At 66.4% G+C, this 57,671-nt stretch carries 50 protein-coding genes, 2 tRNA genes, 1 pseudogene and 1 riboswitch (2 of these 54 cut by a window edge); of the genes and pseudogenes, 15 read left to right on the top strand and 38 right to left on the bottom strand.

The window, feature by feature from the left end; genetic code table 11:
* Positions 1-308, top strand: partial view of an MFS transporter gene (locus HWX22_RS17175; protein WP_059816578.1) — the 3' end only. Its footprint begins 907 nt before the window's first position; only the last 308 of its 1,215 coding nucleotides appear in the window; its start codon lies beyond the left edge, outside the window; the stop codon is at positions 306-308.
* Between the two features lie 101 nt (positions 309-409).
* Here the strand turns inward: HWX22_RS17175 and HWX22_RS17180 are convergent, their stop codons facing one another.
* Positions 410-1,552, bottom strand: coding sequence for a branched-chain amino acid ABC transporter substrate-binding protein (locus tag HWX22_RS17180; protein WP_059816575.1), 1,143 nt, complete (start codon positions 1,550-1,552; stop codon positions 410-412).
* 420 nt (positions 1,553-1,972) lie between these two features.
* Positions 1,973-3,052 carry a nitronate monooxygenase gene (locus HWX22_RS17185; RefSeq protein WP_175916097.1) on the bottom strand — a complete coding sequence of 360 codons (1,080 nt, stop codon included), beginning with the start codon at positions 3,050-3,052 and terminating at the stop codon, positions 1,973-1,975.
* Positions 3,053-3,322: 270 nt separating this feature from the next.
* Between HWX22_RS17185 and HWX22_RS17190 the strand changes: the two genes are divergently transcribed.
* Together HWX22_RS17190 and HWX22_RS17195 are read left to right on the top strand one after the other, a co-directional pair.
* Positions 3,323-4,015, top strand: coding sequence for a dienelactone hydrolase family protein (locus tag HWX22_RS17190; protein ID WP_175916098.1), 693 nt, complete (start codon positions 3,323-3,325; stop codon positions 4,013-4,015).
* Positions 4,016-4,091: 76 nt separating this feature from the next.
* Positions 4,092-5,570: an amidase family protein gene (locus tag HWX22_RS17195; RefSeq protein ID WP_175907731.1), complete on the top strand. Its 1,479-nt coding sequence runs from the start codon at positions 4,092-4,094 to the stop codon at positions 5,568-5,570.
* A gap of 84 nt (positions 5,571-5,654) precedes the next feature.
* Here the strand turns inward: HWX22_RS17195 and metF are convergent, their stop codons facing one another.
* From metF to flhD, 25 genes are all read right to left on the bottom strand, one after another.
* Positions 5,655-6,485 (bottom strand): methylenetetrahydrofolate reductase [NAD(P)H], encoded by an 831-nt coding sequence (gene metF, locus HWX22_RS17200; RefSeq protein WP_059699664.1) that lies wholly within the window; start codon positions 6,483-6,485, stop codon positions 5,655-5,657.
* 24 nt (positions 6,486-6,509) lie between these two features.
* Positions 6,510-6,863, bottom strand: coding sequence for a phage holin family protein (locus HWX22_RS17205; RefSeq protein ID WP_006477367.1), 354 nt, complete (start codon positions 6,861-6,863; stop codon positions 6,510-6,512).
* A 151-nt stretch (positions 6,864-7,014) separates the two neighbouring features.
* Complete coding sequence (gene ahcY, locus HWX22_RS17210) at positions 7,015-8,433, bottom strand: adenosylhomocysteinase (protein WP_059533465.1); 1,419 nt, start codon at positions 8,431-8,433, stop codon at positions 7,015-7,017.
* 34 nt (positions 8,434-8,467) lie between these two features.
* A riboswitch (S-adenosyl-L-homocysteine riboswitch) is annotated at positions 8,468-8,584 on the bottom strand.
* 91 nt (positions 8,585-8,675) lie between these two features.
* The gene (locus HWX22_RS17215) at positions 8,676-9,410 is read right to left on the bottom strand and encodes an RNA polymerase sigma factor FliA (RefSeq protein ID WP_059816559.1); all 735 of its coding nucleotides are present in this window, start codon (positions 9,408-9,410) and stop codon (positions 8,676-8,678) included.
* A 22-nt stretch (positions 9,411-9,432) separates the two neighbouring features.
* Positions 9,433-10,242, bottom strand: coding sequence for a flagellar biosynthesis protein FlhG (locus HWX22_RS17220; protein ID WP_059816556.1), 810 nt, complete (start codon positions 10,240-10,242; stop codon positions 9,433-9,435).
* Positions 10,235-11,986 (bottom strand): flagellar biosynthesis protein FlhF, encoded by a 1,752-nt coding sequence (flhF, locus tag HWX22_RS17225; protein WP_175916099.1) that lies wholly within the window; start codon positions 11,984-11,986, stop codon positions 10,235-10,237. The genes HWX22_RS17220 and flhF overlap by 8 nt, the downstream gene beginning before the upstream one ends.
* Entirely contained in the window at positions 11,983-14,085 is a 2,103-nt protein-coding gene (flhA, locus tag HWX22_RS17230; RefSeq protein WP_059816548.1) for a flagellar biosynthesis protein FlhA, read from the bottom strand. Before flhA ends, flhF begins: the two co-directional genes overlap by 4 nt.
* Positions 14,082-15,281: a flagellar biosynthesis protein FlhB gene (gene flhB, locus HWX22_RS17235; protein WP_059816543.1), complete on the bottom strand. Its 1,200-nt coding sequence runs from the start codon at positions 15,279-15,281 to the stop codon at positions 14,082-14,084. The genes flhA and flhB overlap by 4 nt, the downstream gene beginning before the upstream one ends.
* Before the next feature lie 305 nt (positions 15,282-15,586).
* Positions 15,587-16,288, bottom strand: a complete 702-nt coding sequence (locus tag HWX22_RS32005; RefSeq protein WP_244135234.1) for a DUF805 domain-containing protein — start codon at positions 16,286-16,288, stop codon at positions 15,587-15,589.
* A 41-nt stretch (positions 16,289-16,329) separates the two neighbouring features.
* Positions 16,330-16,827 carry a VOC family protein gene (locus HWX22_RS17245; protein ID WP_059816536.1) on the bottom strand — a complete coding sequence of 166 codons (498 nt, stop codon included), beginning with the start codon at positions 16,825-16,827 and terminating at the stop codon, positions 16,330-16,332.
* A 165-nt stretch (positions 16,828-16,992) separates the two neighbouring features.
* Positions 16,993-18,243 carry a DUF3443 domain-containing protein gene (locus HWX22_RS17250; RefSeq protein WP_175907734.1) on the bottom strand — a complete coding sequence of 417 codons (1,251 nt, stop codon included), beginning with the start codon at positions 18,241-18,243 and terminating at the stop codon, positions 16,993-16,995.
* Between the two features lie 16 nt (positions 18,244-18,259).
* Positions 18,260-18,763: a DUF2844 domain-containing protein gene (locus tag HWX22_RS17255; RefSeq protein ID WP_059816527.1), complete on the bottom strand. Its 504-nt coding sequence runs from the start codon at positions 18,761-18,763 to the stop codon at positions 18,260-18,262.
* Between the two features lie 279 nt (positions 18,764-19,042).
* Positions 19,043-19,774 carry a protein phosphatase CheZ gene (cheZ, locus tag HWX22_RS17260; RefSeq protein WP_059533481.1) on the bottom strand — a complete coding sequence of 244 codons (732 nt, stop codon included), beginning with the start codon at positions 19,772-19,774 and terminating at the stop codon, positions 19,043-19,045.
* A 1-nt stretch (position 19,775) separates the two neighbouring features.
* The gene (gene cheY, locus HWX22_RS17265; protein WP_006754880.1) at positions 19,776-20,171 is read right to left on the bottom strand and encodes a chemotaxis response regulator CheY; all 396 of its coding nucleotides are present in this window, start codon (positions 20,169-20,171) and stop codon (positions 19,776-19,778) included.
* A 67-nt stretch (positions 20,172-20,238) separates the two neighbouring features.
* Positions 20,239-21,330, bottom strand: a complete 1,092-nt coding sequence (locus tag HWX22_RS17270) for a chemotaxis response regulator protein-glutamate methylesterase (RefSeq protein ID WP_059682805.1) — start codon at positions 21,328-21,330, stop codon at positions 20,239-20,241.
* Positions 21,327-22,073, bottom strand: a complete 747-nt coding sequence (cheD, locus tag HWX22_RS17275; RefSeq protein ID WP_059816523.1) for a chemoreceptor glutamine deamidase CheD — start codon at positions 22,071-22,073, stop codon at positions 21,327-21,329. Before cheD ends, HWX22_RS17270 begins: the two co-directional genes overlap by 4 nt.
* Positions 22,070-23,056, bottom strand: coding sequence for a CheR family methyltransferase (locus tag HWX22_RS17280; RefSeq protein WP_059691533.1), 987 nt, complete (start codon positions 23,054-23,056; stop codon positions 22,070-22,072). The genes cheD and HWX22_RS17280 overlap by 4 nt, the downstream gene beginning before the upstream one ends.
* A 3-nt stretch (positions 23,057-23,059) precedes the next feature.
* The gene (locus HWX22_RS17285) at positions 23,060-25,006 is read right to left on the bottom strand and encodes a methyl-accepting chemotaxis protein (protein ID WP_175916100.1); all 1,947 of its coding nucleotides are present in this window, start codon (positions 25,004-25,006) and stop codon (positions 23,060-23,062) included.
* A 37-nt stretch (positions 25,007-25,043) separates the two neighbouring features.
* Positions 25,044-25,559, bottom strand: a complete 516-nt coding sequence (gene cheW / locus HWX22_RS17290) for a chemotaxis protein CheW (protein ID WP_031397017.1) — start codon at positions 25,557-25,559, stop codon at positions 25,044-25,046.
* 51 nt (positions 25,560-25,610) lie between these two features.
* The gene (gene cheA / locus HWX22_RS17295; protein WP_175916101.1) at positions 25,611-27,866 is read right to left on the bottom strand and encodes a chemotaxis protein CheA; all 2,256 of its coding nucleotides are present in this window, start codon (positions 27,864-27,866) and stop codon (positions 25,611-25,613) included.
* A gap of 33 nt (positions 27,867-27,899) precedes the next feature.
* The gene (locus HWX22_RS17300) at positions 27,900-28,277 is read right to left on the bottom strand and encodes a response regulator (protein WP_059533493.1); all 378 of its coding nucleotides are present in this window, start codon (positions 28,275-28,277) and stop codon (positions 27,900-27,902) included.
* A 24-nt stretch (positions 28,278-28,301) separates the two neighbouring features.
* Positions 28,302-29,321: a flagellar motor protein MotB gene (gene motB, locus HWX22_RS17305; RefSeq protein WP_059816508.1), complete on the bottom strand. Its 1,020-nt coding sequence runs from the start codon at positions 29,319-29,321 to the stop codon at positions 28,302-28,304.
* A gap of 13 nt (positions 29,322-29,334) precedes the next feature.
* Entirely contained in the window at positions 29,335-30,195 is an 861-nt protein-coding gene (gene motA, locus HWX22_RS17310) for a flagellar motor stator protein MotA (protein ID WP_059452624.1), read from the bottom strand.
* A 179-nt stretch (positions 30,196-30,374) separates the two neighbouring features.
* The gene (gene flhC, locus HWX22_RS17315) at positions 30,375-30,929 is read right to left on the bottom strand and encodes a flagellar transcriptional regulator FlhC (RefSeq protein WP_059452623.1); all 555 of its coding nucleotides are present in this window, start codon (positions 30,927-30,929) and stop codon (positions 30,375-30,377) included.
* Positions 30,930-31,022: 93 nt separating this feature from the next.
* A complete protein-coding gene (gene flhD / locus HWX22_RS17320; protein ID WP_014895554.1) occupies positions 31,023-31,343 on the bottom strand; it encodes a flagellar transcriptional regulator FlhD in 321 nt (106 codons plus the stop codon).
* Positions 31,344-31,382: 39 nt separating this feature from the next.
* Here flhD and HWX22_RS17325 point away from each other — a divergent pair, with 39 nt between their 5' ends.
* Together HWX22_RS17325 and HWX22_RS17330 are read left to right on the top strand one after the other, a co-directional pair.
* On the top strand, positions 31,383-31,778 hold the full coding sequence (locus tag HWX22_RS17325; protein ID WP_156437106.1) for a hypothetical protein: 396 nt from the start codon (positions 31,383-31,385) through the stop codon (positions 31,776-31,778).
* 231 nt (positions 31,779-32,009) lie between these two features.
* Positions 32,010-33,074: a glycosyltransferase family 4 protein gene (locus HWX22_RS17330; protein WP_175907742.1), complete on the top strand. Its 1,065-nt coding sequence runs from the start codon at positions 32,010-32,012 to the stop codon at positions 33,072-33,074.
* A 110-nt stretch (positions 33,075-33,184) separates the two neighbouring features.
* Here HWX22_RS17330 and HWX22_RS17335 read toward each other — a convergent pair whose 3' ends face one another.
* Positions 33,185-33,481: an H-NS histone family protein gene (locus tag HWX22_RS17335; RefSeq protein WP_059533499.1), complete on the bottom strand. Its 297-nt coding sequence runs from the start codon at positions 33,479-33,481 to the stop codon at positions 33,185-33,187.
* Between the two features lie 297 nt (positions 33,482-33,778).
* Here HWX22_RS17335 and aqpZ point away from each other — a divergent pair, with 297 nt between their 5' ends.
* Entirely contained in the window at positions 33,779-34,519 is a 741-nt protein-coding gene (gene aqpZ, locus HWX22_RS17340) for an aquaporin Z (RefSeq protein ID WP_059601946.1), read from the top strand.
* A 105-nt stretch (positions 34,520-34,624) separates the two neighbouring features.
* Here the strand turns inward: aqpZ and HWX22_RS17345 are convergent, their stop codons facing one another.
* Both HWX22_RS17345 and HWX22_RS17350 read right to left on the bottom strand, forming a co-directional pair.
* Positions 34,625-35,458, bottom strand: coding sequence for a Cof-type HAD-IIB family hydrolase (locus HWX22_RS17345; RefSeq protein ID WP_059699644.1), 834 nt, complete (start codon positions 35,456-35,458; stop codon positions 34,625-34,627).
* A gap of 153 nt (positions 35,459-35,611) precedes the next feature.
* Positions 35,612-36,493, bottom strand: coding sequence for a BadF/BadG/BcrA/BcrD ATPase family protein (locus tag HWX22_RS17350; RefSeq protein ID WP_059691528.1), 882 nt, complete (start codon positions 36,491-36,493; stop codon positions 35,612-35,614).
* A gap of 141 nt (positions 36,494-36,634) precedes the next feature.
* Here HWX22_RS17350 and HWX22_RS17355 point away from each other — a divergent pair, with 141 nt between their 5' ends.
* On the top strand, positions 36,635-37,240 hold the full coding sequence (locus tag HWX22_RS17355) for a DNA-3-methyladenine glycosylase I (RefSeq protein ID WP_059816493.1): 606 nt from the start codon (positions 36,635-36,637) through the stop codon (positions 37,238-37,240).
* A 331-nt stretch (positions 37,241-37,571) separates the two neighbouring features.
* Here the strand turns inward: HWX22_RS17355 and rpsU are convergent, their stop codons facing one another.
* On the bottom strand, positions 37,572-37,784 hold the full coding sequence (gene rpsU, locus HWX22_RS17360; protein ID WP_006401410.1) for a 30S ribosomal protein S21: 213 nt from the start codon (positions 37,782-37,784) through the stop codon (positions 37,572-37,574).
* Between the two features lie 547 nt (positions 37,785-38,331).
* On the opposite strand from rpsU, the gene HWX22_RS17365 reads away from it, so the two are divergent.
* From HWX22_RS17365 to HWX22_RS17375, 3 genes are all read left to right on the top strand, one after another.
* Positions 38,332-39,150, top strand: coding sequence for a flagellin domain-containing protein (locus HWX22_RS17365; RefSeq protein WP_175907747.1), 819 nt, complete (start codon positions 38,332-38,334; stop codon positions 39,148-39,150).
* Between the two features lie 184 nt (positions 39,151-39,334).
* Positions 39,335-40,768, top strand: coding sequence for a flagellar filament capping protein FliD (gene fliD / locus HWX22_RS17370; RefSeq protein WP_059533509.1), 1,434 nt, complete (start codon positions 39,335-39,337; stop codon positions 40,766-40,768).
* Positions 40,769-40,808: 40 nt separating this feature from the next.
* Positions 40,809-41,108, top strand: coding sequence for a flagellar protein FliT (locus HWX22_RS17375; RefSeq protein WP_059533511.1), 300 nt, complete (start codon positions 40,809-40,811; stop codon positions 41,106-41,108).
* Positions 41,109-41,276: 168 nt separating this feature from the next.
* Here HWX22_RS17375 and HWX22_RS17380 read toward each other — a convergent pair whose 3' ends face one another.
* The 3 genes from HWX22_RS17380 to HWX22_RS17390 are packed head-to-tail and all read right to left on the bottom strand — an operon-like array spanning position 41,277 to position 48,218.
* Complete coding sequence (locus HWX22_RS17380) at positions 41,277-43,766, bottom strand: tetratricopeptide repeat protein (RefSeq protein ID WP_175916102.1); 2,490 nt, start codon at positions 43,764-43,766, stop codon at positions 41,277-41,279.
* 40 nt (positions 43,767-43,806) lie between these two features.
* A complete protein-coding gene (locus HWX22_RS17385; protein ID WP_175916103.1) occupies positions 43,807-46,317 on the bottom strand; it encodes a glycosyltransferase family 41 protein in 2,511 nt (836 codons plus the stop codon).
* A 47-nt stretch (positions 46,318-46,364) separates the two neighbouring features.
* Complete coding sequence (locus HWX22_RS17390) at positions 46,365-48,218, bottom strand: glycosyltransferase family 41 protein (RefSeq protein WP_175916104.1); 1,854 nt, start codon at positions 48,216-48,218, stop codon at positions 46,365-46,367.
* Positions 48,219-49,315: 1,097 nt separating this feature from the next.
* Between HWX22_RS17390 and HWX22_RS17395 the strand changes: the two genes are divergently transcribed.
* Complete coding sequence (locus HWX22_RS17395) at positions 49,316-49,741, top strand: RICIN domain-containing protein (protein WP_175907751.1); 426 nt, start codon at positions 49,316-49,318, stop codon at positions 49,739-49,741.
* Positions 49,742-50,303: 562 nt separating this feature from the next.
* A tRNA-Met gene (locus HWX22_RS17400) sits at positions 50,304-50,380 on the top strand.
* 521 nt (positions 50,381-50,901) lie between these two features.
* Here the strand turns inward: HWX22_RS17400 and HWX22_RS17405 are convergent.
* Together HWX22_RS17405 and HWX22_RS17410 are read right to left on the bottom strand one after the other, a co-directional pair.
* Positions 50,902-51,546 (bottom strand): hypothetical protein, encoded by a 645-nt coding sequence (locus HWX22_RS17405; RefSeq protein WP_175907753.1) that lies wholly within the window; start codon positions 51,544-51,546, stop codon positions 50,902-50,904.
* 295 nt (positions 51,547-51,841) lie between these two features.
* Complete coding sequence (locus HWX22_RS17410; protein ID WP_244135235.1) at positions 51,842-52,933, bottom strand: acyltransferase; 1,092 nt, start codon at positions 52,931-52,933, stop codon at positions 51,842-51,844.
* A gap of 1,613 nt (positions 52,934-54,546) precedes the next feature.
* Between HWX22_RS17410 and HWX22_RS17415 the strand changes: the two genes are divergently transcribed.
* Together HWX22_RS17415 and HWX22_RS17420 are read left to right on the top strand one after the other, a co-directional pair.
* On the top strand, positions 54,547-55,089 hold the full coding sequence (locus HWX22_RS17415) for a hypothetical protein (RefSeq protein ID WP_175916105.1): 543 nt from the start codon (positions 54,547-54,549) through the stop codon (positions 55,087-55,089).
* Positions 55,090-55,470: 381 nt separating this feature from the next.
* A pseudogene (locus HWX22_RS17420) lies at positions 55,471-55,982 on the top strand (site-specific integrase); the annotation flags it as partial.
* Positions 55,983-56,050: 68 nt separating this feature from the next.
* Here the strand turns inward: HWX22_RS17420 and HWX22_RS17425 are convergent.
* Positions 56,051-56,126, bottom strand: a tRNA-Arg gene (locus HWX22_RS17425).
* 252 nt (positions 56,127-56,378) lie between these two features.
* Between HWX22_RS17425 and HWX22_RS17430 the strand changes: the two genes are divergently transcribed.
* Positions 56,379-57,278 carry a c-type cytochrome gene (locus tag HWX22_RS17430; protein WP_175907757.1) on the top strand — a complete coding sequence of 300 codons (900 nt, stop codon included), beginning with the start codon at positions 56,379-56,381 and terminating at the stop codon, positions 57,276-57,278.
* 90 nt (positions 57,279-57,368) lie between these two features.
* Here HWX22_RS17430 and HWX22_RS17435 read toward each other — a convergent pair whose 3' ends face one another.
* Positions 57,369-57,671, bottom strand: partial view of a UvrD-helicase domain-containing protein gene (locus HWX22_RS17435; protein ID WP_175916106.1) — the 3' portion only. 1,785 nt of this gene lie beyond the right edge of the window; 303 of the gene's 2,088 nt are visible here — the last part of the coding sequence; its start codon lies off the right edge, out of view; it ends in the stop codon at positions 57,369-57,371.

A 57,671-nucleotide genomic window follows, 5' to 3' on the forward strand; every position in this document is an offset into this window, starting at 1 on the left:
GGATGATCGGCGCTTTGCTGCTGCCGAACCCGATCGCCGTGCTGACGGGCTTCACGCTGATGGGCATCGGCCTCGCGAACATGATGCCCGTGCTGTTCGCCGCCGCCGCGCGCGTGAAGGGCATCCATGCGGCCGAAGGGCTCGCGCACGTGGCCGGGCTCGCGTATTTCGGACTGCTGTTCGGTCCGGTCGTGATCGGCGCGGTCGCGCAGGCCGTGAATCTGACCGTCGGCCTGTCGGTCGTCGCGCTGTGCGCGGCGCTCGTCGCGGCCGTCGCGCCGAAGGTGCTCGCGCATCTGAAGATCTGACCGCGCGGCGGGCCCGCCACCCGCTGCAGATTCGCCAAAAAGAAAGCGCGCCTGCGTTGCCGCAGGCGCGCCTTTACCCCTTCTGTCGGCCGCTTTTCAGCTTACATCTTGACTTCGTCGAGCAGCGACTTCTTGCCGTTCTTGTAGTTGTACAGCGAGATCACGCCGTGCTGCAGGTCGCCCTTCGAGTCGAAGGTCGTCGTGCCGATCACGCCCGAGTAGTTCGTCGCCGGCATCGCCGCGAGAATCTTCGCCGGATCCGTCGAGTTCGAACGCTTCATCGCATCGACGATGATGTACACGGCGTCGTACGTGAACGGTGCGTAGATCTGGATCGGCTGGCCGAAGCGCTTCTCGTACTTCGCCTTGAACGCCGCGCCGCCCGCCATCTTCTCGAGCGAAGCACCGGCTTCCGAGCACACGACGTTGTCGGTCGCGTCGCCGGCCAGGTCGGCCAGCTTTTCCGTGCACACGCCGTCGCCCGCGAAGATCTTCGCGCGCAGGCCGAGCTGCTTCGCCTGTTTCGCGAACGGGCCGCCGGTGGCGTCCATGCCGCCGTACATGATCGCGTCCGGATTCTCGCCCTTGATCTTGGTCAGAATCGCGCGGAAGTCGACCGCCTTGTCGTTCGTCGCGTCGTGCGACATCACCTTCAGGCCGAGCGCCTTCGCCTTCTTCTCGAACTCGTTCGCGAGGCCCTGGCCGTATGCGGTCGAATCGTCGACCACCGCGACGCTCTTGATGCCCTTCGAGTGCGCGTAGTTCGCGAGTGCCGGGCCCTGCTGCGCATCGGTCGCCACCACGCGATACGTGGTCTTGAAGCCTTGCTGCGTGTAAGCCGGGTTGGTCGCCGACGGCGAGATCTGCACGATGCCCGCATCGCTGTAGATCTTCGAAGCCGGGATCGACGTGCCCGAGTTCAGGTGGCCGACCACCGCGACGACCTTGTCGTCGACGAGTTTCTGCGCAACCTGCGTGGCCTGCCGCGGGTCGGCCGCGTCATCCTGCGGGTCGAGTTGCAGCGTGATCTTCTGGCCGCCGACCGTGAGACCCTTGGCGTTGATCTCCTCGACTGCGAGACGCGCGCCGTTTTCGTTGTCCTTGCCCAGGTGTGCAATACCGCCCGTCAAGGGCGCGACGTGGCCGATCTTGACGACTTGATCGGCGGCCGCGTTGCTTGCAGCTGCAGCGCACAGCATCGCCGCTGCGGTGATCGGCAACAGCTTTTGCATCTTGATATTCATGTAAGTCTCCAGTTTCGGTCCCAATAAACGCCATCGCCCGGTGCCCCGCTGCCATCCCTGTGTTTGCATTCACTGGACGATTCGCCGGTTGCATCGTTCATGCACTTGGCCTCAAGCACGTAGGGAAACAGTCGCTTGTAGCGGCCGCCCGCCCGTACTTGCGCGCAAGTGTAGGTGATCAAATTAATTTGTGGGACTTTTTTGGGGTAGTGGTAACACTACCGATATGGGCGCTTTGGAATGAATGCTCGAATATCGCCGCGAGCCCCACCGGATAAGGGTTTCCGCTAATCTCGGACGGCCGGATGAAAGGTTGATTCAAAGCATTCCCGCGTCATTTCGATTCGGTATTTTGTGCGCGGGATCATTGAATGAAACGCGCGTGACAACACGCGCTTTTCTCGCTTCGATACGAGCCGGTCAGCCGGCCGTCGCGCGCCATTCGGCGTCGAGCGCGTCGACGAGTTGCGACGTCGTGAGCGCGGCGGCGCGCCGTCGCGCGAGCGGCGCGCCCTGCCCGGCCCACAGCGACAGGTAGTCGCCGTTGTCCGCGCGCGCGGCGGCCTGGCGCAGCGGCTGGGTCAGCGCGTTCTGCACCGGATACGGCGCGGCGTCGCCCACGCGTTCGCCGAGCCGCGTCATCAGCGTATTGCGCAATCCGCGCGCATGGCGGCCCGTGATCGCGCGCGTGACCTGCGTCGACGTATCGGCGCTCGCGAGCAGTCGCGCTTTCCAGTCCGCCGCGATCGCGCTTTCCGCACACGTCAGGAACGCGGTGCCGAGCTGCGCGCCCTGCGCGCCGAGCGCGAGCGCAGCGGCGATCCCGCGGCCGTCCATGATGCCGCCCGCGGCGAGCACGGGCAGGCCGGTCGCATCGACGAGCTGCGGCACCAGCGCGAGCGTGCCGATCAGCGCATCGTCGGCCGAGCCGATGAAGGTCCCGCGATGGCCGCCCGCTTCGGCGCCTTGCGCGGACAGCGCGTCGGCGCCGGCCGCCTGCCACGCGCGCCCTTCGGCGACGTGCGTCGCGGTGCCGATCACGTAGGTGCCGGCGGCCTTCAGGCGCGCGACGTCGGCCGCGTCGAGCACGCCGAACGTGAAGCTCGCGACCGGCACGCGCAGTGCGACGAGCGCGTCGAATTGCGCGCGGAAGTCGGGCGCGTAGCGCGCGGGCGCGGTGCCCGGCGGCAGCCCGAGCGTCGCGTTCAACGGATCGATCGCGGCGAGCGAGCGTGCGACGGTCGCCGCGTCGGGCGCGGCCTCGGGCAACACGAACAGGTTCACGGCGAACGGACGCGCGGTCGCCGCGCGAATCGCGGCGACTTCGGTCACGAGCCGATCCGGCTCGAACGCGCCGGCGCCGAGACTGCCGAGCGCGCCGGCATTGGATGCGGCCGCGACCATCGCAGCGGTGGTCGCGCCGACCATCGGCGCCTGCACGAGCGGCAGGCGCAGGCCGAAGCGTTCGGAAAACGGAGTGGAAAATGCACGGGCTGGCATGGCGAATCCTTCGATGACGATGTGCGAAAGCGCTTTGTAAAGGCCGACACGTCGACTCTATCGAAGCGGCGCAGCGCCGAAAAATGAATAATCGAGATCGAAACGATCGCTGCGCGAGAAGCAGATCCGGGATGCGAACTCGGCACGCGCGCACACCCTGCAGGCGCGCAGCTTGCGCGCTGCAGCGCCACGGGATTGGTGGCACACTAGGCCGCCCCTTTTTCCATCCGCAGCGCGCGTGTCGCGCGCCCGTTCGCCAGGAGTTCCAACGTGACTGCCCAATGGATCGACATCCCGACCGGTAACGACAGCTTCGGCGGCTATCTCGCGCTGCCCAAGCGCGGCGAGGGCCCCGCCGTCATCATCATCCAGGAGATCTTCGGCGTGAACGCGCACATCCGCGCGGTCGCCGACCAGTACGCGGCCGACGGCTTCGTCGCGCTCGCGCCGGACGTGTTCTGGCGCACGCAGCCGCGCGTCGAGCTGACCTACGAAGGCGCCGATCGCGACAAGGGCATCGAGCTGATGAAGAAGACCGACGTCGGTCTCGCGATCGCGGACATCGGCGCGGCCGCCGACGCGTTGCGCGCGCGCCCCGAAGCCGCCGGCAAGGTCGCCGCGATCGGCTACTGCTTCGGCGGCCAGCTCGCGTATCGCGCGGCCGCGGCCGGCAAGGTCGATGCGGCGGTCGCCTATTACGGCGGCGGCATCCAGAATGCGCTCGAGCTCGCCGGCAAGATCACGCAGCCGATCCTGTTCCACTACGCGGAGAACGACCACGGAATCCCGCTCGACGCCGTCGAGCAGGTGAAGGCCGCGTTCGCGGGCCGCCACAACGCGTCGTTCCACCTGTATCCGGGCGCCGAACACGGCTTCAACTGCACCGATCGCGCGTCGTACAACCAGCGCGCGTCGGCGCTCGCGCACGGCCGCACGCTGACGTTCCTCGCCGAGCACGTGTAACGCGGCAGCGGGCCCGGCGCGTCGGGCCCGCGTTATCCTCCTTTCATCGCCACGGGTCACAACGGGGGTGACTGCGATGCACTCGGACTATCTCGCGCATGACGCGCTCGGCCTCGCCGCACTCGTGCGCGAGCGCAAGGCGAGCCCGCGCGAACTGCTGGACGCCGCGATCGGCCAGGCCGAAGCGGTGAACGGCGCGATCAACGCGATCGTGCTGCAGGACTACGACGATGCGCGCAAGCGGGCGGAATCGGCCGTCGATACCGGCACCGATGCGCCGTTCGCGGGCGTCCCGTATCTCGTCAAGGATCTCGGCGCGGCGGTCGCCGGGCTGCCGTTGTCGATGGGCAGCCGCCACTATCGCTACTTCGTCCCCGCCGACGATTCGCCGGTGATCGCGCGCAGCCGCGCGGCGGGGCTCAACGTGTTCGGCAAGACCAACACGTCGGAAATCGGCCAGATGCCATACACCGAACCCGAACTGTTCGGCGCGTGCCGCAATCCGTGGAACCTCGATCACACGCCCGGCGGTTCGAGCGGCGGCGCGGCCGCGGCCGTCGCGGCCGGCATCGTGCCGCTCGCGCATGCGTCGGACGGCGGCGGCTCGATCCGGATTCCGGCTTCGTGCTGCGGGCTGTTCGGGCTGAAGCCGAGCCGCAATCCGGTGCTGGTCGACTTACCGTCGAACGGCGAGCTCGTGGTTCAGCATGCGGTGTCGCGCAGCGTGCGCGACAGCGCGCTGCTGCTCGACGTGACGACCGGCCAGACGCTGCCGCCTGGCGCGCCCGGCACCTTTCTGGGCGAGCTCGACACGCCGCCCGGTCCGCTGCGGATCGGCCTCGTCGTCGACCCGATGCTCGCGCCGGCGCTTTCCGACGACACGCGCGCGGCGCTCGACGACGCGGCCGCGCTCGTCGAATCGCTCGGCCATCACGTCGAGCCGGCGACGCTGAACATCGACTACGCACGCGCGGCCGAAACCTTTCTCACGCTGTGGGCGACGATCGCCGAAGAGATGGTGCTGGGTGCACGCGCGCTGACCGGGCGCACGCCGAAGCGCGCGGAGTTCGAACCGGCGACGTGGGCGATGGCCGTCGTCGGCAGGCGCATCGCCCGCGCGCGCCTGCCGGACGTGCTCGAATGGCAGCGCCAGCTCACCGTGCAGGTCTCGGGCCTCGTGTCGCGCTACGACGCGATCCTGTGCGCGACACTCGCGGGGCCGCCGGTCAAGATCGGCGAGCTGCAGCCGACGCCGCTCGAAGCCGCGCAGATGAAGCTGCTCGGCGCGCTGCCGGTGAAACCGCTGCTGCGGGAAATGCTCGCGAAGGCGTCGGAGAAGGCGTTCGCGTGGGCCGGCTGCACCGAGCTGTTCAACCTGACGGGCCAGCCGGCGATGTCGGTGCCGCTCTACTGGAACGCGCGCGGCCTGCCGATCGGCGTGCAGTTCGTCGCGCGTCACACCGACGAGGCGTTGCTGCTGAGGCTCGCGCGCCAGCTCGAACAGGCGCGGCCGTGGTTCGATCGGCGTCCGCCGCTGATGCAGGCGCAGCGCTGACACCAGCGCCGTCGGCCGCCGGTGAAAAAAAGCCCCGCCGGTTTTGCCGGCAGGGCTTTTGCGCATGCAACCGCGCGATGACGCTTACATCGCGAGCCGTTCGCAGATCGTCCGCGTCGCGGTCGCCGCGTTCAGCGTATAGAAGTGCAGACCCGGCACGCCCGCGTCGATCAGACGCTGGCACAGGCTCGTGACGACGTCCGCGCCGAACGCGCGGATCGCGTCGCGATCGTCGCCGAAGCTCTCGAGCCGGCGCGCGACCCAGCGCGGCACTTCCGCGCCGCACATTTCCGAGAAGCGCATCAGCTGCGAGAAGTTCGTGATCGGCATGATGCCCGGCACGATCGGCACGTCCACACCCAGCTTGCGCGCATCGTCGACGAAGCGGAAATACGCGTCGGCGTTGAAGAAGTACTGCGTGATCGCGGAATTCGCGCCGGCTTTCACCTTGCGCGCGAAGTTTTCCAGATCGGCCTTCGGCGAGCGCGATTGCGGGTGGTATTCCGGATAGCCGGCGACTTCGATGTGGAACCAGTCGCCATGCTCGGCGCGGATGAAGCTGACGAGCTCGGACGCATAGCGCAGCTCGCCGACCTCGCCCATCCCCGACGGCAGATCGCCGCGCAGCGCGACGATATGCCGGATGCCGTGCGAGCGGTACTGGTCGAGGATCGCGCGCAGGTTGTCGCGCGACGAGCCGATGCACGACAGGTGCGGCGCGGCCTCGAGGCCGTCCTTCTGCATGTCGAGCACGGTATCGAGCGTGCCCTGCTGCGTCGAGCCGCCGGCGCCGAACGTCACGGAGACGAATTTCGGCTTCAGCGGCAGCAGCTGCGCACGCGTCGCGCGCAGCTTTTCGACGCCGTCCGCCGTCTTCGGCGGGAAGAATTCAAACGAGAGTTCGATCGATTTCATGATTCGCAAGAATGGGCGCGGCCGTCAGCCGATGTCGCGCTGCCCGAAGATCAGCGCGGACAGCAGCCACGACACGATGCTGTACAGGATCGAACCGAAGAACGCCGACCAGAAACCCGACACCTCGAAACCCTTCAGCAGCGACGACGCGAACCAGAAGCACAGCGCGTTCACGACGAGGATGAACACCCCGAGCGTGACGATCGTGACCGGCAGCGTCAGCAGGATCAGCACCGGCCTGATCACCGTGTTGATCAGGCCGAGCACGACCGCGATGATCAGCGCGGTGCCGAAGCTCTTGATGTGGATCGACGGCACGAGGTACGTGATGATCAGCAGCGCGAGGGCGTTGATGACCCAGGTGAGGATGACGCTCATGGAGGGCTCCGGTTCGGTTGTCGATCTGGTCGGTCAGTGGCCGCCGCCGGCCGCCGCACGTGCCCGCGCGGCGGCGGACACGGCGCGGCGGCCGGCGGTCCGGCACCGTGCCGCGCGCCGCGCATGAACGCGGCGCGGCGGCGGCGGTGCATCAGTAGCGGTAGTGGTTCGGCTTGAACGGGCCGTCCTTCTGCACGCCGATGTACGAAGCCTGCTCGTCCGACAGCACGGACAGGTTCGCGCCGATGCGCGCGAGGTGCAGGCGCGCGACCTTTTCATCGAGATGCTTCGGCAGCACGTACACCTTGTTCTCGTACTGTTCGCCGCGCGTGAAGAGTTCGATCTGCGCGAGCGTCTGGTTCGCGAACGAGTTCGACATCACGAACGACGGGTGGCCGGTCGCGCAGCCGAGGTTCACGAGGCGGCCTTCGGCCAGCAGGATCACCCGCTTGCCGTCCGGGAAGATGATGTGGTCGACCTGCGGCTTGATGTTTTCCCACTGATACTGGCGGGTCGACGCGACGTCGATTTCCGAGTCGAAGTGGCCGATGTTGCAGACGATCGCGTTGTGGCGCATCGCCTTCATGTGATCGTGGTTGATCACGTGGTAGTTGCCGGTCGCCGTCACGAAGATGTCGGCCTTGTCGGCCGCGTATTCCATCGTCACGACGCGGTAGCCTTCCATCGCCGCCTGCAGCGCGCAGATCGGATCGATTTCGGTGACCCACACGGTCGCGCCCAGGCCGCGCAGCGATTGCGCGCAGCCCTTGCCCACGTCGCCGTAGCCCGCGACGACCGCGACCTTGCCCGCGATCATCACGTCGGTCGCGCGCTTGATGCCGTCGACGAGCGACTCGCGGCAGCCGTACAGGTTGTCGAACTTCGACTTCGTGACCGAATCGTTCACGTTGAACGCCGGGAACGGCAGGCGGCCGTCCTTTTCCATCTGGTACAGGCGATGCACGCCGGTCGTGGTTTCTTCGGTCACGCCCTTGATGTGTGCGAGGCGCGTCGAGTACCAGGTCGGATCGGCGTCGAGGTGCTTCGCGATCGACTTGAAGAGCGCGACTTCTTCCTCGTTGGTCGGCTTCGCGATCACCGAACGGTCCTTCTCGGCCTTCGAGCCGAGGATCAGCAGCAGCGTTGCGTCGCCGCCGTCGTCCAGGATCATGTTCGCGAATTCGCCGTTCGGCCATTCGAAGATGCGGTGCGAGAATTCCCAGTATTCGTCGAGCGACTCGCCCTTGAACGCGAACACCGGCGTGCCGGCTTCGACGATCGCGGCAGCGGCGTGGTCCTGCGTCGAGAAGATGTTGCACGACGCCCAGCGGACATCGGCGCCGAGCGCCTTCAGCGTCTCGATCAGCACGCCGGTCTGGATCGTCATGTGCAGCGAACCTGCGATGCGCGCGCCCTTCAGCGGCTGCTGCGCCTTGTATTCGTCGCGGATCTGCACGAGGCCCGGCATTTCGGTCTCGGCGATGTTCAGCTCCTTGCGGCCCCAGCCGGCAAGCGCCATGTCGGCGACGATGTAATCCTTGGAAGCTTGCGAATCGATAATGGCGTTCATCACGCCCTCCTTTCTAAAAAAGTTCTAGAAATTGGTGACGTGAGCGCCGTTCAGGAAGCGGGGCCGGCGCGAATGTTGCCGCACGGCTGCTTGGTGAAGCTTTCCGAGCCTGGCGGACGCAGGATGGTCCGTCGCAACGCTCCTCGGGAAGCGGGAGGGATTGTAGCAAATCGGCGCGGGAAATGCGCGTCGCGCGCCACGCACCGCGCGCGGCGTCGGCGCGCGCGGGCGCTATGAAAGGGTCAGTTCTCGGCGCCGACCCATGCCTGTTCGCGCAACCGCGCGCGCAGCCGCGCGACGGCCTGGCTGTGCAGCTGGCACACGCGCGACTCGCTGACCTCGAGCACCGCGCCGATCTCGCGCAGGTTCAGCCCGCGCTCGTAGTACAGCGACATCAGCAGTTTCTCGCGCTCGGGCAGCCGCTCGATCGCTTCGACGAGCGCCTCGCGCAGGTGTTCGTCGAGCAGCGACGACAACGGATCGGCATGATCGACGCGATAGCGGTCGAGGAACGGCTCGTCGTCGGCCGCGCGATCGAAATCCTCGTAGTAGATGAGCTGGCTGCCGTGCAGGTCCTGCAGCATCCCCTGGTATTCGTCGAGCGGCATCTTCAGGTGCTGTGCGATCTCGGTCTCGCTCGCCGAGCGGCCGAGATGCTGCTCGACCTGGTGCACCGCGTGCTCGACCTCGCGCGACGTCTTGCGCAGGCTGCGCGGCAGCCAGTCGTTGCTGCGCAGTTCGTCGAGCATCGCGCCACGGATGCGCTGGGTCGCGTAGGTCTCGAACTGCGCGCCCTGGTCTTCCTTGTAGCGGCCGGCCGCGTCCATCAGGCCGATCATGCCGGCCTGGATCAGGTCGTCGAGATCGACGCTCGCCGGCATCTTCGCGACGAGCTGCAGCCCCAGGCGCCGCACGAGCGGCGCGTATTGCGCGAGCACGTCGGCCTGGGTCATCTTTCCTTGAGCGTTGTACATCATGGCTCTCTCCTTCCGGTGGCGCTCACGCGGCGTGTGCCGCACCCGCCTCGTACGACGGCTTGCCGCCCGCATGCACGGCGCGGCCGGCGCCCGATCGCGGGCGCATCGGCCAGTACAGCAGGTCGGCGGCGATCTGCCGGTAATCGCGCGCGGCAACCGACGACGGGAACGCGTCGACCGCGGTATGCATCAGGTCGCGCGCATGCTCGACGAGCGGATCGGCGCTCACGCAGCCGGCGTCGGCGATCGACACCGTCAGGTAGCGGCTCGCGACGCCCGCGAGGTTGTCGAATGCGGTCCTGGCGTCGGCATGGCTGCCGACGTGATTGGTCAGCACGCGGAACTGCGCGACCGCGTGCGCGAAATGCAGGCGCTTCATGCACGCATACGCCTCGGTGATCGCCTGCGCGGCGACCCGCGTGACGATCAGCACGTCGTGCGCCTCGCGCGCGAGCGGGGAGAACGTGCCGTCCGCACCGAGTTGCGCGTCGACCAGCACGATGTCGGCCTGGCCGTCGACGAAGTCGCTCAGTTGCGAATCGCTGTAGCCGTCCCGCGCGGCAGCGCACAGGCCGAACCCGGCGGCGACGCGCGTGCGTTCGCCGTCGCGCAGCCACGCGCCCGCGAGCGTCGCCGTGGCCGAATGCACGTCGGCGCGCTCGTCGACGACGAGCACGTCCTTGCCGAGCGCGGTCAGCGCGGCCGCGACGTTCACGACGGTCGTCGTGCAGCCGACGCCCGCCGGCCCGCCCGTCACCGCGACGATGCGCGACGCGCGCCCGGCCAGCAGGCGCCGCAGCCCTTCGGCCTGATCGATGATCCGTTTATCCAAATCGCACCTCGTGCAGCTCGGCGGTGGAACGTGCGGTCAGTGCGGAAAGCAGCGTCGGCATGTCCTCGTCTTGCGGCACGAAGGGCGAGCCGTCGCGCGGCACACAGAACGCGCTCTTCAGCAGGAACCGGGTCGATGCGACGTACAGGTTTTCCGGCACTTTCTGGCCGGTCGACACGTAATGGACCGGCAGCTTGTAGCGGATCACCGTGTCGAGCACGCCGCCGAGGTGGGTCGCCTCGTCGAGCTTGGTCAGGATGCAGCCGGCGAGATCGGGATACTCGGCCGCGCTGCGGTAGGCCTGGACGACCTCGTTGAGCGTGTCGCCGTGGCTCGTCGCGTTGAGCAGCAGCAGGCGCTGCACCGGCGCGTTCGCGCCGTGCAGCATCGCGATCTGGTCGGACAGCGCGCGGTCGCGCTGGCTCATGCCGATCGTGTCGATCAGCACGATGTGCTTGTTGCGCAGCTCGGACAGCGCGAGCTCGAGATCGCCCGCATCCTTCACCGCGTGCACGGGCACGCCGAGGATCTTGCCGAAGATGCGCAGCTGCTCGTGGCCGCCGATCCGGTAGCTGTCGGTGGTCAGGAGCGCGACCTTGCTCGCGCCGAAGCGCATCACGCAGTGCGCGGCGAGCTTCGCCGTGGTGGTCGTCTTGCCGACGCCGGTCGGCCCCATCAGCGCGAACACGCCGCCGCGCTCCATCAGCGCGTCTTCGCTCTCGAGCACCGGCAGGTTCGCGGCGAGCACCGACTGCGCCCATTCGGCGGCCTGCTCGAAGGTTTGCGCGTCGTCGCCGGACGGCAGGTTGTCGACCAGCATGCGCACCAGTTGCGCGGAGAAGCCGGCCGAGAACAGGTGCCTGGTCAGCGCGCCGTGCACCGGGCTGCGGCGCTGGCGGTCGTGCCACATCAGGCTGTCGAACTGCTCTTCCATCATCCCGCGCATCGCGCCGAGCTCGTGCATCACCGTATCGTTGACGATGCTCTCGATGCGCGTCTTCACCGCGTCAGCCACCGCGGCCGCCGCTTCCGCGGACAGGCGCGTGCGTTCGGCCGGCTTCGTGGCGCTCGCTTCGCTCTGGCGGGTCATCGGCGCGGCGGCCGACGGCATCCGGCGTTCGGCGTCGCGCACGATGTCGCGCGCCCAGCCGGCCGGCGTCGCGGACGCGGCGTCCTGCTGCGCGCGCGCCGGTGCCTGCGGCGCGGCCGGTGCGGCCTGCGCGCGGGCGATCAGCGCTTCGCGCTGCTGGGTCAGGCGCTTCGCGTGCTCGACGAGCCACGGCGCGGGTTCGGACGCTGCAGCCGGCGTGCCGGCAGCGGGCGCAGGCGCGACCGGCGCGTTCGATGCCGCGTCCATGCCGGCGTCGAAGGCGGCCGCTTCGGCTGCCGGCTTCGTCGCTTCGGCGCTTGCGCCGAACACCGACGAGAACACGTCCGGCAGGCCGCCTTCGCCCGCCGCATACGGATTGACGGCCGGGCGCGCGAGCGCGGCACCCGGGCGCGACACGATGCCCGGGACGGCCGCGGCCGGCACGGATTCCGGCGCGCGCGGCGCGACGGTGCGTGCCCGGACGGCGGCCGGCGGCGTGACCGCAGCGAGATCCGAATCGGCGAGTGCGACGATTTCGACGCTGCCGTCATCGAGCGTGCGGTTCGACAGCACGACGGCGTCGGCGCCGAGTGCCTCGCGCACGAGGCGAAGCGCGTCGCGGCTGGTCGCGCCGGTGAATTTGCGAATGTTCAAGCGGAACCCCCGATGACGTTAACGACTTTGATCGTGCGCGTGTCCGGCACTTCGGCATACGACAGCACTTTCAGTTGCGGCAGGCTGCGGCGCAGGAAACGCGCGAGCATCGCGCGCAGCGCGTGCTGCACCAGCAGCACCGGCGGCAGCCCGAGATTCTGTTGACGCAGCATCGCCTGTTGCGTGCCGGTCAGAAGGTTGTGCGCGAGGCCGGGCTCGAGGCCCGGGTTCGCGCCGGTGGCGAGCGCCTGCGACAGCACGCGCTCGAGATTCGAATCGAGGCCCATCACCTGCATCTCGCCCGAGCCCGGATACCACTGCTGCGTGATCGCACGGCCGAGCGACAGCCGCACCGCGGCGGTGATCTCGTATGCGTCGCCGCGGCCCGCGTGTTCGGACACGGCCTCGAGGATCGTGCGCATGTCGCGGATCGGCACGCCTTCCTCGAGCAGGTTCTGCAGCACTTTCTGCAGCGTCGTCAGCGAGATCGTCTTCGGCACGAGGTCCTCGACGAGCGACGGCGCATCCTTGCCGGTGCGCTCGACCAGCGCCTGCACTTCCTGGCGGCCGAGCAGTTCGGCCGCGTGCTGGACGACCAGATGGTTCAGGTGCGTCGCGACGACCGTGCTCGCATCGACGACCGTGTAGCCGTACACCTGCGCCTGCTCGCGCATCGCGACGTCGATCCACACGGCGGGCAGCCCGAATGCCGGATCCTGCGTCACTGCACCCGGCAGCGCGGCCGTCACCTGGCCCGGGTTGATCGCGAGCCACTGGCCCGGGAACACTTCGCCCGCGCCGATCTCGACGCCCTTCAGCGCGATCCGGTACGCGTTCGGCCGCAGTTCGAGGTTGTCGCGGATGTGGATCACCGGCGGCAGGAAACCGATCTCCTGCGCGAATTTCTTGCGGATGCTCTTGATGCGCTTGAGCAGTTCGCCGTCGCTGTTCTTGTCGACGAGCGGAATCAGCCGGTAGCCGACTTCGAGGCCAAGCGGATCGATCAGCTGCACGTCGTCCCAGGTTGCCTCGTGGCTGTCGCCCGGCAGCGCGGCGGGCGGTGCGATCTCGGTCACGTCGCCGGCCGCCACGCGGGCCGCCGCGCGGCGGACTTGCGTGCGGGCAAGCCAGATCGCGCCGCCGCCGAGCGCGAGGAACGCGAAGTGCGGCATGCCCGGGATCAGCCCCATCAGCACGATGATCGCGCCGGTGATGGTCAGCACGCGCGGGTTGGTAAACAGCTGGCCGGTGATCTGCGTGCCGATGTCCTCGTCGGTCGCGACCCGCGACACGATCACGCCGGCCGCCGTCGAAATCACGAGCGACGGGATCTGCGCGACGAGGCCGTCGCCGATCGTCAGCAGCGTGTAGTTGGTGCCGGCCGCCGCGAACGACATGTCGTGCTGCACCATCCCGACGATCAGCCCGCCGATCACGTTGATCGCCATGATGATCAGGCCCGCGATCGCGTCGCCGCGCACGAACTTCGACGCGCCGTCCATCGAGCCGTAGAACTCGGCTTCCTGCGACACGGCGAGGCGCCGCTTGCGTGCCTGCTCTTCGTTGATGAGGCCCGCGTTCAGGTCGGCGTCGATCGCCATCTGCTTGCCCGGCATCGCGTCGAGCGTGAAGCGCGCGGACACTTCGGCGATCCGCCCCGCGCCCTTCGTGATCACCATGAAGTTGATGATCATCAGGATCACGAAGACAACGATGCCGACCGCGAAGTTGCCGCCGACGAGGAAGTGGCCGAACGCCTCGATCACCTGGCCGGCCGCGTCGGGGCCGGTGTGGCCCTCGAGCAGCACGACGCGCGTCGACGCGACGTTCAGCGACAGACGCAACAGCGTCGAGAACAGCAGCACGCTCGGGAACGCCGCGAAGTCGAGCGGCTTCATCGTGTACATGCTGACGAGCAGCACCATCACCGACAACGCGATGTTGAACGTGAACAGCAGATCCAGCAGCATCGGCGGCAGCGGCAGGATCATCATCCCCAGGATCATGCAGATGAGGATCGGGCCCGCGAGTGCGCGCAGGTTGGTGCCGGCGAACGGATTCTGGCGTTTGGCGAACAGGCCGGTGGTCGGGGTGCTCATGCTGCGTTTCCTTGCTTGCCGAGCGTGTCTTCGGCTTCTTCACGCTCGTCGTCGGCCGATACCGACGACCCCTTGTCGAGTTCCGCCGGCACGTCGAGATCGACCGGCGCGGCCGGGAAGTCGCCGCCTTCCGAGCGGAAGCGCTTCAACTGGTAGACCCACGCGAGCACTTCGGCGACGGCCGAGTACAGCGAGCCGGGAATCTCGCGTTCGAGTTCGACGTTGTGATACAGCGCACGCGCGAGCGGCGGCGCTTCGAGCAGCGGCACGTTGTGCTCGGCCGCGAGCTCGCGGATGCGCGCGGCGACGAGGTTCACGCCCTTCGCGACGACCTTCGGCGCGCGCATCTCGCCGTCCGTGTACTGCAGCGCGACGGCGAAGTGCGTCGGGTTCGTGACGACCACGTCGGCCTTCGGCACGGCGGCCATCATCCGGCGCCGCGCGATCGCGCGCTGCTGCTGGCGGATGCGGCCCTTCACGTGCGGATCGCCTTCGTTCTCGCGATGCTCGCGCTTCACTTCTTCCTTCGTCATGCGCAACTTCTTGTTGTACTGCCAGATTTGGTAAGGCACATCGAGCGCGGCGACCACCAGCATCCCGGCGACCGTCGTGCCGCAGCACACGGCGACCAGGTGCATCGCATCGGCGAGCGCCGAGCCGAGCGGCTGGGTCGCGAGGCCGAGCAGCTCGTCCTTGCTGCGCCAGATCGCGATCCCGCCGATCCCGCCCACGACGAGCGTCTTCGCGAGCGACATCCCGAGCTGGATCGGCCCCTGGATCGAGAACATCCGGCCGAGGCCGGAGATCGGGTTCAGGCGGTCGAACTTGAGTTCGAAGGTCTTCTGCGAGATCAGCCAGCCGCCGAGCGCCATCGGCGCGAGCAGCGCGGCGAGGCCGGTGAGCGCGAGGATCGGCAGCAGCGCGGCGAGACCTTCGACGCTCGCGCTGCCGGCCGCCGACAGCATCCGGTGCGTGTCGAACGCGGTCGCGCGATCGAACGCGAACGCGCCGCGCAGCATCGTCTGGAGATGGGCGCCCGACGGACCCGCGAGCAGCCACGCACCGTAGAACCCGGCCGCGAGCAGCGCGAACGAAGCCAGTTCGCGCGAACGCGCGACCTGCCCCTCCTCGCGCGCCTTCTCGCGGCGTCTCGGAGTGGCGGCTTCGGTTCTGTCGAGATCGCTCTCGTCTGCCACGGTGCCTCCAGTCGGGTACGGCGAAATGCCGCTTTCCAGTGGCACCGATTATTCATGCGCACGTCAAACGCCGATCGGTCGAGCAAAGCCGGGAAAGGGGGGTATTTCGGGGAATCGGGCGAGCCGGTGCGGCGGGACGTCGCGGGCAGGCGCGGCGCGCCGGGAGGCGGTGGAAACCGCGATCGCGGGCGGGCGCGGTGAGGCGTGTGAGGGGATGAAGCGGGGAAGCGGGAGATCGAGGCGGCCGCGGAACGATCGTCGGCCCGCCCCGACGCGACGGTGTCGCGCGTCGAGGCGGGCGGCGCTCAGATCACCGGGATCGGATCCGAGCCGAAACGGTTCGGGCCGTTGGTGCCGCGCGAGCACATCCACACGAGCAGCAGGATCCCGCCGACGATCGGAATGAACGCGATCAGCAGGAACCAGCCGGAGCGGCCCGTATCGTGCAGGCGACGGACGGTGACCGCGAGGCTCGGCAGCACCAGCGCGAGCGACACGACGGCCGCGACGATCATCAGCAGCAGCGAAAGTGCGCTCGCGTCGCGCCCCGCCATGGTGATCACCTGGCAGACGATCGACACGACGCTGGTCAGCAACGCGAAATACCAGTATTCGGCACGGCGCGCGCGGCCCTCGAATTTCGCATATTGATTGAGTGCGGAACGAACGGCTTCGGTGAAATTCATTTTATTGCCCTCATGTTTTATATCGGCGACCCCGGAAACAACGCGGGCATTATAAGTTTGAATTTCCGGGCATTGCATCTCTTTTCGCGTGCCGACCGGCTCGCACGCGGGCTCCGGCATAACAGGAGCGGCTTCAGCGGCGGAACGCTGCATCGCCTGCGGGCATGTCACGTCATTTTTATAATCGCGACGTCCCGACATAAACGACGGCCATATAATCCATGACTTGATTACACCAGCATGAAACGCGCCGCGATCGATAATCGAATCGATCGTTCGGCGCGCATTTACCGGCCGACCGGGAATATTGCCGGGCGTCACGCACGCACGTCGGGAACGGCGCGTCCCGGCCGGCGTTCGCGCTAGCCCGCCGCCGCCTGCTCCAGCACATGGAGATCGAGTTTCTTCATCTTCATCACCTGCGCCATCACACGCTCGGCGCGTGCCGGATCGCCCGCCATCAGTTCGGCCATCTGCACGGGCACCACTTGCCACGACACGCCGAAGCGGTCGCGCAGCCAGCCGCACTGCTGCGCGCGCTCGTCGCCGCCGTCGGACAGGGCCGTCCAGTAGCGGTCGATCTCCTGCTGGTCGCGGCAGTTGACGACGAACGACACGGCCGGCGTGAGCGGAAACGCCGGGCCGCCGTTCAGCGCGAGAAACGCCTGCCCGTCCAGTTCGAACGACACCGTCATCACCGCGCCCTCGGCCTGCCCGGACGCCTGCGCACCGGACTTGCCGTAGCGGGCGACGTTCAGGATGCGCGCGTCGTCGAACACCGACACGTAGAAGCGGGCGGCCGCCTCGGCGTCGCGGTCGAACCACAGAAACGGCGTGATGCGTTGAATACGCTGGCTCATGGCGTTGTCTCCTCGATGTCGTGCCGGCACCGGTGCCGGCCTTATATCGTAGGCGCTGTGCCGGCACGGCGCGGCCGCCCGATGCGTAGTGCGTCACCGCCGGCGAAGGCGAAAAAAAGGGGGCGATCGCTCGCCCCCTTTCCTGCCGCCGCCGTGCGTGCGCGATCAGAACGCGACGTAAGGCTGCGCGCCGCCGCTGCCGGTCCGGTCCATCCCGAAGTAGATCGTCTTGCCGTAGAAGTGCGGCATGCCGAGATCGAGCCAGCCAGCCGGACCGAACGGGCCGGCGATGTCGTTGAACGCGAACGTCGACGAATTCGCGAACAGCACATCGGCGTTCGCGACGGGCATCGACACGCCGCCCGACACACCGTTCTTGCCGGTCAGCGTCGCCGTATAGGTGGTCGTCGACGACGGGCAGTAGAACTGCGTGTTGGTCGAGCACCTCGTCTGCGACGAATCGTTGAAGAAGTACGCGTTCGAGCCCGTATCGAAGAACGCGGTCACGTTTCCGCCAAGGAAGGTCGCATCGACGTCGCCCGTCGTCGTCGACGTCAGCACCGTCGACGCCCCGAGCGCGTTGTTGCTCTGCGTATTGATCCCGAACGTCAGCAGGCCCGTCGCGCTGCCCTGCCCGCTGCTCGAGATGTTCGGCATCTGCACGATCACGCCGTTGTTGTCGGTCGCGAAGCGATGGACCGGGTTGGCGACCTGCTGCGCAACCGGCACCAGCGCCACCGCGCAGCTCGAATTGCCGTTCGGGCATGCGTAGTAGTTGTTGGACGTCGCCGACGTCGACGTCGCGCAGCTCGTGCCGCAATCGACCGGTGCCGGACCGATGCCGAGGATGCCGTTCGCGCCGAGGTCGCCGGCGGTGTTGGCCGACGTTCGGGCGCCGTTGTTCGAGCATGAACCCGGCACGTTGCTGGTGCCGAGATCGCCGATGATCTGCACCGGTAGCGAGCCCGCCTGCTCGGTGCCGATCGACAGGTCGACGGTGCGCACCGAGCCCCACGTGAAGCTCGACACGAACTTGCCGCACTCGGCCACGGGCGCGCCGCCGCTCGTCGTCTGCGGCAGGTTGTTCAACACGCCCGACGACAGCGCGCTGCTGACCAGCCGCAGCCCGTACGACGCCGTATCGACGAGGACGTTGTTGACCACCTGGCAGTTCGTCGTGCCCGGCACGCAGATCTTCACGTTGACGGTCGGGATGTTGATCACGTGCGCGACACCGGTGCCGACCGTGATCACCGCCGTGTTCGCGGTATTGCCGTCCGATACGTTGGAGCCGCCGTTGTTGCCGCTGCTCCCGCCGTTGTCATCGCCGCCGCCGCAGGCGGTCACGAGCATGGCCGTCGCGGCCGCGACGCTCAGCAGGCCGAGCCAGCGCTTGAAGGTACGAGGAATTCGCAAGATCGCTCTCCCGCTGTCACTGGATGTCGTTGCCGGTCAGCCCGGCAGGCAGCGCCGTCGGCAGCCATGCCTGGCCCGCGAAGGCGCCCATGTGGCCGCCGGTGCGGATCACGAGGCCGCTCGTATCGACGGACACGGGCGCGCGCCAGCCGCGCGCCGCATGCGCGACCTGGACGCCGGCGGTGTACTGCGGGAAATAGCTGCCGAGCAGCGACTCGAGGTCCGGCATGCTCGGCCCGCGCCAGGCGAGGCCGAACACGGTGCCGGCCGTGCTCGTGTATTCGTGGATGACGGTGCCCGATCCGAGCGTGATCTCGCGGACGGTGTAGGCGGCCGCGTTCGCCTGCGCGCCGTCGGCGGAGCGCATCGCGCGCTGCAGCGCGCGCACCGTGGCGGCGCGATCGTCCGCCGGCGGCGACATCGGCGCGCCGCCCAGTTCGGCCTGTGCGTGGACGGCCCACAGCACACCCATTGCGGCCGTCGCATGCGCGGCGGCCCAGCCCAAGCGTTTCAGCTTCACGTTCCCCCCCAAGGGACTGGCTTCGTTGCCGGCGGCGCCATCGTCAGGCGCGGCGCTGCGGGCCAACAAATGAAAGTCTTAAGAATGACGCTTCGTTGCTGCTGACGCGTAGTATGCCTGCGGAGTGTGTCGGAGTGTCAAATCAACGTTGCATGACGCAACGCAACATGACGTGCGGCACGACCCGCGCGCGGGGGCGCGTCGTGACGAGCATGGGGGAAAGCCACGCGCACCGGGCCGCGCCACGATCGGGCGCGGCGCCGATGCGATGAGACAGCATCAGAAGCCGAGACTCGCGAGCAGGTCGTCGACCTGCGCCTGGTCCTGCACGACGTCGGATTTGCCTTCCGGCGCGATCTGCGGCCCGTTCAGCAGCGACTCGGGGCTGCCGGTCGCGCTGATCTGCTCGGCCGCGAGCGCGGCTGCGGTCGCCGCGAACTGCTCGCGCCGCTCGGGCGCGATGTTCTCGACGAGCACCGTGAGCAGCTGCTGCTCGATCAGGTAGACCATGTCCATGATCTTCTTGATCACCTGCCCGGTCAGATCCTGGAAATCCTGCGCGAGCATGATCTCGAGCAGCTGCGCGCTGGTCGCCGACGCCGCCTCCGGCAGCGCGCGCAGGAACGTGCGCGTGTCGTCCATCAGCTCGCGCACTTCCGCGTGCTCGATCGGCGCCGCATACCACTGCGCCCAGCGCGCATCGAGCGCCTCGGCCTCGTTCTGGATGCGCTCCTGCATCGGCTTCGCGACCTCGATCGCGTTCAGCACGCGCTCGGCCGCCTGCTCGGTCATCGTCGCGACGTAGCGCAGCCGGTCGCGGGCATCGGGCACGGCTTCCGCCGCGCGCTCGACATGCTTGTCGAGCCCGAGCTCGCGCATCGAATCGCGCAGCGTGCGCGTGACGTGGCCGATGCGCGCGAGGATCCGGTCGCTCGCGTAATCGGCGCCTTCGGCGTGGCCGTCGGCGTTGACTGCCGCGCCGGCAAGCGCCGCATGGATCGGCTCGTTCACGTCAGCTCCCGGCCTTGGCCATCTTGTCGATGATCTTGTTCAGCTTCTCGTCGAGCGTCGCGGCCGTGAACGGCTTCACGACGTAGCCGCTCGCGCCCGCCTGCGCGGCCGCGATGATGTTCTCCTTCTTCGACTCGGCCGTGACCATCAGCACCGGCAGGTGCGTGAGCGTCGCGTCCGCGCGGATTTCCTTCAGCATCGCGAGGCCGTCGAGGTTCGGCATGTTCCAGTCGGAGATCACGAAGTCGAAGCCGCCGCCGCGCAGCCGCGCGAGGCCGGCCGCGCCGTCCTCGGCTTCGTCGACGTTCGTGTAGCCCAGTTCCTTGAGCAGGTTGCGGACGATCCTGCGCATCGTCGGGAAATCGTCCACCACCAGGATTTTCATGCTCTTGTCCATCGTCGTTCCTTTGCAGATTCGTTACCGTCGGGGCCCGCAGCATCGCACGTGCCCCGTGACATTTCATTCAGACGCGCTGCACGCGGTCGCCCATCGTCGCCAGTCGCGCCATCACGCGCCGGCTCATCTCCGAAAGCGGCGCGACCTCGTCCGCGCCGCCGAGCGCGATCGCCTCGCGCGGCATCCCGAACACGATGCAGCTCGCCTCGTCCTGCGCGAACGTGTGGGCGCCCGCGCGCTTCATGTCCAGCAGGCCGGCCGCGCCGTCGCGGCCCATCCCCGTAAGGATCACGCCGATCGCGTTCTTGCCCGCATGCTGCGCCGCCGAGCGGAACAGCACGTCGACCGACGGCCGGTGCCGGTTCACCGGCGGCTCGTCGGACAGCTGCGCGATGTAGTTCGCGCCGCTGCGCGCGAGCAGCAAGTGCGCATGGCCCGGCGCGATGTACGCATGGCCCGGCAGCACGCGCTCGCCGTGCTCGGCTTCCTTCACCGCGATCCGGCACAGGCCGTTCAGCCGCTGCGCGAAGGACTTCGTGAAGCCGGGCGGCATGTGCTGCGCGATCAGCACCGCCGGCGCGTCCGGCGGCAGCGGCGTCAGCACCTCGCGGATCGCCTCGGTGCCGCCCGTCGACGCGCCGATGATGATCAGCTTCTCGGTACTGACGAGCGGGTTGTTGACCATCGGCGCGGCCGGCTGGCCGCTCGCCGTGCGCGCGGCGGCCTGCGGCTGCGGCGCCTGGCGCACGCGCGCGCGCGATGCCGCACGGATCTTGTCCGCGAGCTTTTCCGCGTAGTCGAGCATGCCGTCGCGAATCCCGACGCGCGGCTTCGTGACGAAATCCACCGCGCCGAGTTCGAGCGCGCGCAGCGTGATTTCGGAGCCGCGCTCGGTCAGCGACGACACCATCACGACCGGCATCGGCCGCAGGCGCATCAGCTTCTCGAGGAAGTCGAGCCCGTCCATGCGCGGCATTTCGACGTCCAGCGTCAGGACGTCCGGGTTGTGCTGCTTGATGAGCTCGCGCGCGACGAGCGGATCGGGCGCGGTCGCGCACACTTCCATGTCGGGCTGGCTGTTGATGATCTCCGTCATCAGGCTGCGGATCAGCGCCGAGTCGTCGACGCACAACACTTTGATCTTCTGCACTGCGGTCATGCCTCCTGCTTTCTCGAAAGGTTGGCCGCAAACGGGCTGCCGGCCTTCGTGTTCGTCGTCTGCGCGCCCGCGCCGCCGCGTGCGCCGAACAGCTCGATGCGCGGGCGTGCCGGCGGCGGCGCGGCCGGCCGCTTCGCCGCGAACAGCTCGACGTGCGCGCGCGGCCGCTCGGCGCGCACGCGGTCGGCCTCGCGCGCCAGCGCGGCTTCGCGCTCGGTCACGCCCGGCACCTGCAGCCGCAGCTTCTTCACCATCGCGCGGCCGGTGCGCGGCATGAACGCGACCTTGCGCGGGTGCACGCCCTGCAAGTCCTCCGCGGTGATGCGGATGCGTTCGAGCGCGAGATAGCGGCGCACGAAATCCGCGTTGCGGTCGCCGATGTTGATGGTCGTCATCCCGGCCAGCACGGCCGCGCCGCCGAACACCTTCGCCTCGAAGCGCTCGCGGCGGCCGCCGGCCTTGATCAGTTCGTTGATCAGCACTTCCATCGCGTACGCGCCGTAGCGCATCGACTCCGACGCGGCCGCGCCGGCATCGGCGCCGTCGTCGGGCAGCATGAAGTGATTCATCCCGCCGATGCCCGCCAACGGGTCGTGCAGGCACGCGGCGACGCACGAGCCGAGCACGGTCATCAGCACCATGTCCTCGGACGTCGTGTAGAACTCGTTCGGCAGCAGCTTCACGCCGGGGCGTTCGAAGTGGTTGTCGAAGTAGCGATTGGTCGCGATCGGCAGGGCGCTCATCCGCGTTCTCCGTAAGCGGGCACGGCACCCGCGGCACGCGCATGGGCGCGCGGCGGCGCCGCCGCGGCCGGTGCGGCGCCGTGCGGGCGCAGGCCCGGCGCGGCATCGCGCGTCAGTTCGTACACCGTCTGCCCGCGCAGCCGGAACGCCTGCGAGACGTACGTGAAATTCTCCGAATGCCCGGCGAACAGCAGGCCGCCCGGCTTCACGAGCGGCTCGAAGCGCGACAGCACCTGCCCCTGCGTCGGCTTGTCGAAATAGATCATCACGTTGCGGCAGAAGATCGCGTCGAACGGCTTCGCGATCCCGTAGTCGGCATCGGTCAGGTTCAGCTGCTCGAAGCGGATCATCGCGCGCAGTTCCGGGCGCACCTTCACGCGGCCGGCCTGCGCGCCCGTGCCTTTCAGGAAGAAGCGCTTGAGCCGCTCCGGGCTCAGGTGCTTGACCTGGTCGTACGTGTAGATGCCGGCCTCGGCCTTCGCGAGCACCTGCGTGTCGAGATCGGTCGCGAGAATCGATGCGCCGCGCGCGGCCGATTCGCCGAGCGCCTCGATCAGCGTGATCGCGATCGAGTAAGGCTCCTCGCCGGTCGACGCCGCCGAGCACCACACCGACACGGGCGCCGCGCGACGCTTCACGAAGTCGGCGAGGATCGGGAAATGGTGCGACTCGCGGAAGAACGCGGTCAGGTTCGTCGTCAGCGCGTTGGTGAACGCTTCCCACTCGAGCGGATCGTCCTCCTGCTCGAGCAGGTCGAGGTAGTCGCGGAACGTGTCGAGGCCGCGGGCGCGCAGCCGACGTGCGAGCCGGCTGTACGCCATGTCGCGCTTGTGCTCGGACAGCGAAATGCCCGCGCGTTGATGGATCAGCGCGCGGATGCGTGCGAAATCCGCGCCGGTAAACGCGAAGTCGCGCCCCGGCTCGCCCGCGCGGGGCGAGGCATCCGGTGCATCGGGTCGAAACGGTGCGCGCGCGGACGGCATGGCTTAGAAAGTCTCCCAGTCGTCGTCGGACGTGCCGGCCGCCGCCATCGCCGGCTTCTCGCCGTTCAGCGCGGGGCGAACCAGTGCGGGCTTCTCGGCAGACTTCGGCGCCGGTGCGGCGGCCGCCTTCGCGAGACGCGGGCCGTAGCCGCCCGCGGCCGGCGCTTCCTTCGATGCGCGTGCGGCGGCGGCGTCCGGCGCGCGCCGGGTTTCGTGGCTCGCGGCCGGTGCCGCGGCATGCGGCGCCGGTGCGGCGCGACGGGCCGGCTGCGCGGCAGCCTGCGGTGCCGGCAATGCGGCCGGCGCGGCTTCGTGACGGTGCGCCGACGGCAACGCCGGCGCCGCTGCGTGCGCGGCCGGGCGTGCAGCGTTGCGCGCCGGCGCGAGCGCGATGCCGCCCGCGACGCGCCACTCCGACACGACCGCCTTCATCTGGCGCGTCTGCTCCTCGAGCGATGCGGCCGCCGCCGCGGCCTGCTCGACGAGCGCCGCGTTCTGCTGCGTGACCGAATCCATCTGGCCGACCGCGCGATTGACCTGCTCGATGCCGGTCGACTGCTCGTCCGACGCGGCGCTGATCTCGCCCATGATGTCGGTCACGCGGCGCACGGCCTGCACGATCTCGTCCATCGTCGAGCCGGCGCGCGCGACGAGTGCCGACCCGCTTTCGACCTTCTCGGCCGAATCGCCGATCAGCTGCTTGATTTCCTTCGCGGCGCTCGCGCTGCGTTGCGCCAGCGAGCGCACTTCGCCCGCGACCACGGCGAAGCCGCGGCCCTGCTCGCCCGCGCGCGCGGCTTCGACCGCCGCGTTCAGCGCGAGGATGTTGGTCTGGAACGCGATGCCTTCGATCGTGCCGATGATGTCGACGACCTTGCCCGAGCTCGCCGCGATGTCCTGCATCGTCGACACGACCTGGCCGACGACGTCGCCGCCCTGCGTCGCGATGTCGGACGCGTTCACCGCGAGCTGGCTCGCCTGCCGCGCGTTCTCCGCGTTCTGCCGCACGGTGCCGGTCAGCTGCTCCATGCTCGATGCGGTTTCCTGCAGTGACGCGGCCTGCTCCTCGGTGCGCTGCGACAGGTCGGTGTTGCCGGTCGAGATCTCGCGCGCGCCGACGTCGATCGACTCGGTGCCGCGATGCACGGCCTGCACCATCGTCGTCACGGCGTCCTGCATCCGCTTGATGCCGCCGAACAGGCGGCCGATCTCATTGCTGCTGGACACGTTCACCGGCTGCGTGAGGTCGCCGCCGGCGATGCGCTCGAAGTGCGCGATCGCGTCCTCGAGCGGCTTCACGATCAGCCCGCGCATGGCGAAGCGGATCGCGATCACGACGACGAACGCGATCGCGATGCCGGCCGCGATCAGCGCGACCATCAGCGAGATCTGCGACTGCGTCGCGGCCTGACGTTCTTCCGCGCGCTTCTGCAGCGATGCGATCACGGCCGCCGCCGTCTGGTCGAACGCGACGAACATCGGGCTGATCTTCGCGTCGGCAATCGCGTGGTACGCCGCCATGTCGCCCGCGCGCGCCGCGGCAAATTCGGGCTCGACGCCTTCCTTCACGATCGTCGTGTAGCGGGCGGTGAGCTCGTCGACGAGCGCCTGCTCGACGCCGAGCTTCGGCGTCGACTGGAACGCCTGCCAGTTCTGGTTCGACTTCGTAAACAGCTCCTGCGCACGGTCGAGCACCTTCGACGCCTCGGCCGCATTGCCGGCTTCGGTCAGCGTACGAAAGCGATCGAGCGCTATGCGCGAGCGCAGCAGGTGCGCGGCCGTGTCGTCCAGCGTGTGAATCGCCGCCAGGTCGACGTGCGCGATCTCGTCGAGCGAACGGCTCGCGTGATTGAGCGCGTAGAGGCCGAGCCCGCCGACCGCGGCGGCCAGGCACACGAGGATGAGTCCGACCGCCGTGAGCGTCGTGCGGATCGACCAGTTATGCAACATTGCAGATTCTCCCGAAATTCCTGCGCGCGCGGCGCGCTTACCCGCCGAGTGTTTCGATCAGCGCCATTTCACGGCTCGACATCAACTTTTCGATGTCCATCAGGATCAGCATCCGGCCATCGACGGTGCCGAGGCCCGTCAGGTACTCGGTCGTCAGCGTCGCGCCGAACTCCGGCGCCGGCATGATCTGGTCGGTCTGCAGCGTCAGCACGTCCGACACGCCGTCGACCACCATCCCGACCACGCGGTTCGACACGTTCAGGATGATCACGACCGTCTGGTGGTCGTACTCGACGCGGCCGAGATGGAACTTGATCCGCATGTCGACGATCGGCACGATGATCCCGCGCAGGTTGATCACGCCCTTGATGAAGTCCGGCGCGTTCGCGATGCGCGTGACGCTGTCGTAGCCGCGGATTTCCTGCACCTTCAGGATGTCGATCCCGTATTCCTCGTCGCCGAGCGTGAACACCAGGAATTCCTGGCCGGTCGCGTCGCCTTGTTCCGCGTCGCGGCGGCTCGTTGCCGCGTTCGCCGCGGCCGGATTGATCATTTGGACTTCAGCAGACACGTTTGCCCCCAATCGGTTGAATGGCGAGAGACATCAGATCATCGCGAGCTCGGCGCCGGCACGGGCGCCGTGCATCGCACGGGTTTCGCGGTTCAGCGCCGCGACGTCGACGATCAGCGCGACGCTGCCGTCGCCGAGGATGGTCGCCGCCGAGATGCCGTGCACCTTGCGGTAATTCGTTTCGAGGTTCTTCACCACCACCTGCTGCTGGCCGACCAGCTCGTCGATGAGCATCGCGAAGCGGCGCCCCTCGGTTTCCATGATCGTGACGATCCCCTGGGTCGGATCGGTGCGCGCGTCCTCGACCGAGAACACCTCGTGCAGCGCGACGAGCGGCAGGTATTCGCCGCGCACGCGCACCACGCGCTCGCCGTTGCCGACCGTGTAGATGTCGTCGTTCGACGGCTGCAGCGACTCCATCACGAAGTTCAGCGGCAGGATGAAGATCTCCGTGCCGACCTTCACCGACATCCCGTCGAGAATCGCGAGCGTGAGCGGCAGCACGATCCGCGTGGTCGTGCCGCGGCCGGCCTGCGAGCTGATCTCGACGTGGCCGCCCATCGACTGGATGTTGCGCTTCACGACGTCCATCCCGACGCCGCGGCCCGACACGTCGGTCACCGTCTCGGCGGTCGAGAAGCCCGGCGCGAAGATCAGTTGCCAGACTTCGTCGTCGCTGATGGTGTCGGGAATCTGCATGCCCTGCTTCGCGGCCTTCGCGAGAATCCGCTCGCGGTTCAGGCCGCCGCCGTCGTCGCTGACCTCGATCACGATGTTGCCGCCGTGATGCGCGGCCGACAGCACGAGCTGGCCGACCGAGTCCTTGCCGGCGGCGACGCGTTTGTCGACGGTCTCGATCCCGTGGTCGAGGCTGTTGCGCACGAGGTGGGTGAGCGGGTCGATGATCCGCTCGATCAGGCTCTTGTCGAGCTCGGTCGCCTGGCCGAACGTGACGAGTTCGACCTGCTTGCCGAGCTTGCCGGCCAGGTCGCGCACGAGGCGCGGGAAGCGGCTGAACACGTAGTCCATCGGCATCATGCGGATCGACATCACCGCTTCCTGCAGGTCGCGCGCGTTGCGTTCCAGTTGTGCCATCCCGTTGAAGAGGCGGTCGTGCAGCGCCGGATCGAACGCGCTCGCCGTTTCCGCGAGCATCGCCTGCGTGATCACGAGTTCGCCGACCAGGTTGATCAACTGGTCGACCTTCTCGACGCCGACGCGGATCGAGCTGCCTTCGGCGCCCGATGCGGCGGCGGCCGGGCGCGGACGCTTGTCGTCGTGGTGGGCGGCGGCGTGGGCAGCCGGCGCGGCGGCTTCGGCGTGCGGTTGCGGGGCCGCTTGCGGCGCCGGTTGCGCGGCGGCGCCTGGCTGCGCCGGCGCTTGCGGCACGGCGGCGGCCGGCGCGGCACCGGCGGCTTGCGCGAATACTTCGACGCGTGCGGCCGGCTCCGGCGCGGCGGCCGGTTCGAGCGCGGCCGGCGCGGCGGCAGGCGCCGCCGGTGCGGCCGGCGCGGTGCCGCGCGCGATGCGGATTTGGCTGTCGTCGATCACGAAGCAGCACACGGCGACGATGTCGTCGGACGGCACGTCCGATTCGAGCCACAGCGTCAGGTCCGCGCCCGCTTCCTCGCGGCCGACGATCCGGCCGAGATTGCCGAGTTCCTCGGTGAGCAGCGCCTGGTCCTTCGCGTCGACGCCGACGAGCGTGATCTTCAGGTGCGGGCCGCCCGCGCCGGCGTTGTCCGCCGGATGCGCGGCCGCGACGGCCTGTTCGACCACGTGATCGGGCGCGCGGTCGTCGGCGACGGGCGCCGGCGCCGGTGCGGCGGCCTCGGCCGGCGCGGCCGGCGCGGCCGGCACGGCCGGCGCGACGTCCGCGTCCGCGGGCGCGCCCGCGCCGCTCTCGGCCTTCAGGCGTTCGAGCTTCGCGCAGATCGTCGCGGCAGCCGCCGCGTCCGGTTCCGCGCTGGCGCGATAGTCGACCAGCTGGTCGGACAGCACGTCCTTGGTCTCGAGGAACGCGTCGACCATTTCCTTGGTCAGCGTCAGCTCATGGTTGCGCGCGCGGTCGAGCAGCGACTCGAGGATGTGGGTCGTCTCGGTCAGCGCGGAAAAGCCGAAGGTCGCCGCGCCGCCCTTGATCGAATGCGCGGCGCGGAAGATCGCGGCCAGGTCCTCGGGGTCGGGCGAGCCGACGTCGAGGTTCAGCAGCAGCTGCTCCATCTGCGCGAGCAACTCGTCCGCTTCGTCGAAAAAGGTCTGGTAGAACTGCGTGATGTCGAGAGTCATGCCCGGTCACCGGTTGAATTCTTCGCGTACATGTCAGGAGGCGGTCTGCTCGGACAGCGTCGCGACCAGGTCGATCAGCACGGCCGGGTCGATCGGCTTTTCGATCCAGCCGGTCGCGCCCGCGTCGCGCGCGGCGTCCTTGAAGGCATCGCTGCCTTCGGTGGTCAGCACGAGGATCGGCGTGTCCGCGTATGCCGTCAGCTTGCGCAGCGAGGCGATCACCTCGAGCCCGTTCTTGCGCGGCATGTTCTGGTCGGTCAGCACCAGGTCGTACGGCACGGTGGCCGCCATGTCGAAGCCGGCTTCGCCGTCCGGCGCCACCGTCACGTCGTAGCCGGCCTGCGCCAGCGTCGCCTGCAGCAGCGCGCGCATGGTCGCCGAGTCGTCGATGGCGAGAATGGTTCGGATCATGTCTGTCTCGAAATCTGGGAAACGTCAGGGTTTCGGCGCCACGGCGACGGCGCTCGCGAGCATCGGTCGCGCGGCCGGCGCCGGGCCGCCGAGCTGCTGGGCCAGCAGCTTCGAGCCCGCCGCGTCGGCCGACAGCGTCGTGGTCGTCGCGTCGTCGCGCATCAGCGCGTCTTCGGATTTGCGATTCAGCACGATCACGCTGATCCGGCGGTTTTCCGGATCGAGCGGATCGGCCTTGTTCAGATTCTGCGTCGACGCGAGGCCGAGCACGCGCAGCACCTTCGCCTCGTCCATGCCGCCCGCGATCAGCTCGCGGCGCGACGCGTTCGCGCGGTCGGCCGACAGCTCCCAGTTGCTGTAGCCGCCCTCGCCGCCCGCGTACGGCACCGCGTCGGTGTGGCCCTGGACGATGATCCGGTTCGGCACGTCGTTCAGCGTCTTGCCGATCTCGCGCAGGATGTCGCGCATGTACGGCTCGACGTGGTCGCTCGACATCGCGAACATCGGCCGCTTCTGCGTATCGACGATCTCGATGCGCAGCCCCATCAGCGTCGAATCGATGCGGATCTGCTGCTTGAACTGGCGCAGCGTCGGGTTCGCCTCGATCGCCGCCATCAGCTTGATCTGCAGGTCGTGCAGGCGCGTCTGCTCGAGCCGGTCCTGCGCGCCCTGCGCCTGCGAGCGCGTCTTGTCGTCGCCGGCCTTCGCGACGCGGTCGGCGAGCGACGTCGTGCCGTCGGTGCGGCGCAGCGTGCCGGCGTCGAGGCTCGACAGGTCGCGGCCGCCGCCGTTGATGATGCTCGAGTCCTGCGAGCTGCGATCGCCGCTGCCGAACAGCGCAGCCTTCAGCGGCGTGTTGAAGTACTCGGCGATCCCCTTCAGCTGCACCGGCGTGACCGAGCTCAGCAGCCACATCAGCAGGAAGAACGCCATCATCGCGGTCATGAAGTCCGCATAGGCGAGCTTCCATGCGCCGCCGTGGTGGCCCTTCTTCTGCGGGGCCACCCGTTTCACGACGATCGCGCGATCCTTGTTCTTGCTCATCGAACGCTCCGCGTCACTTCGCCTTCACGCGGCGCACGTGCTCTTCGAGCTCGGTGAACGACGGCCGCTCGGTCGAGAACAGCACCTTGCGGCCGAATTCGACCGCGATCGCCGGCGCATAGCCGTTCAGGCTCGCGAGGATCGTCACCTTGATGCACTGGAACATCTTGGTCGACTCGGCCACGCGCTGCTCCGCGAGGCTCGCGAGCGGCCCGATCAGCCCGTACGACAGCAGGATCCCGAGGAACGTGCCGACCAGCGCCTGCGCGATCATCGCGCCGAGCACCGCGGGCGGCTTGTCGGCGGATGCCATCGTGTGGACGACGCCCATCACGGCCGCGACGATCCCGAACGCCGGCATCGCGTCGCCGACGCGCATCAGCGCGTGCGCCGGGCCCTCGCCTTCGGCGTGGTGCGTCTCGATCTCCTCGTCCATCAGGCTCTCGATCTCGAACGCGTTCATGTTGCCGCCCACCATCAGGCGCAGGTAATCGGTCAGGAATTCGACGATGTGGCGATCGGCGAGGATCTTCGGGTATTGCGTAAAGATCGGGCTCTTGTCCGGATCGTCGATGTCGGCCTCGAGCGTCAGCGTGCCTTCCTTGCGCGCCTTGGCGAGCAGCACGTACAGGAGCGCCATCAGCTCCATATAGACGTCCTTGGTGTACTTCGAGCCCTTGAAGAGCGTCGGCAGCACACGCAGCGTCCCCTTGATGGTCTTCATGCCGTTGCCGAGGATGAACGCGCCGACGCCCGCGCCCGCGATCATCAGGATCTCGACCGGCTGGATCAATGCGCCCAGATGCCCGCCTGCCAGCGCGTAACCGCCGAAGACGGACAACAGCGTCACGAGTGTTCCCACGATAATCAGCACTGCCTGTCCCTCACGAATGACCGGCGGGGAGACCGCCGTTAATCAGGTTTACGGCAGTCGGCAGGAAAACTTTCGCGGCCGCGCCGCGGCGGCGCGGCGGTGTTTACCAGCAAGCCCCGGCCGGTTCGCGCGGCGCGCGGCGGCCGTCCGGCGTCCGCTCGCGCCCCGCCCGAAGGCGCTCAGGCCGCGGCGGCGGACAGCTCGGCGCGCGCGGCGGCGGCCTTGCGGGTCTTGCCCGCGCGCGACGGCGGCTGGCAGAGGCCGCACACGAAACCTTGATGCGGATCATGCGCATGCGCGACGAAATGGCCGCCGCAACGCGTGCACGGGGTCATCTGCAGCATCCCCGAGTCGAAGAAGCGCACCAGCGTCCACGCGCGCGTGAGGCTCAGCGCGGCCTCGTCGCCGGACAGGTTCACGTGCTCCAGATAGAGCCGGTACGCCTTCACGATCGACTGGATCGGCTCGCAGCGGCCGTGATCCTGCATGAACCGGTAGATGTTGTAGAACAGCGACGAGTGGATGTTCGGCTGCCACGTCATGAACCAGTCGGTCGAGAACGGCAGCATCCCCTTCGGCGGCGACGCGCCCTTCAGCTCCTTGTACAGCTTGATCAGGCGATCGCGCGACAGGCTCGTCTCCGCCTCCAGCAGCTGCAGCCGGGCGCCCAGTTCGATCAGTTCGATGGCGAGGGTGATTTCCTTCACCTCGATCACGACGCTTTTGCTTGCCATGGTGAATAACCGTCCGCTTGACGTTGTTCGGATGAGTGGCCAAAGCGCCGCCTGCCGGCGCGGCGCGCCGGGACGAACGCAAGGCGGGAAGGATCAGCGGACGCTTTCGACCGGCTGGCCGGCCATCAGGATGGCCGAATGCGCGTGCGTGACGACATCGCTGCGCCCCTTGTCGGCGAGCGACGACAGCAACGCGTGATCGTCGAAGCGGAAGCGGCACAACATCTGGTTCGATGCGGCGAGCTTCACGGTCTGGGCGAGCGTGAGGTTCGCGAGCACGTCGGCCAGTTCCTGGGATACGCCCATGCGGAACATGCCCATCGCTTTGTCTTCCCGCAGCAGGCGCTGCGCGAGGAGGAGGTACGACAGGTTGACCTCTTTGATCTCACTGAGCATTTCGCTGGTGGCGCTCATGATTCCCCCGTTAAGAGCTTTGCTTTGGCCTTTCGTGTTATGAAAACGTTTGCTCGATCAGGCCGCGCTGGGCGCACCGTCGGCACGTTTATAGTCTTACAGGGCGAATTTTGGCCAAACGGGATTTATGTCGGTATCAGCGAAGTGGCGTATGCCGCGCAGGATTTGTCTGTAAACCGTGTAGGAATTTTTCCGACAAAGCGAATTGAAAGGGAACAAACGGCGGGGCGAGTGACGCGCGAATTCGTCGACGATGCGGTACCGCATGGGACAAATCCGGCTGGAGGCCTTCCGACAAGGCTGCCGGAAAGTGAATCGGTAAAAATTATAGTGGTTTTTCACGATAGCGCAACAATTCTCGTTGCCATATCGCTTTATGTTTCCGCACCCTTTTTATCGGGGTTTTCGCGTATTTCATGGTGTAACAAGCCTTAAGTGTTTGAAAAAACACTCGAACCCCTGAAGGCGATATCGATAATGGACTCCAATGGGCGGCGGCGGGAGCCGTGCCGGCCCGCCCCGCAGCTTGCCGCCCGGCCTCCCGCGCACCGCGCCCCGGACCGGGCCACGTACCGCAGAGCGCGTGCGTCGGCGAGTTCCGCAACCCTGCATCGGACCAGCATGCGCACTCGAGCGCCCCGCGCTGGTCGACACCGGAGAACGCCCATGCGTATTGCCCAGATCGCGCCGCTTTACGAAGCTGTCCCGCCGAAACTCTATGGCGGCACCGAGCGTGTCGTGTCCTACCTCACCGAGGCGCTCGTCGAGCTTGGCCACGACGTGACGCTGTTCGCGAGCGGCGACTCCGTCACGTCCGCCCGTCTCGAGGCGGCATGGCCGCGCGCACTGCGGCTCGACCCGTCGATACGCGACTCGATGGCGCCCCATATGCGCCTGATCGAACAGGTCGCCCGTGTCGCGCATGAATTCGACGTGCTGCACTTCCACCTCGACTACATGCCGTTCTCGCTGATGTCGCGCCTCGATACGCCTTACGTGACGACGCTGCACGGCCGCCTCGACCTGCCGGAGCTGCAGCCGGTGTTCGACGCCTTCCCGGACGCGCCGGTCGTATCGATCTCGAACAACCAGCGCAAGCCGCTGCCGCAGGCCGCATGGGCCGGCACCGTGTATCACGGGCTGCCCGACACGCTGCTCACGCCGCAACCGGACGTGAAGCCCGAATACCTCGCCTTCCTCGGCCGGATCTGCCCCGAAAAGCGAGTCGACACCGCGATCCGGATCGCCGCGCAAAGCGGGCTGCCGCTGAAGATCGCCGCGAAGGTCGACAAGGCCGACGCCGATTACTTCAAGGAAGTGATCGAGCCGCTGCTCGGCGAGGCGCACGTCGAATTCATCGGCGAGATCAACGAGGCACAGAAGCCGGCGTTCCTGTCCGGCGCGAAGGCGCTGCTGTTCCCGATCGACTGGCCGGAGCCGTTCGGCCTGGTGATGATCGAGGCGATGGCCTGCGGCACACCGGTCGTCGCGTTCAACCGCGGCTCGGTGCCGGAAGTGATCGAGGACGGCGTAACCGGCTTCATCGTCGAGGACGTGCAGGGCGCCGTCGGTGCGCTGCACCGGATCGACAGCCTGTCGCGCGACGCGATCCGCGCACGTTTCGATACGCGCTTCAGCTCGAAAGCGATGGCGCGGCGTTATGTCGAAACTTACGAATCGCTTTGCACGGCGGCAAAACGGCCGGTCTTGCGTCAGGTCGCGGGCGCCTGACGCCGAAATTCGTCAGGAAATATCCGGTGAAATTCGCGCCGAAATCGGCGCGAAAATCCCGAAGACGCCAAAGAGCCGCATCGACGATGCGGCTCTTTCTTTTTGCGCGGTCATTCGATCAGGAAACGATCGCGGTTTTTCCCGACGATCCAATTCGGCGGCTTGCCGCGCCCGCTCCAGGTTGCGCCCGACTTCGGGTCGCGGTATTTCGGGGGCAGCGGCGCCTTTTTCGGCGGACGGCCGCGCCGCGCTCGCTCCGCGAAGCCCAGGTCCTCGGCCGTCAGGCCATATTCGGCAATCATTCGCTGGACGTCGGCGATCACCGTCGCCACTTCCTGGCGACGCACGTCGTCCGCCTGGGCCTGCAACTCGGCGATCTGCGCCTTGAGTTTCGCGTATTGAGACATTTTTCGACTCCCCTTTTCCATGATGCGGCTCCAGCGAGTCCGGCCGGAACGCCAACATCCGTTACGTCATCGTACTGCCGCCCTGCTCTTCGAATTTAATGCTGTCATCTTTAACCGATTCGTCGATATCGAGAATGCGGACTTATTCTAATAAAAGCCATTCGCCGGCCATTCAAATTTAACAATCGTTGACCCTCCCGAAGCCGATTCATTTCCTATAATCCAGACCAATTCCGGCGTCGGAATAAATCATCCGGTCGCCCGTTTGTCTTCAACCCACTTGAACGAGGTCCTTACATGAATCTTTCTCAGCGTCTGGCTGCAGAGGTATTCGGCACGTTCTGGCTGGTGCTCGGCGGGTGCGGAAGCGCCGTGCTGGCCGCCGCCTTTCCGGGCCTCGGCATCGGCTTTGCCGGCGTCGCACTCGCCTTCGGCCTGACCGTGCTGACGATGGCGTTCGCGATCGGCCATATTTCGGGCTGCCACCTGAATCCGGCGGTGAGCGTCGGCCTGACGGTCGCCGGCCGCTTCCCGGCGCGCGATCTCGCGCCGTACATCGTCGCGCAGGTGGTCGGCGCCACGCTGGGTGCGTTCGTGCTTTACCTGATCGCGACCGGCAAGCCGGGCTTCGACGTCGTCGGCAGCGGCTTTGCGACGAACGGCTTCGGCGAGCGCTCGCCCGGCCATTACTCGCTCGGCGCGGCGTTCATCTGCGAAGTCGTGATGACGGGCTTCTTCCTGTTCGTGATTCTCGGCGCCACCGACAAGCGCGCGCCTGCCGGCTTCGCGCCGATCGCGATCGGCCTGTGCCTGACGTTGATTCACCTGATCTCCATCCCGGTCACCAACACGTCGGTGAACCCGGCCCGCTCGACCGGCCCGGCGCTGTTCGTGGGCGGCGAGGCGATCGGCCAGCTGTGGCTGTTCTGGGTCGCGCCGATCATCGGTGCGGCAATCGCGGGGATCGTCTATCCGCTCATCGCCGGGCGCGACGATGCCGTCGGCCTGCTGCCCGCATCCGCTCGCACCAACGAATAAAACGCTACGGGGTCACGCGAGCAGAGCAGCGAGCCTCACGCTGTCGAACAACATAGAGGCAGGTAATTTGGACGGGCGCCGCTGGCGCCCGTTTTTCATGGCCGCTCAGGAAGCGGCGACGCCGTCGAGGGTGTCCTCGAGCGCGAACAGCGTGCGCAGGTGGCGGGCGACGCCCGCGTCGAAGTTGTTGCCGATCCGCGGGATGTGCGGCAGGTGCGCGATCAGGTCGGGGTTCGCGTTGTTCATCATGAACGCGTGACCGGCCGTTTCGAGCAGGTCGATGTCGTTCATGTTGTCGCCGAACGCGATGCAGTGGCCGGCGTCGACGCCGAGCCGCGCGAGCACCGCACGCAGCGCGCGGCCCTTCGACACGTTGGCGGTCATCACTTCGAGACAGTCGGGCAGCGAATACGTGACGTACAGCGCATCGCCGAACCGCACGCGCATCTGCTCGGCGACCACCGCCAGATCGGCCGGCTCGCCGATATACAGCACCTTCGCGATATCAGCGCCGTCGTGCGCGGACATGTCGATCACGTCGTACCGGAATCCCGAATCCTGGTGGAATTCGAGCAGGTGCGGCGCGTCGCGGTCGATCAGCCAGCCGCGGTCGGTGAACAGGTTGACGATCACGCGCCCGTGCGCGCCGGTCACGCCCGGCTGCACGAGGCCGCGGACGATCGCGGGATCGATGTCCTGCGCGTGGATCGCCGTGTCGTCCGGCGCATGCACGCGCGCGCCGTTCGACGTGATCAGGTACGGCCGGATGCCCAGCACGTCGCGGATGCCAGCGACGTCCGCATAGTGGCGCCCCGTCGCGATCACGAATTGCAGGCCGTCGCGGTCGAGCCGGCGGACGGTCTCGATCGTGTACGGATCGAGCTGGTGGTCGCTGTTCAGCAGGGTGCCGTCGAGATCGGTGGCGATGACTTTGTACATGGGGACGGGTGAATGGCGCGCAGGACGCTGCGGAACCGCCATTTTAACGTCGTGCCCAGGGGGCCGCCGGGCGGTTGGGGAACGGGCCGGTTTCGGGCCGTTCGGCCTGCCCGGCCGGCTCACCACTCACCGCACGCCGCCCATTTGAACCGCTCACCCCGCTTCGGCTGCCCTCAATGCCTGCAACGCAAGCCGCAACGCGCCGTGCGCGGAATCGTCGAGCGGCGCGCGCAGCCGGGCCGCGTGGCGCGCCGGCACGGCCGGCGCCAGCGCGTCGGCCAGCCCGCCGCACAGCGCGACCGGCAGCGCCTGCCGCGGATCAAGCGCGTCGATCATCTTGCCGATCTCTTCGCCGGCCTGCGCGATCAGCGCCGCCGCACAAGGATGGTCGCGGTGCGCGAACACGATCGGCGCGAGGCGCGCGTAGATCGTCTGGTTCGCATCGCACGACCACTGGACGAGTGCGTCTCGATCGTGCACGCCCGTTTCCGCGAGCAGCGCGCCGGCGAACGCGTCGCGCGGCACGCGGCCGTCGAGCGCCTGCTGCGCGTATGCAAGCGCGCGCATGCCGAGCCACGCACCGCTCGCCTCGTCGCCGGACGGAAAACCGAAGCCGCCCGCGATGCGGCAGTCGCCCGCCGCGTCGAGCGCCGCCGCGATGCTGCCGGTGCCGAGCGCGACGATGAGCCCCGGCGCGCCGCCGTGCGCGCCGACGACGGTCGTATACGCGTCGCTCTCGATCGCGAGCGCGTCGAGCGGCGCCTGCGCACGGAACGCGGCGAGCCACGCGGCGTTGTTGACGCCCGCGAGCCCGCAACCGAGCGCGCATTGCGACCAGTCGAACGCGAGGCCGGCCCGCGTGAAGGCGTCGGCGCAGGCCGCGCCGATCGATGCCCACGCGCGCTCGATGCCGAGGCCGAGCCCCGACGGGCCGCCGCGCCCCTGCGCGAGCTCGCGCCCGTGCCGGTCGGCCAGTACCGCACGGGTGCCGGTGCCGCCGCCGTCGATGCCGATCGCAAAAAGTAGTGCCGTCATGCGTTGATCCTGCTGATTCGAACAGGCGCCAAGCTTAACCGGATCGGCGCCGCGCGCCCATCTGCCGTTCGGCCAGCTATGCCGTGAATGGGCCTTCCGCTATGCTGGCACGATCGAATCGACTCTGGAACGAGGCTGACGATGTCGCAGCGGTGCAACTGGGTAAGGACGGAAGCGGATGCTCACTATCACGATACCGAGTGGGGCGTGCCGTCGCATGACGATCGCCATCTGTTCGAAATGTTGATTCTGGAAGGCGCGCAGGCGGGGCTGTCGTGGTCGACGATCCTGAACAAGCGTGCCGGCTATCGCGAGGCGTTCGCCGAGTTCGATGTCGACGCGGTCGCGCGCTTCACGCCGAAGCACATCGAGAAGCTGCTCGAAAATCCGGGCATCGTGCGCAATCGCGCGAAGGTGGAGTCCGCGGTGACCAATGCCCGGGCCGTGCAGCGCATTCGCGACGACCACGGGTCGCTCGCGCAATTCCTGTGGTCGTTCGTCGACCATACGCCGGTGCAGAACGCGTGGCAGTCGTATCGCGACGCGCCCGCATCGACCGCCGAGTCCGATGCGCTCAGCAAGGCGCTGAAGGAATACGGCTGCAAGTTCGTCGGCTCGACGATCTGCTACGCGCTGATGCAGGCAACCGGGATGGTCAACGACCACGAGACCGGCTGCCCGTGTCACGCCAAATGCGCGGCGCTCGGCGGCAAGCAGCAGCCGGCACGGCGCCGCAAGGCAGGCTGACGGCGACGCAGCCCCGCCTGGCGGGCCGGGTTGGTGCATCGATACGTCATCGCGTCGTGCGTGGCCCGCACGCACGTGCTGCGCTTCTTTTAACAGATGCCGATCGCGTCACGCCGACGCTGAGCGCCGCGATGAACGACTTCGGAACGAACCCCGCGGCGGCCCGAGACCGCCCGGCAATCCGTCGACCCCGCCGCGTCGCCACCAGGCGGCCACCCCGCCAAGGCTTGATTCCCGAGATCGAAGCCGATTTTCCGGCCCGAAAAGCAAAACGGCGGAGCGGCTTCTTTCGAAGCACGCTCCGCCGTTTCGCGGCGAACCGTAGATGCTCTTAGTGGAGCTTCTTCGGCAGCATCTGGCTGCGCAGGCGCTTGTGCAGGCGCTTGACGGCTGCTGCCTTCTTGCGCTTGCGGACTGCGGTCGGCTTTTCGTAGGACTGGCGTTCGCGCAGTTCAGCGATCAGGCCATTTTTTTCGATAGCACGGCGAAAGCGGCGAATCGCCACTTCGAACGGCTCGTTTTCTTTCAGAAGAATCGTCGTCATGTCGTTCCTAAATTGCTTAAACGGTCAAAAACGTAGCGGCCAAGCGCCACGCACCGGCCATCCGGGCGTCCCCACAACAGGCGAAACGAGCGGAAATACGGCCTCGGAGGCCGGAAAAGAGAGGCACAAAGCACCGCGAGTACGCTTCACAAGCCGCGTGCAGCGCCGCGTTTGACTGCCAGCAAGAGTGCCGAGACGGCACAGGCTTGACAGAAAATCTCAATTCAGCCCGCCATCATATCAGGAAATCACAGACAAAACTATCCTTTTGTCGATCCCGCTTCGCCGCCCCGCGCGGCGCGGCCGCATACACCGTCCAACGAGACCGTCGCGCAACCCCGCCAAAATCGCTGCCAGCCATACCAGGCGTGGACTTCACGGCAGCGGCATGCTTCCGTCCCGATTTTCCTCACACATCCCTCTAAAGTTTTCGCCGGGTGCCGCCGTCAACCAGGAAAGGCGGGCAGCGCCACTCGCGATAAAGCGCAACGCCGAAAACGAACCTGATCCTGTCTGTACTCAGGCATTTTCCAAAACGAGGAAGCAAATGCTGAACATCAACACCAACATCCTTTCGCTGTCGACGCAGACGAATCTGTCGGGCTCGCAAAACGCGCTGTCGCAAGCGATCAACCGCCTGTCGTCGGGCAAGCGCGTGAACAGCGCGGCAGACGACGCAGCGGGCCTCGCAATCGCGACGACCCAGACGGCCGCGATCAACGCGCTGAACCAAGGCGTGTCGAACGCGAACAACGGCATCTCGATGGTCCAGACGACGGCCGGCGCGCTCCAGTCGATCGTCGACAACCTGCAACGTATCCGCCAGCTGGCAGTTGAAGCAGGCGACGGCTCGCTCGACTCCAACGCACGTGCAAACCTGCAGTCGGAAGTCTCGACCCGTCTGACGGAAATCTCGCGCGTCGCAACGCAAACGACGTTCAACGGTCAATCCGTCCTGCAAGGCCTGGGCACGGTCAGCTTCCAGATCGGCGCAATCAACGGCCAGACGATCGCAGCGAACTTCGGCGCGCAGAGCTGGGACTCGGCAAACCTCGGCCTCTCCGCGCTGACGGTTTCGAGCGTCACGGATTCGCAAGCCGCGATGGGCTCGATCGACGCAGTGCTGACGAAGGTCAACACGTTCCAGGCAACGCTCGGCGCAACGCAGAACACGTTCCAGTCGGCCATCACGAACACGCAGACGCAATCGACCAACATGTCGGCAGCCCGTTCGCAGATCACCGACGCGGACTTCGCGACGGAAACGGCGAACCTGAGCAAGGCGCAAGTGCTGCAGCAAGCAGGTATCTCGGTGCTGGCACAAGCGAACTCGCTGCCGCAGCAAGTCCTGAAGCTCCTGGGTTAATACCCCACGACCGGCGGCGCGCGTCTCGCGACGCGCCGTCCGCCGGCACGGGCGCCGCGACCTGGGTCCGGCGCCCGCGCCTTTTCATCGCGCACCCGGGAGGCTCACCTCCCGTTGCGCGCTTGTTCGACACCGACGCGCGATTCGCCCGAACCTGTCCGGCGATGCGGACCGGAGCACCCGAATGACCTCGACGACCACCACCACCACGTCCTCCAGCGACCTGAACACCGCGCTCCAGCAGGCTGCGCAGTCCCTCATCAGCGGCTCGACGAAGTCGTCGCTCGACGTCAATTCGCTCGTCTCCGCGCTCGTCACCGCGAAGACCGCCGCGCAAACGACCGCACTCGCGAACAAGCAAACGTCCGACAACACCGAACTGTCCGCGATCGGGCAGATCAAGTCGCAGCTCGCGGCGCTGCAAACGGCGCTGAAGGGCCTCACCGACGGCACGGCGCTGTCGGCACTGACCGCGACGGCCAGCGGCTCCGGCCTCACCGCCACCACCGCGAGCGGCGCGGCGGCCGGCACGTACGCGGTGAAAGTCAACGCGGTCGCGACCGCCAACTCGATTTCTTCGCCGGCGCTCACGTCGTCCGACACGATCGGCAGCGGCACGCTGACCGTCGGCGTCGGCACCGGCTCGATGCAGCTGTCGGTCTCGTCGACCGATACGCTCGCGACGATCGCCGCGAACATCAACAAGGCCTCGAACAACCCGGGCGTGACGGCCACCGTGATCAACGCGTCCGACGGCCAGCATCTGGTGCTCTCGTCGAACAACACCGGGGCGGCGAACACGGTGTCGATCACCGCGGGCGCCGGCCTGAACAGCAAGCTCGACTCGACGCAGTCGACCTACAACACGGTGACGCCCGCCGCGGACGCCAACATCACGATCGCCGGCAGCACCGTGACGAGCGCGACGAACCAGATCTCCAACGCGCTGACCGGCGTCACGCTGAACCTGACGGCCGCCGCGGTCAACACGACACAGACGCTTACGATCGCGCAGGACACGACCGGCATCACGACGGCGATCAACAATTTCGCGAAGGCGTACTCGACCTTCGTCACGACGGCATCGAGCCTGTCGTCGTACACGACCACGTCGTCGGGCTCGACGGCCGGCCCGCTGCTCGGCGACGCGATGCTGAACTCGATCACGAACGGCCTCGCGACCGCGCTCAGCGGCGGCGTCACGTCGGGCGGCAAGACCTACAGCCTGTCGTCGATCGGCATCAACCTGAACACCGACGGCACGCTCACGGTCGACAGCACGAAGCTGCAGACCGCACTCACGACCAACGGCTCGGCCGTCTCGGCGATCTTCAACTCGACGAACGGCGTCGGGGTCGCGCTGAACAACTTCGCGAATTCGTACTCGCAGACGGGCGGCCTGATCGACCAGCGCACGGCCTCGCTGAACAAGGACCTGTCGAATCTGCAGGACCAGGCGACGCAGCTGAAGAACTACCAGGCCTCGCTCACGGCGCAGTACAACGCGCAGTTCACCGCGCTCAACACGCTGATGACGAAGATGCAGAACAACCAGCAGTACCTGACGCAGCTGTTCGGCGGTGCGAGCAGCGCCGGCACGCTCGCCACCAACAAGTGACGGACCGGCACCCGGCCGCCGCCCACGAGGACTACTCGCCATGGAACACACTTCGCTGACACGCGCGCTGGCGCTCACGCACGCGCTCGCGGACGCCGTCTCGCACGACGCATGGGAGCGCGCCGCCGCGCTCGTGGACGAACGCGCGACGCTGCTGATGTCGCTCGACGCGGACCAGACGCCGGATGCGCTCGCGATCGTCCGCGAGATCCAGCGGCTCGACGCGATCATCACCGAACAGGCGAAGGCCGGCCGCGAGCGGCTGATGACGAATCATCGGCTGGCGCTGCAGCGCATCGACGCGGCATCGCGTTATCAGTCGACCGGGATGCTCGGCTGAACCGCACCGACGCGTAACGAACGAGAACAACAACGACGCCCGCGAGGGCGCTCTCCTCGAAGAGCCGCAGCGATGCGGCTTCTTTTTTTTGGGAATGTCCGCATGCGGCGCACCTCGCCGCACCGCGCCGCGATGCCCGGCGGCGCGGCGCCGGGCCGGCCGCGGCCGTTACCGCGCCGGCGCGTCGTCCGGTGTGCCGGCGAGCCACACGTCCCACATGCCGTGGAACGCGTCCTCGAGGTGGCGGGCGAACCGCTTCGCGTCGCCGAGCGGCGAACGCTGCATCTGCTGACGCAACCCGGCACGCATCGCCGCGAGCTCGCCGCGATCGCGGGAGAACGCGACGGCCTTCGCAATGTAGTCCGCTTCGTCGCTCGCGATCCAGTCGCCGAGACCGGCCGCATGCAGCAGGCTCTCGCAGATGTGCGTGACGAACCGCTCTCCCTTCATCCCGAGCACCGGCACGCCCATCCACAGCGACTCGGCCGTCGTCGTGCCGCCCGGGTACGGGAACGGGCTCAGCATCACGTCCGCGCGGTTGTACGCAGCGAAGTATGCGTCGCGCGACGAGCCCTGCTCGAGGATCAGGCGGTCGGCGTCGATGCCGTGCGCCGCGAAGCGCGCGCGCGTCGCATCGCAGATGTCCTCGACCGCGAGTTCATACGCCTTGAGCAGCAGCTTCGCGCCCGGCACGGTGTGCAGCAGGCGCGACCAGACGCGCACCACGTCGTCGGTCACCTTGACGAGCTTGCCGAAGCAACCGAACGTGATGTGCCCGTTGCGCAGCATCGGCAGCGGGCCGACCTGCACGTCGTACGGCGGCGGCGTGAAGCACAGGTAGCTGTCCGGCAGCCGCCACGGCCGCTCGACGAAGTGCGCTTCCTCGGCGGCCGGCAGCACGTGCTCATCGCCGAGGAAATAGTCCATCTCCGCGATGCCGGTCGACGCGAAAAAGCCGAGCCAGCTCACCTGGATCGGCGCCGGCTTCCATGCAAAGGCAGGCAGCCGGTTGTGCGCCGTATGCCCGGCCAGATCGACAAGCACGTCGATCCGCTCGTCATAGATGCGTCGGGCCGTCTGCTCCGTCCCGAGATCCGTGATGCGATGCCAGCCGTCGAAATGCGGCTTCAGCCGCGCGGTGTAGTCGTCCTCGGTGTCGAACGTCGTGAACGCGACCAGTTCGAGCCGCGACCGATCGAGATGCGCGACCACGCTTTCGAGAAAGATGCCGACCGGGTGCCGCCGGAAATCGCCCGACACGAAGCCGACACGCAACCTGCGCCCGTTCAGCGGCGCCGGCCGGTGCCTCCACGGCTGCGCGTGCATCGACATGCGCGCGCCGAACACGCGCGCATCCGCCAGGTACGCATCCGGGTCGAAGCTGGTCTGGCCCGCGAGGCAGAACAGCAGCGACGTGTAGGTGCCCGGATTGTCGGGATCGCACTCCAGCGCGCGGCGATAGCACCGGATCGCCGCGTCGACGTCGCCGGTCTTGCGCAGCACGTCCGCGAGATGCGCGTGCCGGCGCGCGGTGCCGGGTTCGAGTGCGACGGCGGCATGCGCGCTTTCCAGCGCTTCATGGACGCGCCGCGCCTGGCACAGCGCGATCGACAGGTTCTGGTGAATGTCCGCCGAATCCGGATCGAATTCGAGCGCATGCCGGTACTGCACGATCGCGTCGTCGACGCGGTCCAGCCAGTAATACGCGTGGGCCAGGTTCACATAGCCTTCCGCGCGGCGCGGATCCAGCTCGATGGCCCGCTTGCCGGCCTCGACGGACTCCTCGATCCGGTTCTGGCTCTTCAGCGCCCGGCTCAGGTTGAGGTGTGCGTCGACGTCGCCGCCGGACAGCTCGACAACCCGTTCGAAATGCTCGATCGCTTCGTCGTTCCGGCCCGCTTCACGCAGCGCACTGCCGAGACAGTTGTGGACCTGCGGATCCAGCGGATCGAGTTCGACCGCCCGGCGCAGCGTCGCGATGGATTCGTCGAGGTCGCCGCGTGCGAGCAGCGCGGTGCCGAGATTGCCGTGCACGATTGCCCGGCCCGGGTTCAGCGCGACGGCCGCGCGGTAGCTGTCCACCGCCGCGTCGAACTTGCGCTGCGTCGTCAGCACGTTGCCGAGATTGTTGTACGCGTCCGCGTAGCGCGGGTCATGCTCGATCGCCTTCCCGTATGCGAGCACCGCCGCATCCGCTTGCCCCATATCCTTCAGCGCGTTGCCCAGGTTGTTGTATGCCTGCGCATAGTCCGGCCGCAGCGCGATCGCCTGCGCGCAGTGCTGCATCGACGCATCCGGCTGTCGCGCCTCGCGCAGCGCATCGCCCAGGTTGTTGTGCGCTTCCGCGTAGTCCGGCTGTCGCTGCACCGCTTCGCGGTACTGAGCGATCGCATCGTCGAGCCGGCCTCGCTCGCGCAGCGCGTTGCCCAGATTGTTGTGATAGATCGCGCTCGGATACGCGTCGATCGAGCGGCGCATCAGCGCGATTCCCTCTTCCGGCTGCCCTGCCTGACAGGTCAGCAGCCCGAGAAAATGCAGCGCGTCCGGATGCGCGGGCTCGCGCGCGAGCAGCTGCTCGTAGCCCGCCTTCGCGTCGCCCAGCCGGCCCGCCTGGTGATGCGCCAGTGCGGCGCCGAGAATGTCCGTGGTCTGTTGCATGTCGTCGTTTCGTCGTTCGCGCGCCGCCCTGCCGGGCGGCTCAATTCCGTTCGTCGCCCGCTGCGGCCCGCTCGTCGGCGCCCGCGTTCGTCCTGTCCATCCACATCCCGTGAAACGCCTCCTCGAGATGTTTCGCGAAGCGCGGCGCGTCGCACAGCGGCGACGCGAGCAGCCGCGCGCGCAATGCCTGCCGCGGCACACCGAGCCGCTGCGGATCGGCCGCGGCGGCCACGGCCTTCGCGACGTAGTCGTCTTCGTCATGGGCGATCCAGTCGCCGAGGCCGACCGTCTGCAGCACGCTCTCGCAAATGTGCGTGACGAACCGCGCTCCCTTCATCCCGAGCACCGGCACGCCCATCCACAGCGACTCGGCCGTGGTCGTGCCGCCCGGGTACGGAAACGGGCTCAGCATCATGTCGACGCGGTGATAGGCCGTCAGGTAATCGGCGCGCGGCGAGCGGCCTTCCATCACCAGCCGGCTCGCGTCGATCCCGTGGCGGGCGAACCGCTCGACCGTCCGGCGCACCGCATGCGCGCCGTCGAGCTCGCCCGCCTTCAGGAACAGCCGCGCGCCCGGCACCGCGGCAAGCACGCGCGACCACACGCGCACGACCGCATCGTTCATCTTCCCGAGCTTGCCGAAATAGCCGAACGTCGTCACACCGTTCTCGCGTTGCGGCAACAGACCGACGTCGACCGCCGGATGCGGCGGCGTGAAGCACAGATAGCTGTCGGGCAGCCGCCACGGCCGCTCGACGAAATGCGCTTCCTCGTCGGCCGGCAGCACGTGCCGGTCGCCCAGCACGTAGTCGATCGCGCGCAGCCCCGTCGACGCGAAGAAGCCGATCCACGTGACCTGCACCGGCGCGGGCTTCCATGCGAACACGCCGAGCCGGTTTAGCGCCGTGTGGCCCGACAGGTCGACGAGGACGTCGATGCCATCCGCACGAATCCGCTGCGCCGCCTGTTCGTCCGACAGGTCGAGAAACGGATGCCACGCGTCGAAATACGGTTTCAGGCGCGCGGTCGTGTCGTCTTCCGCCGCCGACGTCGGATAGGCAATCAATTCGAGCCGGTGTCGATCGAGATGCGCCAGCACGCCTTCGAGGAAAATGCCAACCGGATGCGTCACCAGGTCGCCCGACACCCAGCCGATGCGCAGTCGCCCGCCCGACGGGCGCGCGCCGGTGTCGACATGCGCGAGCGGCCGTGCATCGGCTTCGACGTGTTCGCCGAAATGCCGTGCGGCACGGCGCGTCTCTTCCTGGTCGATCGACGGATGCGTGGCGAGCGCGAAGATCAGCCGGTCGTGCAGGACCGGATTCGTCACGTCGAGCTCGACCGCGCGGCGGTAATGCGCGAGTTCGCCATCCACATCGCCGAGCATGCCGAGCACGTCGCCGAGCGTCATGTGCGCGGGCGCCGCGCGGTCGTTCAATGCGAGCGCCGCGCGCGCGTGATGCAGCGCGTCGTCGGCGCAGTTCTGCTTCAGCAGCACCATCGCGCAGCGATGATGCGCGTCGACGTCGTTCGCATCGAGTTCGGTCGCGGCCCGGTAGCACATGACGGACGCGTCGTACTTGCCCAGATCGTGATACATGTCGCCGAGCATGCGATAGGCGGGACCGTGATCGGGCGCCAGCTCGAGCGCACGCGTCATGCACTCGGCCGCACGCGCCGTCTGCCGCCGGCGGTACAGCACCTCGGCCAGGCCCGCGTGCGCGTCGGCGCGCAACGGCGACAGTTCCGCGGCGCGCTCGAAATGCTCGATCGCCGCGTCGGCCAGCCCTGCGTCGCGCAGCGCGGTACCGAGATCGACGCGCGCCTGCGCGTCGGCGGGCGCCAGTTCGACGAGACGGCGCAAGGTCGCGATCGCCTCGTCGCGGTCGCCGCGCGCAAGCAGCGCCGCGCCGAGATTGCGGTGCGCGATCGGGCTGGCCGGGGCCAACGCGACGGCCGCGCGGTAGCTGTCCACCGCCGCGTCGAACTTGCGCTGCGTCGTCAGCACGTTGCCGAGATTGTTGTACGCGTCCGCGTAGCGCGGGTCATGCTCGATCGCCTTCCCGTATGCGAGCACCGCCGCATCCGCTTGCCCCATATCCTTCAGCGCGTTGCCCAGGTTGTTGTATGCCTGCGCATAGTCCGGCCGCAGCGCGATCGCCTGCGCGCAGTGCTGCATCGACGCATCCGGCTGTCGCGCCTCGCGCAGCGCATCGCCCAGGTTGTTGTGCGCTTCCGCGTAGTCCGGCTGTCGCTGCACCGCTTCGCGGTACTGAGCGATCGCATCGTCGAGCCGGCCTCGCTCGCGCAGCGCGTTGCCCAGATTGTTGTGATAGATCGCGCTCGGATACGCGTCGATCGAGCGGCGCATCAGCGCGATCCCCTCTTCCGGCTGCCCTGCCTGACAGGTCAGCAGCCCGAGAAAATGCAGCGCGTCCGGATGCGCGGGCTCGCGCGCGAGCAGCTGCTCGTAGCCCGCCTTCGCGTCGCCCAGCCGGCCCGCCTGGTGATGCGCCAGTGCGGCGCCGAGAATGTCCGTGGTCTGTTGCATGTCGTCGTTTCGTCGTTGCGTCGTTCGCGCGCGGTCCGGTCGATGAGTCAGTCGAGCGGGCGGGCGATGTCGCCGGCCCGGTCCGCGCGACGGGCCCACATTCCGTGGAACGCGTCCTCGAGATGCCGCGCGAAGCGCGGCGCATTGCACAGCGGCGATGCGATCAACTGCATGCGCAGGCCGGTCCGCAGCAGCCGCAGTTGCGCCGGATCGGTCGCGAAGGCCGCGGCCTTCGCGACGTAGTCGTCTTCGTCGCGCGCGACCCAATCGGCCAGGCCGACCGTCTGCAGCAGGCTTTCGCAGATGTGCGTGACGAACCGGTCGCCCCGGATGCCGAGCACGGGCACGCCCATCCACAACGCATCGGCGGTGGTCGTGCCGCCCGAATACGGGAACGGGCTCAGCATCACGTCGACGCGACGGTACGACGCCAGGTATTCGCCGCGCGGCGCATTCGGCTCGAGCAGCAGCCGCGCCGGATCGATGCCGTGCTGCGCGAACCGCTCGCGCGTGCGGCGCACCGCGTACGCGCCGGCCAGCTCGCTCGCCTTGAGCAGCAGCCGCGACCGGGGCACCGCCGCGAGCACCCGCGACCACACGCGCACGACCGCGTCGCTCATCTTCCCGAGCTTGCCGAAATAGCCGAACGTCACCGCGCCGCCGGCCAGTTGCGGCAGCGGGCCCGGCACGATCGCGTCGCGCGGCGGCGTGTAGCACAGGTAGCTGTCGGGCAGGCGCCACGGCCGCTCGACGAAATGCGCTTCCTCGTCGGCCGGCAGCACGTGGCGATCGCCCAGCACGTAATCGATCGCGTCGAGCCCGGTGGTCGCGACATAGCCGATCCACGACACCTGCACCGGCGCCGGCTTCCACGCGAACAGCGCGAGCCGGTTGAAGATCGTGTGGCCCGCCGCGTCGATCAGGATGTCGATCGCATCGTCGCGAATTCGCCGGGCCGCGGCCTCGTCGCTCAGCGCGGCGAGGCTCGTCCAGCCCGCGAACAGCGGGCGCAGCCGCTGTGTCAGGTCGTCCTCGACATCGCGGGTGGGATACGCGACGAACACCACGCGCGTGCGATCGGTCGCGCGCAGCACGCTTTCGAGGAAATAGCCGACCGGATGATGCTTCAGGTCGCCCGATACGATGCCGACCCGCAGCGGTCTCGCGCCATCTGCCGTCGGCCACGAGCGGTACGGCACCGCTCGCGCGGCGGCCTGCGCGCCGTAATGCCGCGCGGCATCGAAATGAACGTGCGGCGCGGCGGCCGCGCTGTAATTCAACGCGAACAGCAGGTTGTCGTGCGGCTCGAGCAGATCTGGCCGCAACGCGATCGCGGCGCGGTAGCCTTCAAGCGCGGCCTCCAGTTCGCCCGCATCGAGCATCGCGTTCGCGAGATTGTTGTAGGCCTGCGCGTGGTCGGGCCGCAGCCGGATCGCCGTGCCCAGCGCCTCCACCGCGCCTTCGCAATCCTTCAGCGTGCGCAACGCGTTGCCGAGGTTGTTGTACGCGTCCGCATCGTCCGGCTGCAGCGCGAGCGCCTGCCGGAAGCACTCGGCCGCCGCCGCGGGCCGGTTGTGCGCGGCCATCACGGTGCCCAGGTTGTAGTAATAGCGTGCCTGCGGATCGCGCCGGATCGCGTCCGCGATCGCCGCGACGGCAGCGTCGAAGTCGCCGCGGCGAAACGCGACCAGCCCGTGCACGTGCAGCGCCTCGGCCCGCTCGGGCTCGCGCTGCCGCACCTGCCGGCACAGACGCTCTGCAGCGTCGAGCCGGCCCGCGTCGTAATGGTCCAGCGCGGACGCCAGCAGCGCCTCGACTGGCGTGTCCGCGCCGGACGGGCCGTCGGACGGTTCCCGTACGCCGCCGGACAGGTATCCGCGTTCGAGGAGGTTTTCATTCATAGGCGGGGCTTCCGCTGGGTCCGCTGGGTCTGCGATAGGCATGGATGACGAACCGGCCGCCCGGGCGACTGCCCCGGACGATGCCCGGACGGCGCTTCCGGCGTGCGACAGCCGGCGCCCCCGCCGTCAGGCCGGGGGGCGCCGGGTCGCATGAAAGGCAGGCGCGGACACGCCGGCGCGTCGGCGCCGACGGCAGGAAACTCGCGGATATTGTCGCGACGTTCGCTGTGTTTCGAAGGGACGATCAGTCGAGCAAAACACCCGTAATTCGCCGCATCGCGAGGCGGGGTGGCGTCTCGGGGGCGGTCTGGCGACTCGGCGACTCGGCGGCCGGCACGTGCGCGGACCGTGCGATACCGGCACGATGCGCGCGAGCGCGTGGCCGATCAGGTTCAGGTTTCGCGGTCTCGTTGACCGGCTTGTCGATGTTGACCGCGCCGAACGAGCCGGCGGCCGATCGTGTCGCGGGCAGCTCGCAATGACGTCAGGTGCTCGACGAACATCCGTCGCGGCTGCTGGTCGTGCTGGAATCGAGGCAAAAAAACCGAGAAGCGACTGGAGAAGGACAACAAGTCGCATGATCATGGCGACGAAAACAAAAGCGAAGATGAAACTGCGGCGGGTGGCTTGCTTTCACGTGCCGCTTTTGCGGCCACGGTGAATTTTTGTACTTGAGTCGCCCCACCCAACGACAAAAACGATGATTTTGTTACAGATCCCATCACCAAAATAATGCATCACCCGCTCAGTTCACACATGCGGCTCACTATTGGAATACACATCAGCAACAAACACGGGAAGCGCGCACCACAAACCCGACACTCCGCCACCTTAACACCGTTAAATCAAGCACATACTTAATTTTCAATTCCACCCAAAAACTTCAACCAATAATTTAATTGCAGCCCAAATTTATTTAAAACCGTCATCAATTAAAATCAAGAGTCACATCAATTATTTACAATCCCAAATCCTGCGATATGTGACAGGTAGCATTTTTCAATCCTCCGCCTAATATTCGCTTGCCGAGCCCATTAAAGCCCGGCGAATACCGCATCGACGGGGTGAATTTTCGAAGATCGATCAGGAGAGTAAAAATGGGCGTCTATATTATTGAATATGCTCAAGATCCGACTTATGTGATTGGCGTGACCGATCAGTCGCAGGACAGCGGAGTCGTACTGCGAAGCAAGAACGGGCTGCCGCCTCGCTATGCATTCTGGGATGTCAACTTCGACACGGGCATCATCTCGTTGAACGGGAGCGGCGGCGTGCTTGCGATCGGCGCGGACCGAATCGCGCCGGAAGCCCTGCTGCGGCTCAAGCCGACCCCCGCCGCGATCCAGTGGGACTTCTTCTCTCATCCCGGATACATCGTGCCGCGGGCCGACGAAAGCCTGTGTCTCGACGACAAGGGCCGTGTCGTCAGCAACGGGAATCCGCTCTGGCTATATCCGATCAACGGCTCGCCGGCCCAACAGTGGCGTCTGGTTCCGTTGAACAACCTGAAGTCGTTCGAGTAACCCGCGGATCGCGGCCGGCCCCGCTCGCGGCGCGCGGCTTTCGCGGCTCGCGCGTCGTCTGGATTGGTTGCACCGGGGAGACATCGAATGCGCCGCGCGCGACGAAAGCCCGCTGAACTCCGTTCGGCGGGCTTCTTTTTTGGTTCGTCGCGGATTAGCGGGAAACGCTGGCGCACGCTGCAATCCAGCTGCGCGACGGAACACGACGAACGGGGAAATTCGCTGGAAGCCTGATCAGGCCATTTGGCAAGCGCACGAAAGCTGTTCCCCTTCCGATGGGAGATTGTGACGTGTTGACGCTGCTTCAGGGCGTGGTGCTTGACCGTGTTGAGGCTACGGCGGTCGAAGTTCGCGCTGCTGCCGCTATTGCCCTTCCCTCTACGCGAAGGAAGGTGAAGCCGGCAAGAAGGACGAGCAGGCCAAGCGGGCGAAAAACGCGGCCAGCCGATTCTCGCCATCTGCTCCTCCGCGTCTCTTCGTCAGTAACCGCGACAAGTAGGAGGATGAGTAACAGGTGCCGACACACTTTGACGCAGCGCCGCATTGTGATTACAATCCGTGCCGCGGGGTGGAGCAGTCTGGCAGCTCGTCGGGCTCATAACCCGAAGGTCATAGGTTCAAATCCTATCCCCGCAACCAACATCGAAGCCCGCTATGCGAAAGCAAGCGGGCTTTTTGCTTTCGCGCCAGAGCGCTGTGTGTCTGAATGATGCACCTTACTCGCCGACATCTCGGATATAGAGGCTGTCGACCCACTAAACCAAGCCCCGCCCCGCGCGGGGCTTTTCACTCGTGCTACCGCTTGACGACTGTATCGTCGAGCTGATGTTCGGTGATCGGCAAATGGACCGGCATCGCACACGCGCGCAGGTTTTGCCCTCATGCAGCCCTAGCGGAGCATGGCGGAAGATCAATTCGAGGAATAAAACTGCTGAGAGCCTTACTAGGCTTGGCGCGCCCGGCTGGGATCGAACCAGCAACCCCTGCCTTCGGAGTTTTATCGGCCCGTCATAACGTGTTTGAAATCAATGCCTTGCACGACTCGCAAAAGGTAAAACCAAGGCTACACAAGGTCATTCAGGGCTGCACAAGCTCAGTCAAACTGAAATTCCACTGTAGTGACGCGCGGGGTTCGCGCCACAACTGAACCGCGCAGGAATTCAATGTTCGCCCGCTTCGTCGCATTCAGGCCGCCGCCTCGCCGGATGCGCCGGCCGCGCCTGAACTGCCGTTTCCGCCGGCTTACCTGACTCGTCGGTGGGGGTCGACAATTCACCCAGGAGCTGAAACAGACCCATCGGCTTGACTGGCGTTGAGCAACGCGCGATGAGTTCGTTATGTGCCCGCTGAAGCTGCCACATCTTCTCCAGAATATCGGCCTTTTCCCGCTCCCATGCGGCCATTTCGGCCACTTCGTAAAGTTCGCCGATGAGCATCCCGCCCAGCCAGTACAGCACGAGCTTGGGATTCTGGCGTGCGAATGTACCGCGCTCGACCGCCTTGCCTCCAAGCGTTATGACCTCTGCAGCCGCGTCACGGCCACCACATAAATCCATGATGATCCGTTCTGGGTGGGGCTGCGCCTCGATCCAACCCTCGATCGTGAAATCGACGGCATTCCGGATACCGTGCGCACACGCGTTTCGCATCTGGCCCAGGATTTTGAGGTAGGCAGTTGCATCCGAAAACTCGAGCAAACCCAGCTTCGTCGCGACCGCAATCCTCCCTGTAGGGCCAGACATTGGCATGCGGCGGAAAATAGACTCTAGTTCCGTCCCTATCTTCTTCTCGATCGCATGATTCAATGTCCCCTCTATGAGCGCGTGCAGTTGAATTACGAACGACCCAATCACGCTCTTCGTAGATCGACTTGAAGAAGCCCGCGGGCAAGCCAAGCGCATCGATGAGCGCGGCGATGCTTTTCCCGTAAGCCTCCGCGTCGTTATTCGAATCGACTTCGTTCGCCATGCAGTCCCCCATGTGGTGCGACCGTTCGTCTAGTGACGCGAGCCCCGACTTTTACCCTACGTCGCTCGCGCGACCGTCAGGCGCTCGGGGGCAACCTCTCACTACACAAAGTCGGCGCGGTGTGATTGCTCATTATGGGCGAGGTTCCTGCTGCCAGCGCGAAATGCGCACAGGCATACGGCGCCACATTGCGCCGAGCACGTACAACGCGCCCCGCTTCAGCGGCGCAGCTGCGGGACGCTCAATCGCAACGTGCACAAGCAGTGCGGCCCCGATCGCCGCGACGACTACACCCCAAAACAGTACGACTTGGTCGACGGCCGCACCGACTTCGTTGAACAGCATGTAGCCGACGTTCTGATGGATCAAGTACAGCGGATAGCTGACCGCACCGAACCAAACCCATCGCGAGCTGTTGAGCATCGGCCTGTGGCGCAACGCGAGCGTAAGCATCACAACAAAAAACGAGGTCATCGCGGCCGCTACGACCACCGGATTCAGAGGCTTCCCGAAGTTCTCGCTGAAGTACGGCAGGAGCTGGAATTCGTGATAGAGCGAGAGCGCCCAGGCGGCGCAGACGAGCGCGATGCGCGATCGCGACAGGCCGCGTGCGCGGATGAGAAAGCACGCAGCGCCGGCGATGAAGAATCCAGCATAGTCCGTCACCAGAAAGCCCTTGAGCTTGATGATGGGGAACAGGTTCACAAGCACGGTCGCGACGAGCCAAACGAACAGCCAGCGCTCGGCGCGATGGATCTGGCCGATGATGAGCAGAATGCCGACCAGGCGGTAGAACCGCAGCTCCGCGCCGAGCGACCAGTACGCGCCGTCGATCGGATCGGCGCCGAAGCCACCGCCGAGCGTCGCCAGGTTCACCAGGTATTGCGGCCACGTCGCGGTGAATCGATCGCCGCCGATCGCGAGCGTCACGAAAAAAGTGATCGTGCAGCAGACCCAGAACGCGGGTAGGAGGCGAGATGCGCGTGACGCGATGAAGCGCTTGATGCTTCCGTCGCCCGCCGTCATCAGGATCACAAAGCCGCTGATCATAAAAAACAGGTGCACGCCCAGAAATCCGTACTGCGCGATCGGCTCGAGCGCCGGATAGTGCATGGTCGTCAGGTCGTCGCCGGCGTAGCCTCGAAAGGCATAGTGAAAGAACACAACGGCGATGGCAGCAAGGAAGCGGAGCAGGTCAAGCTCGGGAATTCGGGAAAACTTCACGGTCGAATCTTGTTGGAATTGAGAACGCGTCGGCCCGACGCTCACGCAAACACCGGCCATCCCCATACGCCGCTTGCGCGGCCGGCTGGCACTTGGAGGGCAGGCTCTTACTGCACGAAGCCGGTGCCGCGTGAGCGGCGATTATGGCCGAACCGCCGAAAGCAGGCCACGAAACACAGAGACTGCATAACCAGGGCGCATAAAGGTGCATAGAAGAAACGTCCCGCCGATCGCCGCGCGGCCCGTGCCGGCCGGCCCTGTGCTGCCTGTGCATGCGTGCACAAAATCCACTCGTTTTTGCGGGCAGGTGGGGCAGGGTCACAACTGCGCGCGACGACGCATCGATTCGCATCGTCGCGCATCAAAACGCATGATTTCCGCGCACGGGAAAACGCCCGAAATTCCACACCACAAGGGCCGTCGAGCCTAGTAGCCGGGTGCATTAAAACCACCCTGTCAAGCGAAGCCCGCAGGCGGGGAGGGGACTGCGCGGCGGCCGATGCGGCATAGCCCCGCCCCATACCCCATCCTCACCTCTCCGGCCCCTGCCGGACAGCACGACAACCGCGCGAGGACACCGGCCTTAAGGCGACCGCCCCTCCCGCACACCAAACCAACAAACGGCAATAGCACCTCTATTCGTGCCACCGCCAGACACAAAAAAGGGCTGCGACCGGTTGCCCGGTACACAGCCCTGTCGCATGAATTCGACTAGCGCTAATGCGCGAGGTCGCCAGCGGGTCAAGTGCGAAATCGTCTGGATCGCCATCGTGATTGCCTCATACCCACTCACTCTTCACCAATCGCCCACCAAAATATCTGACTCGTCTCATATCAATCGGCCACCCTCTTCGATACCCTGATTTTGGATTAATCCCCAATCTTCATCGCATTTTTAAATGCCATCAGGAATGCCGCCATAAATGATAAATAAAATTAAGTACGCTACAGCAACAGCACTCGTCGCACTTCTCCCCCTAAACTCGACTGCTGCGGTAGGAAACAGCACTTGTTACCCATTTTCGAAAAAACAAAGGCAATCCCCGGAGAACCGTCTTGCAGACTTACCGCATCCACCGCCAATGTTGGAATGGGCTCCTCGTACTGCACAGCCACCATAACATACATCAATGACTATTGCGGAGACTTGTGTTATTCATCCGTCGCGAAACTCGGTCAATTGGACAGGCCCGCTGGCGCGACTTCCAATGGATTTATCAACAACCAAACCTGCATTGCCAAAGATGCCTGCATTAACAAGTCGACATTACAGAATCAGAAGTGGCTCGATGCTGTGGTCCCCGATTTTGTCGACCCGTTCATTCGAAAGAGTGGACAATGGCCACAAGTCTTGCAAAACTGTAAATTTCTTTCTAGCGGAATCCCTCAATTCATCAGAGAAAAGTGGTGCGAAGGCCATATGGCAAAGTATCACATTGAAAACGATCTTCAAAACTCTCTAAACAAGAATGGATGCGGCACCGAATCCGACTGGAATTCAATTGGAAACGTTATCAACAAATGCGTAAAGGATGCAAACCCTATACCAGGCATGGGAAATGTTGCCAACCAAATTGTGCAATATCTGCGCGACTCCGTACGAGCATCCTGCATTGCGCATCGAACTCAAAACAACCTTCCCATTGAATCCAACTAACACCATGACCAAGACAATAAACATGCTCTCAAAGTTTTTGTTTTCCGCAGCATTCTTTGTGGCAGTCAACCCCTCATTTTCCCAGCCTAACAATGATCAGCCGAACGCTTTACTTGAAATTAGCATTAACGGCGTCGTTCACAAAGGCGAGGTCGAACTCATGGCAGAGGGAATTAACGACGCAGCGACAACACGCCAATTCATCGAGCAGAACAGCATTCGTCTTCCCAAAGGTGGAAGCGTCCAATTAAAAATCACGCTCATTACTAGTGATGGCAAACGGCAAGATGTGACCAATAACGTTTCAAATATGTGGAGCTTGAATCAGACCGGCTGGCTTTTTCAAGTAAAAGCACCTGGACTGCTCGTCCAACAGCCCGGGCCAGCATACGCAAGCAACCAGACTCTCATGAATTCAACATTTGGAGAAATTACGTATGTCTACAAAAATGGAAATGTCATCGCTTACAACAGCGTTTATGTACGAGTGGTTAAGTGATCTGATTTCACATAATTAACTTCCACGCAGCACGCCAACCCATCGGGAATTACGATTTATATTTTATGTCGCCGAAACGGACTAAGCACTGACGGAGTGTACTCCATAATGCCGCACTACCGCTTCGGCTAGTGGGGGGGCGCATCACAACGTCTTTCGTATATGCTTTTTCCATTGCGATTATATCGATGAAGCAACATCGCCCTGAAAAAATAATCGTGCAAAATATGACAAAAGAAGCTGAATGTGCGAACTTCTCAAGTGAACCTGGTAAATCAGATCAGTTCATTGCTCTTTTTTCGGGACTGGTGCTGGCGGAATCTCATAGTCGTCAAACGCCACAACCGCCTCGCCAAGCCAGTCATTCAGCTCGGCGAAGCGGGTCTGCGGCGCTCGAACGTGACCGGGTTGCAGTGGTCGCAGGTCGACATCGTGCGGCGCGTCGCTTGGATTCATCCGGACCAGGCGAAGGCAAAGAAGGCGATCACCGTTCCGCTGTCCGATACGGCCATTGCAGTCCTACTGCGCCAGCGTGCAAAGAAGCGGGCACCCGAGTTCGTCGACAGCGTGTTCGTGTACCAGGGCCGGCCGGTGTATCAGACCGTGACGGCCGCGTGGAGCAAGGCGCTGAACCGCGCCGGCATCCGTGATTTCCGCTGGCACGATCTGCGGCACACCTGGGCGAGCTGGCACGTCCAGCGCGGCACGCCGTTGCAGGTCTTGAGGAGTTGGGTGGGTGGGAAACGCTCGAAATGGTGCAGCGCTATGCACACCTGTCGGCCGCTCACCTGGCGCAGTGGGTACAGCCACATCTGCCTATTGCCCAGGTCATCGAACTGTCGCGCGAAACAGCGTCAGCGCCGCCGGAAACACTGCTGACCGCAGCCGGCTAACTGTAATTTCACTGTACCGGGGGAACACGATGAAGTAGCGAAACCGCTGAAAGCCTGATCAGGCTTTTTGGCGCGCCCGGCTGGGATCGAACCAGCAACCCCTGCCTTCGGAGGGCAGTACTCTATCCATTGAGCTACGGGCGCGTGTGACAGTGAAACGACCCCAATAAACCGGCCGCCCACCATTGGCAAGACGGCAAGGATACCCGGTTTCCCATGAAGCGTCCACCTTGCCCGCAGAATCCCCGTCACGCCCCCATTCGTGCGGGTAAACACGCGCCTTCGCGCCGCTCGCCGTGATGTAAACGTTCCGTCTATAATCGTCCGTGCTTCATTGGACTGCCATTTTGCCGTTGCACCGCGCTCACAATTCCTATTCACGGAGACGAGGCAAGCATGAGCGAAGCACCCCACGAATCTCCCGTCAAAACCCCCGGGCAGCTGATTGCCGTCGTCATCGCATCATTCGCGATTCCGATCGCCCTGATCGTCCTGTTTGCCACCTATGCCAACCACGCCTTCCGCTCGGGCGCCGGCACGGACGCGCTATCGGACGAACAGGTCGCCGCGCGGATCGCGCCGCTCGCGAAGGTCGACGTGAAAGACGCCAACGCGCCCCGCACGTACAAGACCGGCGAGGAAGTCTACAAGGCCGTGTGCGTGACGTGTCACGGCACGGGCGCCGCCGGCGCGCCGAAGTTCGGCAACAAGGACGACTGGGCACCACGCATCTCGCAAGGCTTCGACACGCTGCTCAAGACGGCGCTGTCGGGCAAGGGCGCGATGCCGCCGCGTGGCGGCACGAATCCCGACGACGTCAGCGACTATGAAATCGCGCGCGCAATCGTCTACATGGCGAACAACGACGGCGCGAACTTCCCCGAACCGGCTGCCCCGGCCGCCAATGCGGCGCCGGCGGCGAGCGGCGCGGCGGGTGCGGCAGGCGCGTCGGGCGCCGACGCGTCGAACGCGCAGGCCGCCGCTGCAATGGCCGCAATCGCCGCGATTCCGAAGGCCGGCGAAAAGCCCGCGGCCGCGCCGACCAGCGCCGACGCCGCATCGGCCGGCAAGGCGCTGTATACGCAGGTCTGCCAGGCGTGTCACGCGGCCGGCGTGCTCGGCGCGCCGAAGTTCGGCAGCAAGGAGGACTGGGCACCGCGCCTGAAGGACTCGATGGATACCGTCTACAACTACGCGCTGCACGGCAAGGGCGCAATGCCGCCGAAGGGCGGGTCGAGCGCGTCCGACGCCGACGTGAAGGCGGCCGTCGACTACATGGTCAACGCGTCGAAGTAACGCCTGCCGGCCAGAAAAAACCCCCGCGGCGCATGCGCATCGCGGGGGTTTTCTTTTGCCGGCGCGGCCGGGCCGGCCGCCTCTCGCACGTCACTTCTGCAACAGCGCCTTCAGGCTCGCGAGCCGGTCCTTCGGCGTCATCGGCGCTTCCTCCGGCGTCGGCGGCGGCGCTTCGTCGAGACCCATCTCGGGGATGAAGCGCGACGGTTCGCACACGACCGTCTCGCGCGCCCGCTTGCGCTTCTTGCACCAGTTCAGGTGCAGGCTGCGCTGCGCGCGCGTGATCGCGACGTACATCAGCCGGCGCTCCTCCTCGATCCGCTCGTTGTCGATCGGGCCGTCGTCCTCGCTGCCGCCGCGGTGCGGCATGATGCCTTCCTCGACGCCGACCAG

Source organism: Burkholderia sp. BCC1638 (assembly GCF_902833195.1).
Classification (GTDB): domain Bacteria; phylum Pseudomonadota; class Gammaproteobacteria; order Burkholderiales; family Burkholderiaceae; genus Burkholderia; species Burkholderia diffusa.

Bases quoted from the DNA above. Each gene is read 5' to 3' on its own strand.
- HWX22_RS17185 (WP_175916097.1), bottom strand. From the start codon at position 3,052: ATGCCAGCCCGTGCATTTTCCACTCCGTTTTCCGAACGCTTCGGCCTG.
- HWX22_RS17215 (WP_059816559.1), bottom strand. From the start codon at position 9,410: ATGATGTACAACGCTCAAGGAAAGATGACCCAGGCCGACGTGCTCGCG.
- HWX22_RS17195 (WP_175907731.1), top strand. From the start codon at position 4,092: ATGCACTCGGACTATCTCGCGCATGACGCGCTCGGCCTCGCCGCACTC.
- HWX22_RS17375 (WP_059533511.1), top strand. From the start codon at position 40,809: ATGGAACACACTTCGCTGACACGCGCGCTGGCGCTCACGCACGCGCTC.
- HWX22_RS17300 (WP_059533493.1), bottom strand. From the start codon at position 28,277: ATGATCCGAACCATTCTCGCCATCGACGACTCGGCGACCATGCGCGCG.
- HWX22_RS17390 (WP_175916104.1), bottom strand. From the start codon at position 48,218: ATGAATGAAAACCTCCTCGAACGCGGATACCTGTCCGGCGGCGTACGG.
- cheY (WP_006754880.1), bottom strand. From the start codon at position 20,171: ATGGACAAGAGCATGAAAATCCTGGTGGTGGACGATTTCCCGACGATG.
- HWX22_RS17350 (WP_059691528.1), bottom strand. From the start codon at position 36,493: ATGACGGCACTACTTTTTGCGATCGGCATCGACGGCGGCGGCACCGGC.
- HWX22_RS17330 (WP_175907742.1), top strand. From the start codon at position 32,010: ATGCGTATTGCCCAGATCGCGCCGCTTTACGAAGCTGTCCCGCCGAAA.
- HWX22_RS17180 (WP_059816575.1), bottom strand. From the start codon at position 1,552: ATGAATATCAAGATGCAAAAGCTGTTGCCGATCACCGCAGCGGCGATG.
- HWX22_RS17325 (WP_156437106.1), top strand. From the start codon at position 31,383: ATGAAAACGTTTGCTCGATCAGGCCGCGCTGGGCGCACCGTCGGCACG.
- HWX22_RS17205 (WP_006477367.1), bottom strand. From the start codon at position 6,863: ATGAGCGTCATCCTCACCTGGGTCATCAACGCCCTCGCGCTGCTGATC.
- aqpZ (WP_059601946.1), top strand. From the start codon at position 33,779: ATGAATCTTTCTCAGCGTCTGGCTGCAGAGGTATTCGGCACGTTCTGG.
- HWX22_RS17380 (WP_175916102.1), bottom strand. From the start codon at position 43,766: ATGCAACAGACCACGGACATTCTCGGCGCCGCACTGGCGCATCACCAG.
- HWX22_RS17365 (WP_175907747.1), top strand. From the start codon at position 38,332: ATGCTGAACATCAACACCAACATCCTTTCGCTGTCGACGCAGACGAAT.
- flhD (WP_014895554.1), bottom strand. From the start codon at position 31,343: ATGAGCGCCACCAGCGAAATGCTCAGTGAGATCAAAGAGGTCAACCTG.
- HWX22_RS17345 (WP_059699644.1), bottom strand. From the start codon at position 35,458: ATGTACAAAGTCATCGCCACCGATCTCGACGGCACCCTGCTGAACAGC.
- fliD (WP_059533509.1), top strand. From the start codon at position 39,335: ATGACCTCGACGACCACCACCACCACGTCCTCCAGCGACCTGAACACC.
- cheD (WP_059816523.1), bottom strand. From the start codon at position 22,073: ATGAGCGCCCTGCCGATCGCGACCAATCGCTACTTCGACAACCACTTC.
- HWX22_RS17335 (WP_059533499.1), bottom strand. From the start codon at position 33,481: ATGTCTCAATACGCGAAACTCAAGGCGCAGATCGCCGAGTTGCAGGCC.
- HWX22_RS17280 (WP_059691533.1), bottom strand. From the start codon at position 23,056: ATGCCGTCCGCGCGCGCACCGTTTCGACCCGATGCACCGGATGCCTCG.
- HWX22_RS17285 (WP_175916100.1), bottom strand. From the start codon at position 25,006: ATGTTGCATAACTGGTCGATCCGCACGACGCTCACGGCGGTCGGACTC.
- HWX22_RS17270 (WP_059682805.1), bottom strand. From the start codon at position 21,330: ATGACCGCAGTGCAGAAGATCAAAGTGTTGTGCGTCGACGACTCGGCG.
- HWX22_RS17245 (WP_059816536.1), bottom strand. From the start codon at position 16,827: ATGAGCCAGCGTATTCAACGCATCACGCCGTTTCTGTGGTTCGACCGC.
- HWX22_RS17355 (WP_059816493.1), top strand. From the start codon at position 36,635: ATGTCGCAGCGGTGCAACTGGGTAAGGACGGAAGCGGATGCTCACTAT.
- flhC (WP_059452623.1), bottom strand. From the start codon at position 30,929: ATGGCAAGCAAAAGCGTCGTGATCGAGGTGAAGGAAATCACCCTCGCC.
- motB (WP_059816508.1), bottom strand. From the start codon at position 29,321: ATGAGCAAGAACAAGGATCGCGCGATCGTCGTGAAACGGGTGGCCCCG.
- HWX22_RS17385 (WP_175916103.1), bottom strand. From the start codon at position 46,317: ATGCAACAGACCACGGACATTCTCGGCGCCGCACTGGCGCATCACCAG.
- rpsU (WP_006401410.1), bottom strand. From the start codon at position 37,784: ATGACGACGATTCTTCTGAAAGAAAACGAGCCGTTCGAAGTGGCGATT.
- cheW (WP_031397017.1), bottom strand. From the start codon at position 25,559: ATGATCAATCCGGCCGCGGCGAACGCGGCAACGAGCCGCCGCGACGCG.
- ahcY (WP_059533465.1), bottom strand. From the start codon at position 8,433: ATGAACGCCATTATCGATTCGCAAGCTTCCAAGGATTACATCGTCGCC.
- HWX22_RS17430 (WP_175907757.1), top strand. From the start codon at position 56,379: ATGAGCGAAGCACCCCACGAATCTCCCGTCAAAACCCCCGGGCAGCTG.
- cheA (WP_175916101.1), bottom strand. From the start codon at position 27,866: ATGACTCTCGACATCACGCAGTTCTACCAGACCTTTTTCGACGAAGCG.
- flhA (WP_059816548.1), bottom strand. From the start codon at position 14,085: ATGAGCACCCCGACCACCGGCCTGTTCGCCAAACGCCAGAATCCGTTC.
- HWX22_RS17395 (WP_175907751.1), top strand. From the start codon at position 49,316: ATGGGCGTCTATATTATTGAATATGCTCAAGATCCGACTTATGTGATT.
- metF (WP_059699664.1), bottom strand. From the start codon at position 6,485: ATGAAATCGATCGAACTCTCGTTTGAATTCTTCCCGCCGAAGACGGCG.